This window comes from Nonomuraea pusilla (assembly GCF_900109355.1).
Taxonomy (GTDB): domain Bacteria; phylum Actinomycetota; class Actinomycetes; order Streptosporangiales; family Streptosporangiaceae; genus Nonomuraea; species Nonomuraea pusilla.
The window spans coordinates 596,054-652,382 of the sequence record NZ_FOBF01000001.1 but is presented as its reverse complement, the minus strand read 5'-3'; the positions used below and the strand labels follow the sequence as shown (position 1 = coordinate 652,382).

Here is a 56,329-nt window from a genome sequence, read left to right as displayed (position 1 = left end):
GGATGCCGCGGGCGACCACGTCCTCGAACCGCTCGGCCGTGTTGAACTCCTTGAAGCCGGGCTCCTCGTCCTCCAGGATCACCCGGACCGACAGCACCCCGGCCCGCGGCGCCACGCCGATGACGCCGCGCCTGCCGCCCGGCCCGTGCCCGTGGCCCGCGATGAGCGACGCCATGTACGTGCCGTGCAGGCGGCGCGGCGCCACCCCCGGCGGGTTGGCTCCCTCGGTGAAGTCCTCGCCCACGGTGACGGAGCCGGCCAGGTCGCGGTGCCGGGGGTCCACGCCGGAGTCGAGCACGGCCACCGTGACGCCCGCGCCCCTGCTGACCCGCCAGGCCGCCTTCAGGTCGAGCGTCCTGATGACGGGCTGCTGACCGCCGCGCACGTCGTCCGCGAACGCGGGCGCAGGGCCGGTCGCCAGGCCCGCCATGGGGCCCGCCGTGGGGCGCACCGTGGGGCCTGCCGCGGGGATCGCGCACGCCAGTGCGCAGCCCGCCGCGACGCCGGTGAGCCGCCGCCTCAGCACGCCCACTCCCGCGCCGCGCAGTCGGGCAGCCTGGGCGTGCTCAGCCCGGCGAGGACGCTCTCGGAGATCTCGGGCGCGAACGCGAAGATGGACGTCCGCCGCTCGGCCAGCGCCCGCGCGGGCCTGCCGTCCACCTGGCCGGCCGCCGTCAGCACCACGTACGGGCCCGACTGGCGCACCGAGCCCGCCTGGCGGACGGAGGGGGAGAAACGGTCGGCGACGGTGCCGTGGAAGGCCAGCGGGCGCACGCCCGGCACCGGGTCGCCTGACTCGGGGAAGACGGCCTTGGCGCGGGCCGCGGCCCGCTCGTCCGGGAGCGCCACCACGCCGACGGTGACGAGCACGCCCCGCAGGGCGTCGATGTAGGTGGCGCGCAGCACTCCGAGACAGCCCGCCGCCCGCAGCGCCGCGACCGCCTCGGGATCGACCGCCTCCGCGCAGTCGGTGCGCGGCGAGATGCCGATCCTGCTGGCGCGTTCCACGCCTCCCTGCTCAGCCGAGTACAGCAGCGTGGCGGGGAAGACGCGCCCGGCCGGCCACGACCGCCAGCGCTCGGCGACCTCGCGCCTGGACGCGGCGTGCAGCTCCGCCGGGCTCGGTCCGCGCGTGAACTCCGCCGCCGCCGCGCTCGCCGCCACGCCGGCGGCCACCGCGCAGACCAGCGTCAGCGCGGAGGCCGCCACCATGGCGGGCCAGGGCCTGGCATCGTTCACGCCTTCGACCTTAATGCGGGCGTCCCGGAGACACCCGGAGAAACCGGTCGAGCGTCAGTATGTCGGCAGGCTCGGGTCGACCGTCTTGATCCAGCTCAGGACGCCGCCGCCGACGTGCACGGCGTCGGAGAACCCGGCGTTCTTGACGACCGCGAGCGCCTCCGCCGAGCGCGCGCCCGACTTGCAGTGCAGCACGATGCGCTTGTCCTGCGGCAGCTTCTCCAGGGCGGAGCCGTTGAGGAACTCGCCCTTCGGGATCAGCGTCGCGCCCGGGATCGAGACGATCTCGTACTCGTTCGGCTCGCGAACGTCCACGAGGAAGATCGGCTCCCCGCCATCCTGCATGGCCTTGAGCTCCTGCGCGGTGATCGTGGAGCCGCTCGCGGCCTGCGCCGCCTCGTCGGAGAGCGCGCCGCAGAACGCCTCGTAGTCGTCGAGGAGCTGCGTGACCGTGGGGTTCTTGCCGCACAGCACGCACTCGGGGTCCTTGCGGACCTTGACGTCGCGGTACTTCATCTCCAGGGCGTCGTAGATCATCAGCCGCCCGACCAGCGGGTCGCCGATGCCGGTCAGCAGCTTGATGGCCTCGTTCACCTGGATGGAGCCGATCGACGCGCACAGCACGCCGAGCACGCCGCCCTCGGCGCACGACGGCACCATGCCGGGAGGCGGGGGCTCCGGGTACAGGCAGCGGTAGCAGGGGCCGTGCTCGGCCCAGAACACGCTCGCCTGACCGTCGAAGCGGTAGATCGAGCCCCACACGTACGGCTTGCCGAGCAGCACGGCCGCGTCGTTCACCATGTAGCGGGTGGCGAAGTTGTCGGTGCCGTCGACGATGAGGTCGTAGCCCGAGAAGATCTCCATGACGTTCTCGGTGGTCAGGGTCGTGTTGTGGATCACGACGTCGACCAGCGGGTTGATCTCGCGGACCGTCGCCGCGGCGCTCTCGGCCTTCGGCCTGCCCACGTCGGACTGGCCGTGGATGACCTGGCGCTGCAGGTTCGACTCGTCCACGACGTCGAAGTCGATGATGCCGAGGGTGCCGACGCCCGCCGCCGCGAGGTACAGCAGCGCGGGCGAGCCCAGGCCACCGGCGCCCACACACAGCACCTTGGCGTTCTTCAGCCGCTTCTGTCCCGCCATGCCCACGTCGGGAATGATCAGGTGGCGCGAGTAGCGGCGCACTTCGTCGACGGTCAGCTCGGCGGCCGGCTCGACCAGCGGTGGCAACGACACGTTCTACGCTCCCGTTCCAGGGGTGTTGTCTCCTTGTGAAACCTAGCTGGCGAGTGGGGCATTCCCCAATCGCGTCTCACGGATCAGACGGCGGGCCTCGGCGGCCACGACCTGCGGCATCTCCATCATGGCGACGTGCCCGGCGGTCGGCAGGAGCACCAGCCTGACCGACCGGAACGTCCTCAGGGCCTTGGCCGCCATCGCGGGACGCACCAGGCGGTCGTGCCTGCCGTGGACGATCAGCGTGGGCGCCTGCACCTTGGCGGCCTGGCGCCACAGGTTCTCCTGCCCCCGGCGGAAGTACTCGGCGACGATGCCCCGGGCCGAGCCGATCATCGCCTGCGTGGCGTGCGGGATCTCGTCACGCCTGCGCAGTTCCTCCACCGCCTCGCGCAGGCGGTCGGGGTGCACCGCGTTCATGTCGGCCCACACCATGGCGAAGGACGCGTTGATGCGATGCTCCGCCGGGATCAACCGCAGCCGGTCGGCCACCCACTCGCCGAGCCTCGGCACGGCCGCCGCGGCCACGCGCGCGGGGCCGTACCTGGGGAGCAGGTCGGGCAGGGCGGGCGACACGAGCGTGAGCGTGCGCACCAGGTCGGGACGGGCCGCGGCGACGCGCACCGACACGGCGCCGCCGAGCGAGTTGCCGAACAGGTGCGCGGGGCCCGTGTGCTCCAGCAGGCCGATCACGGCGCGGGCGTGGGCCTCGACCGTGTAGTCGCCGTCGCCGGGCGCGGGCGAGGACCCGGCGCCGGGCAGGTCGAGCGCGTGACCGGTGACGGTGTCCTTGAGCGCGTCCATGAGGTCGGTCCAGTTGGTGGAAGAACCGGCCAGCCCGTGCACGAACACCGCCTGCTCCTCGGGGCCGGGCGGCGTGGACCGGACGTGCACCTCGCCGATCATTCGTCCTGGCCAGTGTGGGATCGGCTCCGCAACCATGCGTCCTCCTTCTCGCTCGCTCAACGATAGCCAGCGCCCCGGCGTGAACCGGGCCCGGCCGGCGGGCGCGCGGAGGGGTCAGGACGGACCCGTCGCCCGGGTGGAACGCCCGGTGAATCGGCCCTCTTGCCAGGGGCGGGTTTCCCCGCGCCTTTCTCCTGGCTTCGGCGCGCCGTTCTCGGGTCGCGTTCCCATGGGGGACAAATACGGACATATCCACCCATTTCCCTGGATAAATGTCTAATGCAGCTAACGACACCCCAAGCGGGCGGCAAAAGGATTTGTTTGTCGTTTATCGGCTCCAACGTCCGGAAAGTATGACAACCGAGATGACACCGCAGCGTGACATCTAAGGCACTCTCCGTCACTGACGGAAGGGGCCGACAGTGCAAGAAACCGCTCAGGGGGAAAGCACAATGTCCAACCTCAAGAAACTGATGGCCACCGCCACGCTCACCACCGCCATCTCCGGTGGCATGCTGGGCCTGAGCGAGGCGGCCACCTCGACGACTGCCAACGCTTCCGCCACCACCGCCTCCGTCACCGCGCCCTCGCCGCTGATGTGGGGCGGTCCCCACCGCTTCTGCCGGTTCCACCGCTTCGGTCCGTGGGGCGGCGGCTTCGGGGGCTTCGGAGGCTTCGACGGCTTCGACGGCTTCGACGGCGGCTTCGGCCCGTGGGGCTTCCGCCGCAACACCGGCAAGTTCGTCAACCGCGTCCGCGTCAGGCTCAACCTCGAGGAGAACCGCGTCAAGTGGTCTCACCGCCGGGGCTGCCTGCGCATCCAGCGCGGCGGCGAGTTCGGCGGATGGGACAACTAGTATCCCTGAAACCGGCAGAATCTGCCGTAAAAGGCAGGGCGAGGGCCTCGGTCATTCCGGGGCCCTCGCTCCGCGTTCCGCCCGGAACTCATCAAGTAAACGGGCGCCGCTCGATATCCCTCCGGTAAGTCGATGTCCACGATTTCGCCGCGTGGCGGAGCGGCACATCCGGCGTACCGCTGTGAAATGCGATTGAAGGAGTAGTTCACGGACAAGGAGCTACTTCCATGGCATCGACCCGTTACTCCGCCATCTTTGTGGCGATCGCCGTCTCCGGCGCCCTCACGGCCACCCCCGCTCTCGCCTCGCCCGAACCCGGGCGGGTGCAGCGGAGCGGCCTGGCGGCCGCCGACAACGACCTCTCCCGCTTCCGCCCGGACCGCTTCCCCGGCCACTCGCCGGCCGGCAAGCACGCGCGGCACGCGTCCCCCGGCAACGGCTCGGGCGGCCCCGGCTGGGGCAAGCCCGGCAAGCGCGGGATGAAGGGCGGCAAGTGGATGTCCGGCCTCGGCAACCGCTGGGGACGCAACCAGTGGAGGGGCGGATCCGGCATGCGGTGGCCCGGCATGGGCGGATCCGGCATGCGGTGGCCCGGCATGGGCGGCTCCGGCATGCGGTGGCCCGGGATGGGCGGGCCTGGCATGGGCTGGCCCGGCATGGGCCAGGGAGGGGGCCACGGCATGCGCGGGCCCGGCAAGTGGATGCGCGGCGGCGGCAAGCGCTGGATGGGCGGCCCGATGGGCGGCCCCATGGGCTGGCACGGCCCGGGCGGCTTCACGTATGGCGCCGCTCACGCCAAGAAGAACCACCCCGTCGACCCGAACGCCGCCTGCGCCTACCGGGCCAACAACGCCGTCCCGGTGCTGGAGCGCCCCGAGGCCGGCTCGCCCGAGGTGGGACGCCTGCCGCAGTACCAGCGCACGGTCGGCGCCTGCGCGCCGGAGGAGCAGGACCGCGGCTGGACCAAGGTCGTCGCCGTCAACGAGCACAAGCTCGGCTACACGCGCACCCGCGCGCTGAAGCGCCTCGCCCCGACGGACACCATCGAGTTCTGACGGCCACCGGCCGAACCCCGGCCGACCACGCGCCGCACGCCCACCCGGCGTGCGGCGCACCCATGTCCCAGCCCCGCAGCCAACGCGGCGGGGCGCGGCGAGCGCGGCGTGGGGTTCAGCGGCCCGGCGAACATGCTGGGGGTTGGGCTGGGGGGCGGGGGTGGGGTTCAGGCGGACTTGCGGGTCTTGCGCTGCTTGGCGGGGGCCTTCTCCTCTTCCTTCTCCTTCTCCTTCTGCGCCCTGCCGGCCGCCCTGCCTCCCGTCTTGCCGGCCGCCTTGCGGGGCTTGGGCTCGGCGGAGGCGCCCGCGCGCTCGCGCTTGGCGGCCTCGACGCTGGCGCGCAGCGCGGCCATGAGGTCCACGGCGGGACCCGCCTCCTCTTCCTCGCGCGCCGCGACGACCTCCTTACCCGCCACCTTCGCCTCGATCACCTGCTGGAGCGCCTCCCGGTACGCGTCGTGGTACTCGGTCGGGTCGAAGTCGGCCTCCATCGTGCTGATCAGCGACTCGGCCATCTTCAGCTCCTGCGGCCGTACCTCGATGTCCTCCTCCAGGAAGGGGAAGTCGGGCGCGCGGATCTCGTCCGGCCACAGCATCGTCTCCAGCACGAAGATGCCGTCGCGCACGCGCAGGGTCGCCAGCGACTCACGCTGGCGCAGCGCCACCTTGACCACCGCGACCTGCCCTGAGCTCTCCAGCGCGTCACGCAGCAGCACGTACGGCTTGGAGCCCTGCGCGTCGGGCTCCAGGTAGTACGTCTTGGCGAAGTAGATCGGGTCGATCTGCTCGGCCGGGGTGAACTGCAGCACGTCGATCCTGCGCGAGGTGGTGAGCGGCAGGTCCTCGAAGTCCTCGTCGGTGAGCACCACCATCTCGCCGGTGGGCAGCTCGTAGCCCTTGGCGATGTCGGCGTACGCGACCTCCTCGCCGTCCACGGTGCAGACGCGCTTGTAGCGGATCCTGCCTCCGTCCTCGCGGTGCACCTGGTGGAAGGCGACGTCCTTCTGCTCGGTGGCGGAGTAGAGCTTGACGGGGATCGTGACCAGCCCGAAGGAGATCGCACCTTTCCAGATGCTGCGCATGGGCACTCCTCGGAAGTAGCGGGCTCACCGTAAGGGCACATACCCGTCATGGGGCAACCAATGCCATACCCGGTCGAACCCATGCCGGCGGTCTCGGGGGAGCTGCCGGTCGATCGCGCGCTGTATGGCCTTGAGGTGAAGTGGGACGGCATCCGGGCCGTCGTGTCCGTGGAGGACGGCGGTGTCCGCGTGACGGGCCGCCATGGGGCGGACCCGCTCGACGGCGTGCCGCTGTTCGACCTGCCGTACCTCGACAGGCGAGCCCTGCTGGACGAGCTGGACATCGGCGCGCCGCCCTTCTTCCCCGGCGAGTCCGACCTGCGGCCACGGCCGAGCAGGGCCTGGAGGGCGTGGTGGCCGAACGGCTCGACTCCCCTTACCGCGCCGATACCCGATCCCCCTGGTGGATCAAGGTGAAGAACCTCAGAACGAGGGAAGTGGTGATCGGCGGCTGGAAGCCCGGCAAGGGGCGCCGGTCGGGAGGAATCGGCTCGCTGGCCATGGGGGTCTTCACCGACGAGGGCCTGGACCTGCTCCACCGGCCGCCGCTGCCGTTGGAGACGCCGTGCAGACCGTTCGCGGGACCGGTGCCCTGGCGCAACCGCTGGGTCAGGCCGGAACCGGTCGGAGAGGTGACCTACACGATGTGGACCGACGAGCGGAGACTGCGGCACCCGGTGTGGCGCGGGCTGCGTCCGGACAGGATCCCGGCGGAGGTGCGGCGATGAAGAAGGTGCCGGTCAGGGTGGACGGGCGAGATCTCATCCTGACCAACCTGGACAAGGTGCTCTACCCGGAGGTCGGCTTCACCAAGGCCGAGGTGATCGACTACTACACCCGCGTCGCCCCCGTCCTGCTGCCGCACCTGCGGGGCAGGCCCCTGACCGTCAAGCGCTACCCCAACGGCGTCACCGGCCCGTTCTTCTTCGAGAAGAACGCCCCCGAGCACACCCCCGGCTGGATCAGGACGGTCAACCTCCCCGCCCCCGGCAGCACCAAGAACCGCGAGAGCATCGACTTCGCCGTCGTCGACGACCTGCCCACGCTCGTCTTCTACGCGAACCTGGCGGCGCTGGAGCTGCACGTCCCGCAGTGGCGGGTCGGCGACGACGGCCGGGCGCTGCCGCCCGACACGCTCGTGTTCGACCTCGACCCCGGCGCTCCCGCGACGATCGTCGAGTGCTGCCGCGTCGCGCTCGTCCTGCGCGAGCTGCTGGACGAGGAAGGGCTGACGGCGCTCCCCAAGACCAGCGGCAGCAAGGGCCTGCAGCTGTACGCCGGCTGGGACTGCCGCGAGGAGCCCTCCGCGTACGCCAAGCGGCTGGCCCAGCTCCTCGAGAAGCGGCACCCGCGCGAGATCGTCAGCGTGATGGCGAAGGCGGCCAGGCCCGGCAAGGTGTTCATCGACTGGAGCCAGAACAACCCCGCCAAGACCACGGTCGCGCCGTACTCGCTGCGCGCCAGGGAGCAGCCCACCGTATCGACGCCGCTGCTGTGGGAAGAGGTGGAGCACTGCGAACGGCCGCAGGAACTCGTCTTCACGGCACAGGACGCACTCGACAGAGTGGAGAAGCACGGCGACCTTTTCCGCCGGGCGTAGGCTTGTTCCGTCCGTACCAAGAGGGGGGACCCACACCATGTCGGAGATGGACATTCGCGAGGACCACGACTCCTACGGCGAGGAGTCCGAGGAGCTGCCCATCGAGGCGCCGGAGGCCGACGCCGCCGAGCAGCAGCGCGAGATCGCGCAGGGCACCGGCAGGCTGCGCCGCGAGCTCACCTTCGACGTCGACCCCGCCGACGCCGCCGACCAGGACAGAGTCGTGGAGCTCGACGACGACGACTACCGCTGAGAAGCCGCCTACCCGCCCGTAGGATGTCCGAACAGCCCGCTGAGAGACCCATGGAGACCCGCGTGACCGCAACCCCGGACGCCAAGCCCCGGGGCACCCGGCTGCCCCGACTCGCCCGCCGCAGGCAGCTCCTGAGCGCCGCGCAGGAAGTGTTCGTGGAGAACGGCTACCACGCGGCCGCCATGGACGAGATCGCCGACCGCGCCGGGGTGAGCAAGCCGGTGCTCTACCAGCACTTCCCCGGCAAGCTGGAGCTCTACCTGGCCCTGCTCGACCTGCACGTCGACGACATGGTCAACCGCTGCAGGGAGGCGCTCGCCTCCACGCACGAGAACAAGCTGCGCGTGCAGGCCACGTTCAGCGCGTTCTTCGACTTCGTCTCCACGCAGGGCGAGGCGTTCCGGCTGGTCTTCGAGTCCGACCTGCGCAACGTCGCCCCGGTGCGCCAGCGCGTGGAGCGGTCCCTGCAGGAGTGCGCCGAGATGGTCAGCGCCGTCATCCAGGAGGACACCGGCTGCACCAGCGACGAGGCGCACCTGCTCGGCGTCGGTCTGGTCGGCATGGCCGAGGTCAGCGCCCGCTACTGGGTCACCACGCACGGCTCCATCCCCAAGGACGCGGCCGAGCAGCTCATGGCGCGCCTCGCCTGGCGCGGCATCAGCGGTTTTCCGCGTACGGCATAACGCGTTCGCTCGGCGCGATCATTCGTCGTGTCCGCCGGGGCGAGCCGCGACCATGGATGGAGCCAGCCCCGTCGAACGAGGGAGCCAGGATGGAAGTCAAGATCGGCGTACAGTCCGTACACCGCGAACTCGTGGTCGAGACCGACCTCAACGCCGAGCAGGTGGAGGAGGAGCTCAGAAGGGCGCTGTCGATGGATCGCGGCGGTGTCTTCGCGCTCACCGACGTGAAGGGCAGGCGCGTCGTCGTGCCGGTGTCCGCGCTCGGTTTCGTCGAGATCGGCGAGGACGAGTCCAGGCCCGTCGGATTCGGCGGCACCCTCTGACCACTCCCGAGCAGGGGTACGGCCCACGCCGTACCCCTCCGGGAGCACGGTCACCCCTGCGGGAGCACGCCACACCCCACACACCCGCCCACCGCCGGCGGTAGGCCCACCGCACCTAACCCAGGGCCCCGACAGCCGGAACCGCCCGGCCCGCCAACCACCCGACCGGAACCGGCCCCAGGGCGACCGTCGCCCCGCAACCTCACCCGGGGATGCCCCACGGCCCCTGACGACCCGGAGCCGAGCGCTCGGCGGCCCGTAGCCCCGAACCCACCGCACGACGCCCCGCAGCACCGAGCCCACGGGCCCGACGGCCCCACGGACCGGAACCCACCGCACGATCCCCCGCCCCGAGCCCACCGGCTCGGCAGCCCACCGGCCGGAGGCCGACCACACGGAGGCCGACCACACAGAGGTCGACCGCGCGGAGGCCCACCACGCGGAGGCCCACCACGCGGAGGCCCACCACGCGGAGGCCCACCACGCGGAGGCCCACCACGCGGAAGCCCACCACGCGGAAGCCCTCCGCGCGGTTCCCCATGCCCCCGGACCCACCGCCGGATGCCCCGTTGGCTCAGCCGTGCCGGCCCGCCGTTGACGCCGCCTCACAGGTGGCAGCGGCCGGTCCCTCGGGCGGCTGCGACGACCGTAGGCGATGGGGCCGGGACGTCAGGTCCTTGGGCATGGGCGGACGCTGGTGACGGCGGCCTCAGGCGGCCGGCTTGGGCCGGGTGGCGGCGGGGTGAGCCGTCGGGCGTTCAGGGGCCGGGGTGTGGCTGGGAGGTCGGGATGCGGCAGCCGCGGGGGTGGCGGGAGCGGAGGGCGGCGTGGGCGCGGCCCGGCACGGTGGCCGGGCATCCCGCGCTCCCCCTCCGCAGCACAGCCCGCTGCGTCCAGCGGTTCGGCCCACATCTGGTCAAGGAACTGCCGTAGCGGCGCGAGGCCCTCATGCCAGGCACGGTACAACCGTTTCGCACCCCGCGCCGCCCGCCGGGCGTGTCCGTCAAGGGAGGAAAACTGTTACCTCCGGGGTCACAGCCCCATGGCGGCCATGCGCTTGTTGTGCGCCTCCGTCAGCGTCGCGAAGAGGCGGGAGATGTCGGCCTGCTCGCCGCCCGCCCGTTCCACCAGCAGTCTGGCCAGTTCGGGCCGTGCCGCCGCCACCTGCTGCGCCTGGCTCAGCGCCTCGCCGACGAGCCGCCGCGCCCACAGCGCCACCCGGCCACCTGCCGGGGGCTCGGCCTCGACCAGCGCTCTGACCCGCGCCACGGCGAACTCCGACCGGCCCTCGTCCACCAGCACCTCGTCCACGAGCTTGGCGATCTCGGGGTCGAGGTGCCTGGCCGCCTCCCGGTAGAAGTCGAGCGCGATGGCGTCGCCCACGTACGCCTTGACGAGCGCCTGCAGCCAGTCGGACGGCTTCGTCCTGGCGTGCCAGGCGTCGAGCGCGGCCGCGAACGGCGCCATCGCCTGCTCCGGGTCGGCCCCCAGCTCGGCCAGCCGGTCGCGCAGGAGGCGGAAGTGGGAGTACTCGGCCGCGGCCAGTTCGCTCAGCGCGGCGCGGTCGCCGAGCGACGGCGCCAGCGTGGCGGCGTCCTCGGCCATCCGGGCGAATGCGCTGAGCTCGGCGTAGGCCAGTACGCCGAGCAGATCGACGACACCTGGTGAGTCCTTCATGCAGGCAGCGTACTTCGGCGAATCTTCGGGAACATACGTAAGCTCGGCCAGCGTTGTGGTATCGAGTACACTGCTCTGTGAAAGTGCGACCGCACTGTGTTAATTCGGGGAATTGCCCCGATAACCCCCGCTCCCCGGGTGCGCGGTCGCGATGACGCGAGAGGGCTGGCTCTACCGCGAGGACCCACGGCATGGGGCTGTTCACCGCCCGCCGGTCCCGGCAGGCCCGCCTTCATTTGAGACTGAGGCAGGCCACGCTGACGACTTTCCGAGACCTCGGAGTCACACCAGAGATCGCTGATGCCCTCGAGACCGAGGGTATCGTCACACCGTTCCCCATCCAGGAGATGGCACTCCCGCTCGCCCTGAGCGGACAGGACCTCATCGGGCAGGCCCGTACGGGCACGGGGAAGACCTACGCGTTCGGCATCGCGATGCTGCAGGGCATCGGCAAGCCGCGCAAGAACCGTAAGAAGCCCCGCGGGCTGGTCGTCGTGCCGACCCGCGAGCTGGCCGTGCAGGTCAGCGAAGACCTCGTCACAGCCGCGGGCAAGCTCGGCTCCCGCGTGCTGACCGTCTACGGCGGCCGGGCGTACGAGCCGCAGGTCGAGGCGCTGAAGGCGGGCGTCGACGTCATCGTCGGCACCCCGGGCCGGCTGCTCGACCTGGTCAAGCAGAAGCACCTCGACCTGAGCCAGGTCACGACGCTCGTCCTCGACGAGGCCGACCGCATGCTCGACCTGGGCTTCCTGCCCGACATCGAGCGCATCTTCAAGCTGATCCCCGCGGAGCGGCAGACGATGCTGTTCTCGGCCACGATGCCGGGTGAGATCGTCGGGCTGTCCCGCAAGTACCTCAACCGTCCCACGCACGTGCGCGCCGAGCACGACAGCGGCGAGGGCGAGGCCACCCCGCAGGTGCGCCAGATCGTCTGGCGCACCCACAGGATGGACAAGATCGAGATCCTCGCGCGGCTGCTCCAGGCCGATGGTCGCGGGCTCACGATGGTCTTCTGCGAGACCAAGCGGGCCTGCGACATGGTGTCCGAGCAGCTCGACACGCGCGGGTTCGCGGTCGCGGCCGTCCACGGCGACCTCGGCCAGGGCCAGCGCGAGCAGGCGCTGCGCGCGTTCCGCAACGGGAAGATCGACGTCCTGGTCGCCACCGACGTGGCGGCCCGCGGCATCGACATCGACGACGTCACCCACGTGGTCAACTACGACTGCCCCACCGACGACAAGACCTACGTGCACCGCATCGGCCGCACCGGCCGGGCCGGGCGCACGGGCACCTCGGTCACCTTCGTCGAGTGGGAGGAGCTGACCCGCTGGAAGATGATCAACCAGATGCTCGGGCTCGACTTCGTCGAACCCGAGGAGACGTACTCCACGTCGCCGCACGTCTACTCGGAACTCGGCATCCCCGAGGGCACCAAGGGCGTCCTGCCGCACGCGAACCGTTCGCGGGCCGGGCTGTCGGCGGAGCGCATCGAGGACCTCGGCGAGACCGGCAGGACCCGCAGCCGCGGGCGGCGCCGCGACGAGCGTGAGGAGCGCGAGGAGCGTCCCGCGCGCACGCCGCGTCAGCGGCGGCGCACCCGTGGCGGCAGGCTCATGGACGAGGCGGCCGCATCCGTCGAGACGCAGGAGGTCGAGCTCGTGAAGTCCGAGACGGAGAAGACCCCGGCGCTCGTCCCGCAGGACGAGATCGAGGCCGCCGCGCCGAAGCGCACGCGCACCCGCAGGGGCGCCGCCTCCAAGGCCATCGAGGAGGCACTGGCCGGCACGCCGGAGCAGCAGGAGCAGCAGGACGGCCGCCAGGCCGACCCGGCGGACGCGCAGGAGGAGGCCGCGCCCGCCAGGCGCACCCGCTCACGCCGCACCGCCGCCCAGCCCGTTGCGGCCCAGCCCGTTGCGGCCCAGCCCACCGAAGCCCAGCCGGCCGCGGCCCAGCCTGCGACCGCTGAGACCCGGGTGGCCGCGGCCCAGCCTGCGGCCACTGAGACCCGCGTGGCCGCCCCGGCCGCGCAGGCTCCCGCGCCGGTCGTCGAGCCGGCCGTCGAAGCGGCTCCGCAGCCGAGCTTCCTGTCCACGCCGCCGCCTCCGGCGCGCAGGGAGCCGGAGCGGATCGTCCCGCCCAGCCCGTTCGCGGTGATCTTCCAGTCGCCCGACCTGGCGTCGGACGACGACGACATCGCGCCGTCGGCGGCGTCGGAGCGCAAGCAGCAGCGCCGCCAGCCGCGCGGAGGAGGCAACCGCCGCCGCTGACACCGTCCCAGCCGAAACCGGTGGAAGCCGGTGGAAGCCGACGAGGCCGCGTGAAGGCTCGTGAAGGCTCGTGAAGGCGCGCACCCGCACCGGGTGCGCGCCTTCCGCGTTCCCGCAGCGCCTTCCGTCACACTCCGCGCGTCCGGAGCACCCGGCAGGCGTCGTCGTACGAGGTGGCGGGGTAGAACCTCCAGATGGCGCAAACCTCGACAACTCCCCAGAAGTCGCACCAGCGTCGCGTCTTCGCCGGTGTCGAGGCGCCGGGCGCTGGGTATTGTTGCCCCACGTGAGTACGCCGCGATTCCTCAACCTGCCTCCAGGTGTTGCCCCGCACAGGATCGAAACGCCGCAGGGCACGTTCGCGGCCCTGCAGGCGCTGCCGGTCAGCGGGGTCGTGGAGCGCTGGCCCGCGCTCCTGGTCCCGGGGCTCACGGGCAGCAAGGAAGACTTCATCGCGGTCCTGATGACGCTCGCGCAGTCGGGCCGCCAGGTGATCGCGGTCGATCTGCGCGGCCAGTACGAGACGCAGGGCCCCGACGACCCCGCCGCGTACACCTGCCCCTCGCTCGGCGCCGACATCGACGCGCTCGCCCAGGTCATCGGCGGCGGCGAGCCCATCCACCTGGTCGGGCACTCCTTCGGCGGGCTGGTCGCGCGCGAGGCGGTCATCGACGGGCGCACCAGGTTCGCGTCGTTCACGCTGATGAGCTCGGGCCCCTCCGCCATCGAGGGCAGGCGCGCCCGAAGCGCCCGCGAGACCATGCGCGAGGTGGCCGAACTGGGGCTGGAGCACGTCTGGCACCACACCCTGGAGCCCGAGGCGCTCGCGGCGGGGGTGTCCGAGGAGATCGTGGCGTTCCTGCGCAAGCGCCTGCTGGCCAACTCCCCCACCGCTCTGAGGTGCATGACCGAGGAGGTCCTCGGCATGCGTGACCGTACGGACGAGCTGCGCCAGATCGACGTCCCGACGCTCGTGCTGTTCGGGGAGAACGACGACGGCTGGTCGCCGGAGACGCAGTCGGAGATGGCGGCCAGGCTGGGCGCGGAGTCGGTGGTCGTGCCGGGCGCCGTCCACTCCCCCGCCGTCGAGGCGCCGGAGACGACCGCGGCGGCGCTGGTCAGGTTCTGGAACGCGGCAGAGAAGCACTATTTGGACACCAGATCCACCGCCGTGTGATCCTTTGAGGACCATGGAGAGTTTGGCGGAGATCGTCGTCCAGCCCCCGCACAGCGCCACCTGGCAGGTCCACCTCGACCGGTCCATGTGGGTGGGGGGCGTGCGCGGCCTCATGCTCCAGGCGCTGCACCCGCTGGCGATGCGCGGCGTCTGGCAGAACTCCTCCTTCCAGGAGGACCCGTTCGGGCGGCTGCGCCGCACGGCCGACTTCGTGGGCCGGGTGACGTTCGGCAGCCCGCAGGAGGCCGACGAGATCGGCAGGCGGGTACGCGCCATCCACCGGCGGCTGCGCATCACCGACCCCGAGACGGGGGCGACGCACCGCGTGGACGACCCCGAGCTGCTGCTGTGGGTGCACTGCGCGGAGGTGTCGTCGTACCTGGAGGTCGCGAGGAGGGGCGGGCTGCGCCTGAGCGAAGGCGAGGCCGACCGCTACCTGCGCGAGCAGCGCGCGAGCGCCGCCCACGTCGGCCTGCACGCCGAGGACGTGCCCGGCTCGTGCGCCGAGATGGACGCCTACCTCAAGCACATGCGCCCCCGGCTGAAGGTGACGCCGGAGGCGGTGGCGGCGGTGCGGTTCCTGCTGTGGCCGAGGCTGCCGCGCCACCTCAGGCTGCTGACGCCCGCCAAACCGGCGTACGTCCCGTTCGGGGCGCTGTGCTACTACACGTTGCCGGAGTGGGCGAGACGCATGTACGGCATCCTGCCCGAGGTGCCGCAGGGCGCGGTGACGGCGGCGCTGCGGGCGTTCAGGGCGGGCATGAACGCGCTGCCCGAGCCGGTGCACGAGCGCGCGTTCATGCCGGCGACCCGGCTCATGCTCCAGGCGTCGCGCGACCGGCTGGCCGCGGCCGGCTACGACCTCGCCAGGGGCCTCAAGGGCCTGACCGACCCCCGACGCCGCCCGCCCGCCTGACCGGCCCCTGGCTGGCTCCCCGGACGTGCGCGGGCTCCCCCGGCTACTCGGCCAGGCCGTCCCAGGGCTGGCGGTCGGGGGCGGCGGTGCGGCCCTCGGAGCAGTGGCGGCGGAAGTCGCACCAGGAGCAGAGCGGGCCCGGGTTCGGCGGGAACAGCTCGTCGAGCTCGGGCGGAACCTCGGCGGGCGCGACGTGCGGCCGGTCGGTGCCCGCCTGGGAGTCCCTGGCCCGCCGTACGTCCGCCGCGCTCGGCCACCCCTGCGAGGAGGAGCCTCCGGAGGCGGCGGCCCCGGAGGCGGGGGCCGAGGGGCCGGACGGCGGCCTGCGGGCGGGAGCGCGCCTGCCGGGCGTGGCCCTGCCGCCTGACATCAGCTCCCTGTAGCGCTCGTCGGCCGCGGCGGCCTCGACGGCGACCTCCTCGGCCCTGCGCAGGTGTCGCCCGAGTGACTCCTCGGTGTGCCGCCACTCGACGATCTCGCCGGTGGGCAGGTGGTGGAGCTCGACGGTACGGCAGGGCGTGCGCATCATCGCGGAGGCGGCGACGGCGTAGACCGCCAGCGCGAGGGAGCCGCGGGCGTCGTCCTGGGTGAGCGGGCGGCGCCCGGTCTTGTAGTCGACGACGACCAGCTCGTCGCCGCGCCTGTCGAGCCGGTCGATGCGGCCGGAGACCGCGATGACCTTCGTACGGGTGGCCACGGTGCGCTCGACGCCGACGGGGTCGTCGGAGGGGTCGAGCGTGGCGACGTACCCGGAGACGAGGTCGCGGGCGCGGCCGAGCCAGCGCCCCGACTGCTCGGAGTCCCTGAACCCCTCGGTGATCCACCCGTTGGTGAGCAGGACGGCGGCCGTGAGCGGGGTCCTGCGCTCGTACGGCTCGCGCCACCACCCCGCCAGCGCGTTGTGGACGCTCGCGCCGACGCTGTTGTGCGCCCACGCGGGGCCCTTGGAGGGCTGCGGCCGGTCGAGGTAGGAGAACCGGTAGCGGCGGCGGCAGTCGAGCCACGCGTTCAACCGCGACGGCGTGCACGAGTAGAGCCGCCGCGGCATCCCTTCCAGCGGGAGCTGGTCGTACACGCTAGTCGTCGTCGGCGGCGGAGAGCGTGATGCCCGAGATCTTGGTGCCGTCGGCCAGCGGGGCGTCGTCGCCGCCGCCGGCGTCGTGGGCGCGCGTGAGCGAACCCGACACCCACTCGTCGAAGTGCGGCTCCAGGTCGCCGATGGTCACCTCGTCGCCGTGGGCGGCCAGCACCCGGGTCTCGCCCGGCAGCGTGAACAGCCGCCCGCCGATCGACGTGAGCTGGTCGGGGAGCGCGGGGTACTCCCCGCCCAGCTTGCCGGGGCCGTCGGCCAGCAGCGTCTTGCCGGTGAAGACGGCGCCGAGCGCCTCGCAGTAGAGCGAGACGCCGCCGTGGGTGACGCCGGGCGTCTCCATGACGTCGAGCTGGACGTCGGCCACGCCGAAGGCGCCGTCGTCCTCCATGTCGATGTCGGGCCAGGTCTCGGACCAGGTCTCCCGCCACAGCGGCTTGTCCTTCGGGTGGAGCGCCACCACGGCTTCGTCCCTGCTCGCCACCTCGATGGCCGCCGCGACGTGGTCGGGCAGGCCGTGGGTGCAGATGACGGCGAGCACCTCGCGCTCACCGACCTGCTCCAGGATCTTGTCGGCGTCACGGGCCGCGTCGATGACGATCACCTCGTCGTCGTCGCCCACGATCCAGGTGTTGTTCTCGACCTTGTGCTCGGTGCCGTCGATCTCGACGACGCCCTCGGTCACGACTCGTTCGATACGCGCTGTCACGCCTCCGAACTCTAGCCCGTCCGGGTGAGAGAACGAATCGCGTTCAGCATGAGTTGCACCGCGAGCGCCGCGAGGAGGAGCCCGGCGATCCTGGTGAGGAGTTCGACCCCGTTCTCCTTGATGACGCGCATGATGGTCACCGCGAAGTGCATCGACAGCCAGAGCAGGACGTGCACGACGGCGGCGGCCCCCAGCAGCATCAGCATCGCGTTCGGCTTGCCGTCGGCCTGCTGGGCGAACACGATCGTGGCGACGATCGTGCCCGGCCCGGCGAGCAGCGGCGTGCCGAGCGGCACGAGCGCGACGTTGACCTTCGACCGCACGGGGCTGGCCCGGGGGTCGCTGGTGCCGCGGAGCAGTTCCAGCGCCACGAGCAGGAGCAGGACGCCGCCCGCGATCTGCATCGCGGGCACCTCGACGTGCAGGTACGTCAGGATCGCCTTGCCGAACATGGCGAACACGACGACCAGGCAGAACGCGGTGAGCGCCGCCTGCCAGGCGATCCTCCGGCGCTCCTCGGGGGTGCGGCCGGCGGTGTAGGCCAGGAACAGGGGAATGATGCCGGGCGGGTCCATGATCACGAACATCGTGACGAACGCCTCGACTAAGAATTTGCTCACCGACACTACTCCCCCAAGAAGCCATTTGGGGGAGGCAGTGCAGAATCCTAGCCCTCCAGCCTCGGGGAGAAGGCACCGTATGGAATATCCAGATCCTGATCACGGGCGTCGAACAGCGAAAGCTCGGCCAGCGCGATCAGACAGCCGGCCTCCGGGGGCCAGGCGATGACCCAGAGCCAGTTGCCGAGCGCCTCGCCCGCGTAGACGGCCCTGTCGGGCGAGCCGTGCACGACCCACAGGGCGGTCGGGTGCCCGAGCACCTCGATCTTGGCGTTGGGCGGGCCGGCGTCGAACCCGTCTCCGGGGTCGGGCCCGGCGAGCCCGGCGAACGAGGCGCCGATGCCCACGCCGGGCTCCTCGGCGATGACGAGCATGTCGGCCGGGCCGTCGACGAGCGCGGGCCCTGACAGGGCCACCACGCTGGCGCGCGCGCCGGTGCGCTCGTCGCCCACCTCGCCGAAGCCGGTGACGAGCCAGCCGGACGGCAGCGGCCACGGCAGCCAGACGGGGACGACGGCGTTCTTGCGCACCGCCTCCAGGCCGGCGCCGGAGGGCGGAAGCGGGGGCTGGTACGGCAGGACGTCGCCGTGCGTGTCGCACCGCCAGGCGCTCGACCAGGCGCTGGGCCCGTGAAGCGGGCCAAAACACCGTGGACAGGTTGGTGCCGCTCTCACAGCTACCCACGGTGCGTCGTCGGGCGGCGCCCCGTCAAGGGCACGGCCGGTTATCAGGTCGTAATCTTGGTCATGTGCACGTAAATTGTGTGGGCGCGATTATTTTCGACGCCTTCGACCGGCTTCTCCTGATCCGGCGCGGACGGCCGCCCGGCGAGGGGCTGTGGTCGATCCCCGGCGGCCGGCTGGAGGCCGGGGAGAGCGACGCCGAGGGCCTGCGCCGCGAGGTCCTGGAGGAGACCGGCCTGCGCGTCGAGGTGGGCCGCCTCGCGGGCAGCGTGGACCGTCCCGGCCCGGGCGGCGTGACGTACGTGATCCGCGACTACCTCGCCACCGTCACCGGCGGCACCCTGGCCGCCGCCGACGACGCCGCCGAGGCCCGCTGGTGCGCCCCCGGCGAGCTGGCGGAGCTGCCGCTCACCGAGGGCCTGGCCGAGGCGCTGACCGCCTGGGGTGTGCTGCCCCGCTGAGCCGGCGCCCCGGGTTCACCTGCCGGCGGACAGGCTCGACGTCCACAGGATCATGTGGTCGCTGTCGTACGTCGTGGACCTGCCGAGCGCCACCACCTCGCTGCCCGACACCGCCACCGCGCTCAGCCACTGCATGCCGGGCCCCGCCAGGCGGTCGCCGGTCAGCGCCATGCGGCTCCACGACAGGCCGTCCTGCGACGTCCAGGCGGCGCTGTCGCCGTCGCCCTGCTCGCCGTGCCAGCCGACCGCCACCAGGCCCTGCCCGGCCGCCGCCAGGTCGTACACGGCCGCGGCGCGGTCGGCGGGCAGCCAGGCCGTGCGCCAGGTACGAGCGCCGTCGTCGGAGACCGCGGCGAACGGACGGCGCGCGCCGCCGGCCACCGCCGTGCCGATCGCCACCAGCTTGCCCTGGTAGGACACGATCCTGCGGAGCCCTGCCGACGTCGCGTCCTCGGGGGCCAGGCGCGGGCGGGCCGCCCAGTTCACGCCGTCCTCCGAGAACCACACGACCGTGCTCTCCCGGTCGCCCGTGCCCGCGCCGCCCACGGCCAGGTAGCCGTCGCCGAACGCGATCGCGTCGTGGACGCGCACCCCGGAGCCGCCCTGCGGCAGCTTCTTCGACCTGGTGAACTCGCGCAGGTCAGGGGTGAACCACACGGCCGCGCGCGCCGCGCCGGAACGGTCCCTGTCCTCCCCGGCCAGCACGTAGCCCTCCTTGCCCCCCGCCTTGCCCGCCACCGCCACGCGGACGTCCAGGTACGGGTGGTCGCGCTCGCGCGCCAGGTCGCCGGTGGCCGCGACCCGCCTCCAGTTCTCCCCGTCCGCCGACGAGACGAGCAGCGGGTCGGTGACCGCCGTGCCCGACTCGGTGCCGCCGACCGCGAGCCAGCCCCGGCCGCCGTGCGTGACGTCCTCCAGGGTCTGACGGCCCGCGCCGCCCAGGCTCATCGCCTTCCAGCTCCGCCAGTCCTCGACGGTCCACAGCCCGGCGTCGCCCGAGGCCGAGCCGACCGCCACGTACCTGCTGTCGAAGGCGACCAGGCGGGTGGTCTCGCGGGCGATCCTGGTCAGCCCCTCGACCTTGTCCAGCGGGACGCGCGCCGCCGCCCCGCGCGGAGGCGCCGACAGCAGCACCGCCTGGTTGTCCACGTCCGAGGCGGCCTGGTCGCCCGCCGCGAACAGCGTGCCGGACTCGGAGACCGTGAACCCGCGCAGCGTCGCCCCCGTCAGCCCGCCGAGGTCGGCGCGCCTGCTCCACGACCGCCCGTCGGAGCTGGCCAGCACCGTGTACGTCCCCAGCCCCGCCTGGCTGACCGCCGCCACGCCGGACGGGTACGACACCAGCGTCTCCACGCCGGGGCTCTCCGCCCCCAGCCCGCCGATCGACCCGCACGCCGACCACTGCGCGCCCGTGGGCGAGCAGTACACAGGTACGTCCCCTGAGATCGTGCGCTGCCTGGCCGGCACGAGCACGAACCGCTTGGGCAGCACCGCCAGCGTCCCCGGCCGCGGGATCGCCCCGGGGAGCCGGAAGTCCGTGGCCTGCCAGTGCCCGCCGCCGTCGGACGAGCGCAGCACGCGCGCCCCGTCGCCCTGGACGGGCCGGCCCACGGCCACCACCGTGTCGCCCTTCGCGACCACGGCGGAGATCTCTCCCACGCCGAGGTCCCTGGTCTCGACCCGCTCCCAGGAGCGCCCGTCGGACGAGCGCCAGGCGGCCGGGACGGCCCGGCCGTCCTCACCCGCCGACCTGCCGACCGCGACGAAGCCGGAGGCCGTCCGCGCGATGTCGGCCACCACGTCGCCCGTCCTGAACGCCGCCAGGCCCGCCTGGTCGACGGCGGCCCAGCTGAAGCCGTCGGCGCTGGTCCACAGGCCGTGCTCGACGCCCATGGCGTCGCCGCCGCTCGCCAGCCACCGGCCGCCGCCGCCCACGACCCGCTGCACGGTGGGCGTGGTCGTGCCGGTCACCTGGCCGAGCTGCCACGTCCTGCCGCCGTCGGGGGAGAACAGGAAGAGCGGGCGCGGCGTCGGGCTGGTCGTGTCGCTGCCCACGGCCACGACGGCTCGGCCCGCCGAGGCCATGTCGTTGAGCTTCTGCTCGGTGCCGTCGCCGGAGGCGGGGACGGTGAACAGCTCGTCGCCCGACCGTCCGGTGCCGGCGGCCAGGCGCAGGCCGGGGCCGTCGGAGGCGGTCCACCGCCACGCCAGCACGCCGGCCACGAGAAGCAGGGCCAGGACGACGCTGAGGGTGACGGGTACGGCCCTGCTGCCCCTGCGCATGGGGCTGGACCTGCGCAGGGCGGCGGGCGCGGGGCCGCGGTGGTGCCTGCCCAGTGCGCCCGTCGGCCTGGCCGGCCCGGAGGCGACGAGGAGGTCGGGACGCGTCGGCCGCCCTCCGGGGGGCCTGCCGACCCGGCGTACGGGCTCGTCCTCCCCGCCGCCCGCCTCCTCGGCGGACTCTTCCTCGGCGGACTCTTCCTCGGCGGACACGGCCTCTCGGGGAGACTGGACGTCCTCGCCGGAAAGCCTCCAGGGGGTGGCGCCGGGCTCGTCGGAGGCGGAGCCAGGAGCACCGGGGTTCGGCGCCGGCCGGTCGGTGGTGTGCGGTTCCGGCTCGGGCGGGGTGGCGGAGCGCTCGGGGGTGGGGTGGGGGCGGGGAGGGCCGCTCGCGACGAGCTTGTCGGGCCGGTTGACGATCCGGCGGGGGCGGCGGAGCGTCCCCGCCTCAGGCCCCGCCTCATGCCCCATCTCAGATCCCGCCTCATGCCCCGCCTCAGACGCTGTCTCGGGCCGCGTCCCAGGCCCTGCGTCGGGCCCTGCCTCGGGGTTCGGCTTGGGCTTCGTCTCGGGTTCCGCCGTCGGCGAGCTGTACGGTCTGCGCCCCTTGGGCGCTTCGGGCTGCTCCTCCTCGGGGATCGGCGCGGTGAAGGGCGGCATCCCCCAGGGGGAGGTCACGGGTAAGCCGCGCGCCCGGTCGTCGGTGGGGCCGGGCGGGCGGTGGCGGATCCTGGGCTCGTGCGGGATCCGCGGGTCGGCCGTGTCCTCGTGGCGGGTCTCATGGTGGGGTTCTGACGCGCCCTCGGGACGCGGCTCGTCGTCACCCGGCGGTCGCCGTGGCGGTTCGCTGGGGCCGGAGGCCACGCGCCGTACCTCCTCGTCGAACTGGTCGAACTGGACGTCGCTTGCGGGAATGGGTGCACTCGTGCACCGGCGGGCGGGCCGCTTCCCCGTCGGGGGCATGGGAGCACGGCCGCGCGGACCGTTCCACGGACCCCACCCACCCTTATGCGCTTATTTCGGCCTCCATGCGACTAAATCAGGGCGTGTCACATTGGCCTACTCGTACCCCGTCACGCAGGAGTGATCACCTCCGCAGCACCCTCGCCGTTCCACAGAGTCCAGACCAGCATGCCCGAGCCGGATTGGCGAGACCTCTCTAGCGAGATTCCTGACACCATCCGCCCGATTTATTGAGAAACAGTGCGAATTGACCTTTTTTTCGCTAGATAAAGCACACCGAAGGTGTACACCCCGAGCTGCACCACCGTCCCCGCCAGCGCCTGCCAGGGAACCGCCCCCTGTTGCAGCGACTTCTCCAGCTGCCCCGCGGCGGCGCTCAGCCCGAACGCCACGACGTTGTTGACGACGTGCAGCCCGATGGCCGCCTCCAGCCCCCCGGTGCGGACGGTCAGCCACCCCACCACGACGCCGAACACGAACACGTCCACCGAGCCGGCCCCGGTGTAGCCGTGCAGCAGGGTGAACAGCACGGCGCCGCCGACCACGGCCCAGACCGGGTCGCGCAGGTGCACGCCGGCCGCCTGGATGAGCCAGCCGCGGAAGAGGTACTCCTCCGTGGCGGCCTGGAACGGCACGAGCAGCACGATCACGACCAGGGCGGGCAGGAACGCCTGCCACCCGGCCCAGCCGAAGACGTCGCCGTACTCCCCGCCGGTCGCCATGAACGTGAGGACCTGGGCGGCCTGGCCCAGCACCAGCGCCACGACGGCCACCCCCAGGCAGCACGCCAGCCACCCCCAGCGCAGCCGGCCCTCGACCGACGAGAGCGTGCCCGGCCGCCTGCGCTGGACGAGCGCCGCCGTGCCGAACACGATCGGCAGCACCGCCGCGATCGACAGCAGCAGCACGACCAGCCCGAACACCGGGTCGCCGAAGAGCCGGTCCGCCTCCAGCGGGGCCGGGATGCCGAGGATCGCCGCCACCACCACGCCCACCGTGAGGACGACGAACGACACGACGAAGAACGCGGCGCCGACCAGCGCCGTGCCGGCGATCGCCCGCCACGGCTGGGAGGCCGTGGTCCTGGCCAGGTGGTCGTACCGGGCGCCGCCGGGCGTGGGCAGGTACCAGGAGGGCCGGGCGGGCGGCGGCGCGTAGGGCCCGTGCGGCCACGGCGCGGGCCCCCCGTAGGGGTACTGCGGCCCGGCCGGAGGGTACGCCGGTTGATCGCCGTGAGGCTGCTGCGGGCCTCCCTGCGGGTGCTCGGGCCGATCGCCATGAGGCGGCCGTGGCTGGTCCGGCCGATCGCCGTACGGGGGCCGTGGCTGGTCCGGCCGATCGCCGTACGGGCCCTGCGCTCCGGGGTTCTCCTGCATCTCCCCATTCTGTCCGCCCCGCGCGCATGCGTTCGCGAACGGCCCGCCCCTTGGCCCCGGGGCCGGGGCCCCGGGGCGGGACGGTCAGGGGGTGAAGGTCTTCGTCCGGCCGAGCCCGGCGGCGCGCCCCTTGGCGGCCACGACGAGGGCCATCTTGCGGGACGCCTCGTCGATCATCTCGTCGCCCAGCATGACCGCGCCGCGCCGCTCGACGGTCGTGTAGTGCTCGTACGCCTCCAGGATGAGCTCGGCGTGGTCGTAATCCTCCTGGGAGGGTGAGAACACCTCGTTGGCCGCGTCCACCTGGAGCGGGTGCAGCACCCACTTGCCGTCGAAGCCGAGCGCGGCGGCCCGCGCGGCCACCCGCCGGTACCCCTCGACGTCCTTGATCTGCAGGTACGGCCCGTCGATCACCTGCAGGTCGTGCGAGCGGGCGGCCATGAGCAGCCGCATGAGGATGTAGTGGTAGGCGTCGCCCTCGGTGTAGCCGGGCGGTTGCTCCCCCACCACGAGCGTGCGCATGTTGATCGACGCCATGAAGTCGGCCGGGCCGAACACCAGCGCCTCCAGCCTCGGGGACGACCCGGCGATGGCGTCGACGTTGACCAGCCCGCGCGCGTTCTCGATCTGCGCCTCGATGCCGATGCGGCCCACCTCGTACCCCATGGTCTTCTCGATCTGGGTGAGGAGGGTGTCGAGCCAGACGACCTCGGTGGGGTCCTGGACCTTGGGCATGATCAGGCAGTCGAGCCTGTCGCCCGCGCCCTCGACGACCTCGATGACGTCGCGGTACGTCCACTGGGTGGTGAGGTCGTTGACGCGGACGGCGACGGTCTTCCCCGACCAGTCGCCCTCGCGCAGCGCGGTCACCGCGTTGCCGCGCGCCTCCTCCTTGGCCAGCGGCGCGACGGAGTCCTCCAGGTCGAGGAACACCTCGTCGGCGGGCAGGGTCTGCGCCTTCTCGAGGAAGCGCGGGTTGCTGGCCGGGACGGCGAGGATGGAACGTCGTGAGCGCATGCGCACACGGTACTGCCCGGCCTTCCTGGGCTAGATTCTGAGCCGTGGGTGACGACAGCGCGGTGGTGGAGGAGGGCGCCAGGAAGTCGGGCGTCCTGTGGCTGACTCTCGACCGGCCCCGGCTCGCCTGGCACGTCTGGCACGACGGCGCGATCTACCTGGTGGCGGGCGGCGGCGAGCAGGAGCTGCCCGGCCTGGACGCGCTCGACCGGGTGCGGGTGACCCTGCGGAGCAAGGACAACGGCGCCAGGCTGGTGGAGTTCGACGCGGCGGTGTCGCGCGTCGACCAGGCGGCGGAGCCGGGCGCGGTGGCGGCGCTGGCCAAGGAACGGCTGAACGCGGCCGACAGCGAGCACCTCACCGAACGCTGGGCCCGCGACAGCCTGGTCGTCAGGCTCGACCCGCTCCCGTAGGGGCTGGTCAGGGCCGGGCGACCGCCTCCTCCAAGTCGGCGGCGGCGGGCACGGGCGCGGCGGAGGCGGTCGCGGTCTGGGCGAGCAGCGCGCCGGCGAGCACGAGCAGCCCGCCGACGATCTGGAACACGCCCAGCGTCTCGCCGACCAGCCCCCAGGCCACCACGGCGCCGCCGATGACCTCCAGCGAGGCGACGGTGGCGCCGACGGCCGCCGACAGCCGCCGCACCGCGTTGACGCCCAGGATGTACGCGACCACGGTGGCCACGACCACCATCCACAGGTACGCCGCGGCGACGGGCAGGGTCGCGGCGCCGTCCGACGGGGTGACGGCGACGGTGAAGGCGTCCCACGGGATGTTCCACGGGCGCGAGAACGGCAGGAGCACGACGGCCGCCCCGGCCATCCCGTAGGCGATGAGGCCGAGCGGGTCGACGTCGTCGCCGAAGCTGTCGTTCATGACGAAGTACCCGGCGCAGCACGCGCCGGCGAGCAGGCCGAGCAGCAGGCCGAGGGCGTCCAGCCGCATGCCCTGCCAGAACTCGACGACGATGGCCAGCCCGGCGACGGCGACGACGGCGCCCACGTACGCGGCGGCGGCCAGCCTGATCTTGCGGACGAGCCGCACCCAGGCCACCACCATGACGGGCGCCATGAACTCCAGCAGCAGCGCGATGCCCACGGGCAGCCTGGTGATCGCGACGAAGTAGAGCGACTGCACCCCGGCGACGGCGACCACGGCGTACAGGGCGAAGAACGGCAGCCTGGACCTCGGGACGCGCAGTGCCCGTGGCCGCACGAGGGCCAGCACGGCGAGGAGGAGCAGCCCGGCGCCGGCCATGCGGGTCCACACCGCCTCGATGGGCGCGAGCCCGGCGGCGATGAGGTACTTGGCCATGGGGCCGGAGAACGCGAAACACCACGAGGAGACGAAAGCGAGGGCCAAGCCCGCGTACCTCATCCGGACACCACCAGAGCCGTAATCACCGTCAAATACTTTTGATACTGACATGCCTGGCACCCGCAGCGCAACGTCACAGCACTGTTAGCCTGCGAATGTGAAGATCTTCGTGGCCCGCCTGGCGGGGACCCCGGTCTTCGACCCCGCGGGCGACCAGATCGGCCGCGTGAGGGACGTGGTGGTCGGCCTGCTCATCGGCCGCAGGCCGAACGTGCACGGCCTGGTGGTCGAGGTGCAGCCGCGCCGCCGCGTGTTCCTGCCCATCACCCGCGTCCGGCGCATCGAGTCCGGCTCCGTGGTCTTCACCGGACGGCTCAACATGCGCAGGTTCGAGCAGCGCGCCACCGAGACGCTGGTCATCGGCGAGATGCTCGACATGACCGTCCACGTCGACGACGAACCCATGACCGTCTACGACGTCGCGATGGAGGAGGTCAGGCCGTCCACCTGGGAGATCACCAAGGTGGCGGTGCACAAGGGCAGACGGCGCGAGAGGCGCGTCGTCGACTGGCGCGAGGCGTCCGGCTTCGACACGCTGCAGAAGGACCAGGGCGCGGCCGGGCTGATCGCCTCGTTCGCCACGCTGCGCGCCGCCGACATGGCGAGCGCGCTGCACGCGCTGCCCAGCAAGCGCCGCGTCGAGATCGCCCGCGCCCTCGCCGACGACCGGCTCGCCGACGTGCTGGAGGAACTGCCGCCCGGCGACCAGATCGGCATCCTCGGCACGCTCGAACCCGAACGCGCCGCCGACGTCCTGGAGGAGATGGGGCCAGACGACGCCGCCGACCTCCTGCACGACCTGCCCGAGCAGCAGGCGGCGCAGCTCCTCGCGCTCATGGAGCCCCAGGAGGCCGCGCCCGTGCGGCGGCTGCTGACCTACCCCGACGACACCGCGGGCGGCATGATGACCAGCGAGCCGGTGATCCTGCCGCCCACCGCGACCGTGGCCGAGGCGCTCGCGCACATCAGGCAGAAGGACCTCAGCCCGGCCGTCGCCGCCCAGGTCTACGTGACCCGCCCGCCCACCGAGACGCCGACCGGGCGCTACCTCGGCGTGTCGCACTTCCAGCGGCTGCTGCGCGAGCCGCCGTCCACCCTCGTCGGCAACGCCATCGACTCCTCCATCGACCCCATCAGGCCCGACCTGAGGCTGCCCGACGTCACGTCGTACCTGGCCAACTACAACCTGCTCGCCGCGCCCGTCGTGGACGAGCTGGGCAGGCTCGTGGGCGCGGTCACCGTCGACGACGTCCTCGACCACCTGCTACCGGAGAACTGGCGCGAGGGGGCCGCCCATGACGACTGAACGCCTGGACCAGCCGAGGGAGCTGCGCCGCACACTGCGGCCGCACTACGACCCCGAGGCGTTCGGCCGGCTCTCCGAGCGCATCGCCCGCTTCCTCGGCACCGGGCGCTTCATCGTGTGGATGACGGTGTTCGTGACCGTCTGGGTCGTCTGGAACATGGGCGCGCCCCAACACCTGCGGTTCGACCCGTACCCGTTCATCTTCCTCACGCTCATGCTGTCGCTCCAGGCGAGCTACGCGGCGCCGCTCATCCTGCTCGCCCAGAACCGGCAGAGCGACAGGGACCGCATCCAGTACGAGCAGGACCGCGAGTCGGCCGAGCGCAACCAGGCCGAGATCGAGTACCTGACCCGCGAGATCGCGGGGCTGCGCCTGGCGCTCGGCGAGGTGGCGACCCGCGACTACCTGCGCGCGGAGCTCGCCCAGCTGCTGGAGGAGCTGAGGGAGCGCCGCTGACCCACGCCGTTCACGCGTGGCCTGCGTCGGGGCCGCCCAGCCTGTGGAGCAGGTCCTTGATGCGTCCGACCTCGTCGCCGCCCAGCGCGTCGAGGAACCGCGTCCTGACGCCGCGCAGGTAGGTGGGCGTGGCCTCGGCCAGACGTTGCGCGCCGCGGTCGGTCAGCACCGCGAACAGGCCGCGCGCGTCGCTCGGGCACGCCTCCCGGGTGACCAGCGTCTCGCGCTGTAATCGGTCGATCATCCTGGTGAGCCCGCTGCGGGTCAGCAGGACCCGCTCGGCGAGGTCGTTCATCCGCAGCCGCCGCCCCGGCGCCTCGGCGAGCTGCCTGAGCACCTCGTACGAGGCCAGCGGCAGGCCGTGGGCGTCGAGCAGGTCTGCCTCCAGGTGGCGGGCGATGCGCGCCTGGACGCGCTGCAGCATCCGCCAGACGGCCAGTTCCTCGACGGTGAGGCCCTCGTCGTGCAGAAGAGTCACCAAGTAACCTTAGAACGTTGCGCGAACACCTTTACAGCGTGGATTAGTTCCGCCCCGCCGCTGGTTCATACCATGGAGGGGCATCCTCATATATGACTAAGGAGGGACGGCACTCCCTCGTGCCGAGACTTCGATGGCACCAACCCAGGAACAGGTGACGGCCGCCCTCGCCACCGTCATCGACCCCGAGATCCGCCGCCCGATCACCGACCTCGACATGGTCAAGAGCGTCGACATCGCTCCGGACGGGACGGTGACCGTGGGCGTGTACCTCACGGTCGCGGGCTGTCCGATGAAGGACACGATCCGCCGCGACGTCACGACCGCGGTCTCCAGGCTCGACGGTGTCACGGGCGTGCGCATCGAGCTCGACGTCATGAGCACCGAGCAGCGCAAGACCCTCCAGACCAAGCTCAGGGGCGACCGTGGGCCGGAGAAGGAGATCCCGTTCAACCAGCCGGGCTCGCTCACCCGGGTCTTCGCCGTGGCGAGCGGCAAGGGCGGTGTCGGCAAGTCGTCGGTCACCGTGAACCTGGCCGCCGCGATGGCCTCCAACGGGCTCAAGGTCGGCATCGTCGACGCCGACATCTACGGCCACAGCGTGCCCCGCATGCTGGGCGCGGCCGAGCGGCCCACCAAGGTCGAAGACATGATCATGCCGCCGGTCGCCCACGACATCAAGGTCATCTCGGTCGGCATGTTCAAGCCCGAGGGCAACACGCCGGTCGTCTGGCGCGGCCCGATGCTCGACAGGGCGCTGCACCAGTTCCTCGCCGACGTCTACTGGGGCGACCTCGACGTGCTGCTGCTCGACCTGCCGCCGGGCACCGGCGACATCGCCATCTCCGTGGCGCAGCGCCTGCCGTCGGCCGAGATCCTGGTCGTGACCACGCCGCAGATGGCCGCCGCCGAGGTGGCCGAGCGGGCCGGCTCGATCGCGGCGCAGACCCACCAGCAGATCGCGGGCGTCATCGAGAACATGGCGTGGCTGCCCTGCCCCCACTGCGACGAGCGCATCTCCGTGTTCGGCGAGGGCGGCGGCCAGACCGTCGCCGACGCCCTGACCCGCATCCTCGGCGCCCGCGTGCCGCTGCTCGGCCAGGTGCCGATCGACATGCGGCTGCGCGAGGGCGGCGACGAGGGCAAGCCGCTCGTGCTCACCGACCCCGACGCCCCGGCGGCGGCCGAGCTGCGCAGGATCGCGGCCGGGCTGAGCAAGCGGTCGTCCAGCATCAAGGGCCTGCAGCTCGGTCTGGCGCCGCGCCGCTAGACTGCCGCAGGCAGCGTCGGGCCCGCTCTCCCTCCGGGGAGGCGGGCCCGTTCTCGTTCTTCCGGGGTGCCGCGGTCAGGCGGCGGCTGGTGTCAGGTGGCCTCGGAGTCGTACGGCGGGATCTCGCCGTAGCCGAGCGCGTCGGGCGGCTCGGGCGTGTACGGCTCCGCGACGACCGGCTCCAGCGGCTTCGGCCTGCCGTTCCAGTCGTCCTCCACGTCGTCGAGGAGGTGCTTGCGGACGAAGTTCTTCGGGTTGAGGTCGGCCGGGTCGAAGTCGGAGAACTCGGGCCCCAGCCCGGCGCGCAGGTCGTCGCGGGCGTTGTTGGCCATCCTGCGCAGGTTGCGCAGGGTGCGGCCCGCCTGGCTGGCGGCCTGGGGCAGCTTATCCGGGCCGAAGACGAGCAGCGCGATGACGATCAGCGCCCCGATCTCCATCCAGCCGAGTCCGAACACCCTGAGCTCCTACCGCCGGTCCAACGCACCGGGGACGACCCCGGCCACACCCCAGAGTAAGGGCTGCCGGGAATGGGTCGGTCGTCCCCTCCCGGTCATACCACTCAGGACGGGGTCGGAGCCGGGGTCTCGTCGGCCATCACGACCAGCGTCGCGTTGTGCTCCTGGCCCGCGCGCTGGTACTTGATGGCGATCCTCGCCCCGGGCGCCTTGCTGCGGATCAGCGCGATCAGCTCGTTGCTGTCCTGCAGCCGCAGCCCGTCGATCTCCAGGATCACGTCGCCCGCCTTGAGCCCCGCCTTGTCGGCCGGGCCGCCCGCGTCGACCGGCTGGCGGCCCTCCACGGCGCCGGAGGCGATGCGGACGCCCTGCCCCTTGTAGTCCTTGTCCAGCACCACGCCGATCTTGGGACGCTTGGCGCGGCCGGTCGTGATGAGTTCCTCGGCGACCCTGCGGGTCTGGTTGACCGGGATGGCGAAGCCCAGGCCGATGCTGCCGCTCTGACCGCTCACCGAACGGCTCAGCGTCGCGATGGCGGAGTTCACGCCGACGACCTCGCCCCTGCCGTTCACCAGCGGACCGCCCGAGTTGCCCGGATTGATCGCGGCGTCGGTCTGGATGGCGCTGATGTAGGCGGGCTCCTCGGTGCTCGCGCCGTTCTCGTCGCCCGCGATGACCGGGCGGTTGAGCGAGCTGACGATGCCCGTGGTGACCGTGCCGGACAGGCCGAGGGGCGAGCCGATGGCGATCACCGGGTCGCCGACCACCACCTGGTCGGAGTTGCCCAGGGTGATCTCGGGCGTGCCGAACGTCTCCTCGGGCTTGATCACGGCGAGATCGGAGCCGGGGTCGCGGCCGACGATGCGGCCGGTGGTGCTCTTGCGGCTGTTGAAGACGATGCGGATCTCGCCGCCCTTGGCCGCCATCGCGACGACGTGGTTGTTCGTCACCACGTAGCCGTTCTTGATCAGGAAGCCGGAGCCGGTGGCGCCCTCGGTGTTGGTGGTGTTGCCGACCTCCAGCGACACGACGCTGGGCAGCACCCTGGCCGCGACGCCCGCCACGGAGTCGGGGGCGCGGTTCGTGGCCGCCGTCGGGACCGGCCCGAGGCTGTACGACGGGTCGCGGTCGCTCGGCGACCTGGTCAGCAGGTACGTGCCGACGCTGCCGAGCGACGACGACACCACCGCGATGACCAGGGCGAGCACGACCAGCGCGCCCGTGCCGGGGCCGCGCCGGGGAGCGGGCGCGTGGGCGGGCGGCGGACCCCAGCCGGGGCCCATGCCGAGCGCCTGGCGCGGAGGGGGCGGCGGGGTGCCGCCGAAGCCGTGGCCGCCGAACGGGCTCTCGTAGACGCGCGTGCCGCCGTTGCCCGGGTGGGCGCTGGAGTGGCCGCCCGGCATGCCGGGTGCGCCGTACGAGGGGCCGCCGTCGGAGGGGTGCCCGAAGACCGGGCCGCCGTCAGAGGGGTGCCCGAAGACCGGGCCGCCGTCAGAGGGGTGCCCGAAGGCGGGGCCGCCGTCGGAGGGATGGCCGAAGACGGGGCCGCCCGGCGCCGCGAAGGACGGCCCGGACGCTGCCGGACCACCGTCACCCTGAGGACCGTGGACCGGGCCGCCGGGGCCGCCGTCGGCTGGGGACCCGAAGCCGGGACCCCCGGGACCGCCGGGGTTGCCGTCGGCTGGGGACCCGAAGCCGGGACCGCCGGGGTTGCCGGGAGCGCCGTCGGACGGCGGGCCGAAGGCGCCGCCGCCGGGGACGTCGTCGGCCCGGGGGCCGTAGGCCGGGCCCGTCTGGGTGACCATGGTGTCGGCGGGAGGACCGAACGAAGGGGCCTCGCGCGGCGCGTCATGACCGGAGGGACGCCCCTCGTACGAGCCCTCGCGCATGCTCTCGCGCATGCTCTCGTGCGAGCCCTCATAGGGCGGCGCCCCGTGGCTCTCCGTGGGGCGGCCCGAGGGGTCGCCCCACGGCGTGCCGCCGAACGAGGCGGGCGGCTCGACCCGGTGCTCCTGCGGCTCGGCCGGCTCGCCGGCGGGCAGGAAGTCGGGGCGCCCCTGCGGCTCCGGGTTGTCCGACGGCGTGCGTCCTTCTGTGGGGCGCGTCTCGTCGGTCATGTAGGTCTCACCACTCCTTGCTCGGCCACCGCAATCCTGGCTTCAGCGACATTCGGGATTTGTAAAGATTTGTCACTAACAATTCCCGAACCCAGATCGTATGCCCCTGACGCCGGCGACTACGCCATCCGAGTATTCCAGGCAGGAGCCGCTCTCACGGTGCGACGGTGGAGGCGGCCGACGAGGGCGTCGCGGGAGCGGAGGGAGCCGTCGCGCGGGACTTGTGCTCGAACAGCTCCACCGGCGGGGCCGGGTTGTGCTGCCCCGTGCCCGACACCGCGAAGAACGTGCCGAGCGCGACGGCCGCCGACACCACCCCGACGGCGACGTACGTGGAGCGACGCCTAGCTCCCCGCCCCGGGCCCGAGACCCCGCCCGTGCCATCGCGGCGCGGGCGGTTGTCGAGGGGCGCGATGGTATGCGGCCCAGGGATCGGCACCCCACCGAAGGTGCGCGCCGGGAAAGGGCGCTCCCTCGGCGGCAGCGGCCCTCCGGGCTCGGCCATCCGCAGGAGCGACATCGTCAGGTCGGCCGGCATGGAAGGGCCGTCGAGCGACCGCAGGCGCGACTTCAGCGCCCGCATCGACTCGACCTCCCTCCTGCAATCGGCGCAGAAGGTCAGGTGGGCGAGCGCGCGCTCGCGTTCGGTATGGCTGAGCTCGCCGTCGACGAGCGCGGAAACACGTTCTCCAAGATGAGCCATGTCAGACTTCCTCCCCACGGATCACGGTCGGGGGGAGTTGGGTGTTACGGGGGGCCCGATGGTCGAGCGCCTCCCGCAACTGCGCCCGGCCCCGGTGGATACGGCTCCGGACCGTACCCAGCTTGACGCCGAGCGTGGCCGCGATCTCCTCGTACGACAGGCCCTCGATGTCACACAGCACGATCGCGGCCCGGAACTCGGGTGCGAGCGCGTCGAGGGCGGCTTGGATGTCGGGCTCCAGATGGGCGTCGTCGAACGCCTGCGCCGGTGACGGCTCACGGCCGCGCAGGCGTTCCGCGGCGTCGTCGGCCAGCCCCTCGAACCGGATGCGCTGCTTGCGCCGCGCCATGTCGAGGAACAGGTTCGTCGTGATCCGGTGCAGCCAGCCCTCGAAGGTGCCCGGCTGGTAGCTGGACAGCGACCTGAAGACCCGTACGAAGACCTCCTGGGTGAGGTCTTCTGCGTCGTGGACGTTCCCGGTGAGCCGGTAGGCGAGCCGGTACACGCGTGCGGAGTGAGTCCGCACCACTTCCTCCCAGGTGGGAGGAGTCCAGTCAGACGACACGGGAGTATCGGTCTGGTGGTCGCTTTCGTCCACCAGAACTCCTCTCTCTGGGACCACCGCTACCGCCATAGTGCCTGGTTTCGTCCCTTCGTGCGCACTGCCTGCCCTCCGGACCGGCAAAGCCCGTTTAAACCTGCAACGCCTCGGCAGCCTCCTGAGTTCCCGTCCCGGCGTGTCTCCCCTAGGCTGCGATCGGTACCAACGGCACGAAAGTGTGGGGAGGAGGCCGATGACCAGTCAGGTGGAGGCCACCCTGGCCTATGCGGAGCAGTTCCATCAGGAGGATGAGATCCTGCTCGCGGCGCGCCAGCGCGGGCTGGAGATGGGCGCCGTGCCCATCCTTCCCGGCGGCGGGGCCGCGCTGTGCTTCCTCGCCACGGTCGTCAACGCCAAGTCGGTGGTGGAGATCGGCACGGGCTGCGGCGTGTCCGGCCTGTGGCTGCTGCGCGGCATGCGCGGCGACGGCACGCTGACCAGCGTCGACGTCGAGCCGGAACACCAGCGCCTCGCCAGGCAGGCGTTCGCCGAGGCCGGCTTCTCCGGCAACAGGGTGCGCCTCATCTCCGGACGCGCGCTCGACGTCCTGCCCCGCCTGTCCGACGGCGGCTACGACATGGTGTTCGCCGACGGCGCCAAGCAGGAGTACGTCGACTACCTCGCCGAGGCCGTCCGGCTGCTGCGCGTGGGCGGCGTCGTCGCCTTCGACAACGTGCTCTGGCACCACCGCGTGGCCGACCCCGCGCAGCGCGACCCCGACACGGTGGCGCTGCGCGAGCTGGTCAAGCTGGTGCAGGGGGACGACCGGCTGCGCTCGGTGCTCATGCCCCTGGGCGACGGCCTGCTCGCCGCCGTCAAGGTCTCCGGCTAGCCCGCCGATCTCCGACGGGCCTGGAGCGGCCGGAGCCGTGCGACGGCCCGGCCGGAACCATGCCAGGGCCGGGCCGCACCCCGGCCGGACCCTGGCCGCATCCCGGTCAGACCCGGGTCAGACCCGGTCAGACCCGGTCAGCCACTCCAGGAGAACCCGCACGCCGAACCCGGTGGCGCCCTTGGTCAGAGTGCCCTCGTCGACCGTGCTGCGGCCCACGCCGGCGATGTCGAGGTGCGCCCACGGCCGCTTGCCCGCGAACTCGCGCAGGAACAGCGCGGCCGTGATCGACCCCGCGCCGAAGGAGGACCCCGCCTCCACGTTCGCCAGGTCCGCGACCGACGACTTCAGCGCGGGCGTGTACTCCTCGATCAGCGGCATCCGCCAGAGCCGGTCGTCGCTGGCCCGGCCGGCCTCGACCAGCTCGTCCGCCAGGGTGTCGTCGGAGGCGTAGACCGCGCCGACCTGGCGGCCGAGCGCCACGGTGATGGCGCCGGTGAGCGTGGCGACGTCCACGACCGCGTCGGGGTCGAGCACGGCGTCGGCGTAGGCGAGCGCGTCGGCCAGGACGAGCCGGCCCTCGGCGTCGGTGTTGAGCACCTCGACCGTGCGGCCGCCGTAGTGCGTGATGACGTCGCTGGGCCGCTGGGCGGTGCCCGACGGCATGTTCTCGGCCGCCGCCACCAGGCCGGTCACGCGTACGGGCGCGCCGAGCGCGGCCAGCGCGCCCAGCACCGCGATCACCACGGCGCCGCCCGCCATGTCGGTCTTCTGGAACTTCATGTTGTCGGTCGGCTTCAGCGACAGGCCGCCCGAGTCGAACGTGATGCCCTTGCCCACCAGCACGACGTGCCGCTCGGTGGGGACGTCGGGGGTGTAGGAGAGCTGGATGAGCCGCGGCGGCCGCGCGGAGCCGCGCCCGACCGCGAGGATGCCGCCGAACCCGTCGGCCTGCAGCTGCTCCTCGTCCCAGACGCGCACCTGCACGCCCTGCTCGGCAGCGCGCTCTGCCAGCCAGGCGGGGTCCTTGACGGAGGCCGGCGTGTTGGACAGGTCGCGGGCCAGCGCCACGGCCCGCGCGACCGTCTCGGCCCGGCGCACCCGCTCCTCGTCGGCGCCGACGAGGACGAGCGACCGCACCGGCTTCCTGCCCTCGGCCCCGATCGTGAACGAGTACGCCGCGAGCAGCGCGGCCTCGGCGAACGCCGCGACGTCGCCCTCGGGCGGCACGACCGTGAGCTCCTGCCTGCCCCTGACCCGCCGGGTGAGCCCGGCCGCGGCCTTGCGCAGCGCCTTCTGCGAGCCGTCGCCCACGCCGTAGAGCAGGACGCGGCCCACTCCCCCCTCCCGCGCCACCGGCACCTCGACGATCTCGCCCGCCTCGCCCTTGGCCTCGTAGTGGGCGAGCAGCTCGGACACCGGCAGGTGCAGCTCGACCGGAAGGGCCGGGCTGAGGTCGGAGCCGTAAGGGACGGCGAGCAGCTCGGCGTCGCCGGGGACTCCGGTCACGACCGAGGCGGTGGTCTCGATGGGCACGCGTTCTCCTCAGGAAACGTCAGCGACCCTGGCGCGGGTGACGCCAGGGTCGTGGATCAAGCAAGGTGACTCAGGGAACTCTCAGCCGACGACGTTCTTCAACGCCTCGCCGAGGGCCTTGGCCTCGTCGGCGGAAATCTCCACGACGAGCCGGCCGCCACCCTCGAGGGGAACCCGCATGACAATGCCGCGCCCTTCCTTGGTGACCTCGAGCGGACCATCGCCGGTCCGCGGCTTCATCGCCGCCATGCGTGCATCCCTTCCTGCCTTGGGCTCCCGCGGCCCGCGATTTCCGGCCTCCCGTGGGGGCGGCCGGCGCATTCACGTCTTCTGTGATGTCCTATTCTCCCGCATCGCGAGCGCTCATGGGTAACGATCTCCTCCCAGAATGCGTTGTCGGACCCTGCGATGCCGTCCAAACTGGACGTCGTGCACGCTCGGGCCGCGCTGTTCGACCTCTATGGAGACCACCTGCGTTCGCGGGGTGGGCAGGCGACCGTGGCCGCGCTCGTCCGGCTCATGAAACCCCTGGATATCGCCGCTCCCGCCGTGCGTACGGCGGTTTCCCGCATGGTGCGGCAGGGCTGGCTGCGCCCGGTGCGGCTGCCCCAGGGACCCGGTTACGGTCTCACGGGGAAATGCGTCAGGCGTCTGGACGAGGCCGCGCTGAGAATTTACCGAGCGGGGACGCCGACCTGGCGCGGCCGGTGGCATCTGATCGTTTTCGGGCCGGTCAGGGAGCGCGCCCGCAGGGAGCGGATCAGGGCCGACCTGACCTTCCTCGGGTACGCGGCGCTGTCGGAGACCACGTGGATCGGGCCGCGCTCGTCCGCCGAGCTGGACAACCTGCTCGACGGCGAGGGGGTGCGGGCCGACAGGTTCGACGCCGCGCTGGAGGGCGACCCGCGCGAGCTGGTCGCGAGGGCCTGGGATCTGCGGGCCATCGGCGAGGCGTACGAGCAGTGGCACGCCGAGGCTGTCACGCTGATCGGCACGCTGCCCGAGGGGGCCGCGGACGACCAGGTGTTCGCCACCAGGAGCAGACTGGTGCACGGGTGGCGCAACTTCCTGTTCCGCGACCCGGGCCTGCCACCCGAACTGCTGCCCGACGGCTGGCCCGGCGAGAAGGCCAGGGCCTACTTCGAGCAGGAGGCCGCCAGGCTGCTGCCCGCAGCCGCCGCGTTCGTCGACAGGGAGTTGCATTGATCCGTTATGACGTGGCCGACGCCGTCGCCGCCATCACCCTCGACCGTCCCGACGCGATGAACTCGCTCACGGTCGAGGCCAAGTCCGCGCTGCTCGGCGCGCTGCGCGAGGCGGCGGGCGACACCGCCGTCAGGGCCGTGCTGCTGACCGGCGCGGGCCGGGCGTTCTGCGCCGGTCAGGACCTGCGCGAGCACGCCGACAACCTGGAGGCGGGCCGCGGCCTAACCGACACGGTCCGCGCGCACTACAACCCGATCGTCGAGCTGATCGCCACGATGGCCAAGCCGGTGGTGGCCGCCGTCAACGGGGTGGCCGCCGGCGCGGGCGCGTCGCTGGCGTTCGCCTGCGACCTGCGCGTCGCGTCGGAGAAGGCGAGGTTCGCGCTGGCCTTCTCCGGCATCGGCCTCGCGCCCGACTCCGGCGCGTCCTGGACGCTGCAGCGGCTCGTCGGGCCCGGCAGGGCGGCCGAGCTGATGCTGCTCGGCGAGCCCGTCGACGCGGCCAGGGCGCTCGAACTCGGCCTGGTCACGCGCGTGGTGCCCGCCGACGACCTGCAGAAGACGGCCCGCGAGCTGGCGGTGCGGCTCGCGAGCGGCCCCACGCTGGCCTACGCCGCCACCAAGCGGGCCCTCGCGTACGCGGCGACCCACTCGCTGCCCGACTCCCTCGCCCTGGAGGCGGAGCTCCAGGACGCCTGCGCCGCCACCCACGACCACCTGGACGCCACGCGCGCCTTCCTCGCCAAGGAACGGCCGGTGTTCAACGGGCGCTGAGCGGGTTCACCGGGCGCTGAGCGCCACGCAGCCCTCGACGTGGTCGTCGACCAGGCCGATGGCCTGCATCAGGGCGTACGCCGTGGTCGGGCCGACGAACCTGAAGCCGTGCCGCTTGAGCTCCTTGGCCAGCGCCGTGGAGCCGGGCGTCACGGCGGGGACGTCGGCCATGGTCCTCGGCCTGGGCGAGTCGGGCTCGGCGAAGCGCCACACGAGGTCGGACAGTCCGCCCGGCAGGTCCGTGGCGACCCTGGCGTTGTGGATCGCGGCCTCGACCTTCGCCCGGTTGCGGACGATGCCGGCGTCGCCGAGCAGCCGCTCGACGTCCTTCTCCGTGTACGCCGCCACCTTGGCGATCGAGAAGCCGTCGAACGCGGCACGGAAGTTCTCGCGTTTGCGCAGGATCGTCAGCCAGGACAGCCCCGACTGGAACGCCTCCAGCGTCACCCGCTCGAACACCTTGTCGTCGCCGGTGACAGGGCGGCCCCACTCCTCGTCGTGGTAGGCGAGGTAGAGCGGGTCGGACAGGCCCGGCCACGCGCAGCGGATCACCTCGGGGGCCGGCTCGGCCGCTTCGGGTGCCGTTCGGGGTGCCTGGGTCACTTTCGTCCTTCTCCGTCCTCGCCCTTGGCCTGGTCCTCGCCCTTGGCCTGATCCTGGTCCTCGGGCAGGTCCTCGGGCAGGTCCTCGGGCTTGTCCTCGCCCCGGTCCTCTTCCGTGTCGCGTTCGTCTCGACTGTCGCCCCCGTCGTCCGTGGAGGGCTCCTGCGAGGGCCCGGCAGGCTCGCCGGGGCCGTGGGCCGCGGGCTCCTCCGGCGGCTCGGCAGCGGCCCTCTCAGCCGCGTCCGGGGCCCCGTCCTGGGCCGCGTCCGGGGCCGTCTGGCGGGCCGGCGCCGCGTACACCTCCTGGCGGGCGTACAGCCGGCCGGCCATCAGCTCCGACACCCGCTGCTCCAGCACCGCGATGCGGGTGTCGCGCACGCTGATCGCCATTGCGGCCCTGCGCAGGGTCTCGTCGACGCTCTGCGTGTGGTAGCCGACGAGGTTCACCGGCAGGTGGAGCGCCGCGAAGTCGACCGCCGTGAGCCGCTCGGCCTCCGGCAGGTCGAGCGGTGGCACGTCGGGCGGGAACTCGGTCAGCTCACCGCCACGGCCGAGGGAGACCACGACCACGCAGACCAGGATGGCGACGGCGGCGATGGCGAGGATGACCAGCACATTGGCATCGTACTCATACCATCGCCGCACGAGGTGCCGCGTTTGCGACGCCCGGTGCGAGCCGGGCCCCGTCCGCGCGGCTCAGCCGGCCGCCTCGCCCAGCTCCGCCACGCTCGGCCGCACCGGCTGCGCCCGGCCCTCCAGATGGGTGAACGCCTCCTCGACGGTGCTGGTCCAGGAGATGGCGTCGAAGACGTCGGCCCGGGTGAAGCCCTGGTCGTACAGACCGGTCACGAGCTGCCGCAGCGGGTCGTACAGGCCGAAGGGGTCGAGGATGACGAGGGGGCGGTCGTGGATGCCGAGCACCCTGGCCGTCCAGATCTCGAACAGCTCCTCCAGCGTGCCGATGCCGCCGGGCAGCACGAGGAAGGCGTCGGAACGGGCGTCCATGACGGCCTTGCGCTCGCGCATGCCGGGGGTGACGATCAGCTCGTGCGAGTCGCGGTCGGCGAGCTCGACGTCCACGAGGACCTGGGGGATCACGCCGACCGTGCGTCCGCCGGCGGCGCGGGCGGCGGAGGTGACCGCGCCCATGCAGGAGACGGTCGCGCCGCCGCTCACCAGGGTGTGGCCGCGCCGGGCCAGTTCGGTGCCGACGGCCGTGGCCAGCTCGACGTACTTGGGATCGATGCGGAGGCTGGAGGCGCAGAAGACGCAGACATTCACGGCAGGCAGCCTATTGGGGCTCCGCCTGCTGGGCCTCGGCGGCCTGGGCGGCCTTGCGCTCCTCCTCGCGCTGCTTCGAGCGGGCCAGGTCTGCGTCGACGATGATGCGCACGGCCTCGTCCACGTCGTCGGTGACGGAGATCAGGTGCAGGTCGTGCGAGGCGATCTTGCCGCTGCCGAGGAGGCTGGTCTTGATCCAGTCCATCAGGCCGCCCCAGAACTCCGAGCCCATGAGCACCACGGGGAAGGACGTGACCTTGTGGGTCTGCACCAGCGTGAGCGCCTCGAACAGCTCGTCCAGGGTGCCGAAGCCGCCCGGCAGGGCGATGAAGCCGTGGGAGTACTTGACGAACATCGTCTTGCGGACGAAGAAGTAGCGGAACTCGATGCCGAGGTCCACGTACTCGTTCATGCGCTGCTCGAAGGGCAGCTCGATGCCGAGCCCGACCGACACCGCGCCGTCGACCTCGGACGCGCCCCTGTTGGCGGCCTCCATGACGCCGGGGCCGCCGCCGGTGATGACGGCGTAGCCCGCCTCGGCCAGCGCCCGCCCGAGGGCGCGGCCCATCGTGTAGTCGGGGGAGTCGCCGGGGGTGCGGGCCGAGCCGAACACCGTGACCGCCGGCGGCAGCTCGGCGAGCTGGCCGAACCCCTCCACGAACTCGGCCTGGATGCGCAGCACCCGCCACGGGTCCATGTGCACCCAGTCGGCCGGCCCCTGCCGGTCGAGCAGCCGCTGGTCATGGGTGGAGCTGGGGACGAGGCTGCCGCGTACCACGGCCTGGCCTTGACGGCGCTCCCGACGTGTCTTTTCCATGGGGATCACGCTAGCTCTCTTGACGTGCGCTTGGCCCGGCCATCCCATGCCTGCCCGCGCGTTCCCGTGCATGCCTTCCGAGTATCCCGAAACTCCGGAACCGCAGGTAAGCGCCGTAAAGCGACCGGGCAAAAAATCTTGAAAAAAGGAGGGAACCGGATTTCGACTCCCCTGCGTCTAACTGCCGAGGGTGCTGCTCGGGACTGAAAGTGGCTTTCCCCGCCAAATGGCCGGCGAGGAAAGCCACTTTCATGTTGTGAGCCAGCTCCGCAGGGCGCGCTCGCTGTCGACGATCCTCGTCAGCGACACGTACTCGCCCTGCTGGTGGGCGAGGTTCGGGTCGCCCGGGCCGTAGTTCACGGCCGGCACCCCGAGGTCCGAGAACCTGGCGACGTCCGTCCAGCCGAGCTTGGCGCGGGGCGTGCCGCCGACGGCCGCGGCGAAGGCCGCCGCCACGGGATGCGTCAGGCCCGGCCTGGCGCCGGGCGCCGCGTCCACGAAGGCCACCTCGAAACCGTCGAACACCTCGCGTACGTGCTCCTCCGCCTGCGCGATCGACAGGTCGGGCGCGAAGCGGTAGTTGACGGTCACCACGCACAGGTCGGGGATCACGTTGCCCGCCACGCCGCCGCGGACGCCGACCGCGTTCAGCCCCTCGTGGTACTCCAGGCCGTCGACCACCGGCCGCCGCGCCTGGTAGGCGTTCAGCCTGGCCAGCACCGGCTCGATCCCGTGGACGGCGTTGACCCCGAACCACGACCTGGCGCTGTGCGAGCGCTTGCCCCGCACGGTGACCTCCGCGCGCAGCGTGCCCTGGCAGCCGCCCTCGATCTCGCCGTCGGTGGGCTCCATGAGCACCGCGAAGTCGGCCGCCAGCCAGTCGGGGTGCTCCCTCGCGACCCGGTTGAGCCCGTTGCGCTCGGCCTCGACCTCCTCGCAGTCGTAGAACACGTACGTCACGTCGCGGTTCGGCTCCGGCAGCGTGGCCGCGAGCCGCAGCGCGACCGCGACGCCCGCCTTCATGTCGGACGTGCCGCAGCCGTGGAGCAGGTCGCCCTCGACCCTGCTGGGCAGGTTGCCCGCCACGGGCACGGTGTCGAGGTGGCCCGCGAGGAGCACCCGCTCGGGCCGGCCGAGCCCGGTGCGGGCGACGACGGTCTCGCCCGACCTCTCGACCTTCAGGTGCGGCAGCGCGGCGAGCGCGCGCTCGACCGCGTCGGCCAGCGGGCGCTCGGCCCCGCTCACCGACTCGATGTCCACGACGGCCGCGGTCAGGTCGCGGACGTCCTGCGTCAGATCCAGCATCAGGTGTTCACCCCGTCCTCGCGCGGCACCTCGTCGAGCGCCGCCTCGTCGGGACGCCCGGAAGCCCGGCCACCGCCGGAGGCGGCGGAGCGGCGCCGCCGACGTCACTCATGGCCAGGGAGCCTATCCGGACGGGTAGGTTCTTCAGCGTGCGCCTGCGCTTCTCCCGTGGAGTCATCACCATCGCGGCGATCGTCGCCGTCCTGGCCGTGGGCATCTCCGTGGGTCTGGTCCACCTGCTGAAGCGGGCCGAACCGCTGGCGGTGCCCGAGGCGTACTGCGCCGTCCGCACGCCCGACGGCGCCCTCGACCTCGACCCCGAGCAGGCGCAGATCGCCGCGACCATCGCCGCCGTCGCGGCCCGCCGCAGGCTGCCCGAGCGGGCCGCCGTGATCGCGTACGCCACCGCGATCCAGGAGTCGAAGATGTTCAACATCTCCTACGGCGACCGCGACTCCGTCGGCGTCTTCCAGCAGCGCGAGTCGCAGGGCTGGGGGTCGAAGAAGCAGATCATGGACCCGGTGTACGCGACGAACAGGTTCTTCGCGGCCCTGGTCAAGGTGAAGGACTACCGCAAGCTGCCCGTCGCCGACGCGGCCCAGGCGGTGCAGCGGTCGGCGGGCGGCTACGCGTACGCCGACCACGAGGGGCAGGCCAGGATCCTGGCCGGCGCGTTCACCGGCCGCGTGCCGAAGGCCGTGCACTGCTGGTACCCGCCCGGCCCCAAGCGCACCCCGGCCCCTCGGCCCAGGACCGATGAGGCGCGCCGGCAGCTCGCCAGGGCGCTCGGCAGCACGGCCATCACGTCCGAGAAGCGCGGCTGGCTGATCGCCGCCTGGTCGGTGGCGCACGCCCAGAAGTTCTCGCTGACCAGGGTCGCCTACGCGGGCGCCGCCTGGTCGAACGAGATGGAGGCCGACCGGGGCTGGCGAGCCGGCGGGCAGGCGGCGGGCAGGCAGGTCGAGCTCTCCTGACCCGCCTCCCCGATCGCATGGCGGTCTTACGACGCCCGGCGGCGGGTCAGGCGCGGGCGGGGCGGTCGTCAGGAGGCGCGGGTCGCGAAGGAGATGGAGCCGGGCGCGAGCGGCCTGGCGTAGCAGGCGGTCCAGGGGCCGCCCTGGATGCGCTCGAACGACAGCAGGCGCCCGTCGGTGGCCCGGTAGTCGGCGAAGTCGAGCAGGCCCCGCTCGGGCGTGCCGGTCTCCCCCTCGGACCTGAACGCGGCCGTGCCGCGCTCGATCGGGAAGAACTCGACGCCCTCCATGATCAGCATGCTCTTCGCCGGAACCATGCCCTGTGTGGGCACCTCGGTCCAGAGCATGACCTCCAGGTGCGGCTGGTCGCCCTTGCGGACCTCGACCGAGAGCCACTGCGGGCGGCGGGTGGCGTCGCGCAGGAGGTACTCGGTCCACTGCCGGCCCTGCCATGAGACGTACATCGCGCCGATCACGCGCGCGGGTGAGCCGTGCACCTGGATGCGGTCGCCGACCTCGATCGTGCGCGGGTCGGCGTAGTCGGTGCCGGCATGCGCCGTCGCGCTCACCGGCGCCGGCAGCGGGGGCTCGACGGGAGCGACCTCGCCCGCCGGCGCGCTCGCGCGGCCTTTCCTGTCCTGCCGCAGGGTGGCCAGGAAGGCCCCCAGCAGCAACAGGACGGTGGCGATGCTCAGCCCGAGTACGACCATGGAGGTCATGCTCATCGATCAGCTCGCTCCACTCGCGGTCCGTCTCGGCAGACGCCCTTTATCGATTTGTCAGTGGTGCTCGAACAGTGGTGATCACGTCGGTGTGCGGTGTTCCGCGCTCACTTGTTCCGTGCTCGCCATGACGCGCGATCCTACTGGAGGCGGCGCACCGCCGCATCGATCCGTTCGTCGGTCGCGGTGACGGCCACGCGGACGTGCCGTTCACCTGCCGATCCGTAGAAATCGCCCGGTGCGACCAAAATGCCAATTTCGGCGAGCTTACTTACCTGATCCCACGCGCTCTGCCCGTTCGTGGCCCAGAGGTACAGGCCGGCCGTCGAGTGCTCGATGCGCCAGCCCGCCCGCTCCAGCGCCGGCCGCAGCAGGGCGCGCCGCGCGGCGTAGACCTCGCGCTGCCGGTCGGCGTGCGCGTCGTCGGCCAGGGCGGCCGCCGCCGCGGCCTGGACGGGCGCGGGCATCATCATGCCGGCGTGCTTGCGCACCTCCAGCAGGCGCTTGACCAGGACGGGGTCACCCGTCACGAACCCGGCGCGGTAACCCGCCAGGTTGGAGCGCTTGGACAGCGAGTGGACGGCGAGCAGCCCCTCGTGGGAGCCGCCGCAGACGTCGGGATGCAGGATGGAGACCGGCCGCTCCTCCCAGCCCAGCTCGATGTAGCACTCGTCGGAGGCCACGACCGCGCCGCGCTCACGCGCCCACGCCACCACCTTGCGCAGGTGCTCGACGGGCAGGACGCGCCCCGTGGGATTGCCCGGGGAGTTGACCCAGACCAGGTCGACGCGCTCGGGACCCACCGCGAGCAGCCCGTCGGAGGCCACGGCGGAGGCCCCGGCCAGCCTCGCCCCCACGTCGTACGTGGGATAGGCGAGCTCGGGGAAGACGACCCGCCCGGCGCCGAGGTAGCTCGGCAGCCAGGCGACGAACTCCTTGGAGCCGACCAGCGGGAGGACGTCCTGCTGGCCGACCGTGACGCCGTGCCTGCGCAGCAGCCATCCCGCCGCGGCCTCGCGCAGCGCCCTGGTGCCGTGCGTGAGGGGATAGCCGGGGCTGTCGGCCGCGTCGACGAGCGCCTTCCTGACGATCTCGGGCACCGGGTCGACCGGTGTGCCGACCGACAGGTCGACGATGCCGCCGGGGTGCGCCTTGGCGCGTTCCTTGTAGGGCTCCAGGCGGTCCCAGGGGAAATCGGGCAGGTTGTTCACGGTTCTCCAGGGTTGTCTGTCGCCGAACGCGTGCCGCGGACGCGGCGCACCCGTGACGGCTAGTGGTCCTCGCCCTGCGGCGGCAGCGCGGCGACGACCGGGTGGTCCTTCTCGATCTTGCCGACCTTCGAGGCGCCACCAGGCGAGCCGAGGTCCTCGAAGAACTCGACGTTCGCCTTGTAGAAGTCCTTCCACTGCTCGGGAAGGTCGTCCTCGTAGAAGATCGCCTCGACGGGGCACACCGGCTCACAGGCGCCGCAGTCCACGCACTCGTCGGGGTGGATGTAAAGCATGCGCTCGCCCTCGTAGATGCAATCGACGGGGCACTCCTCGATGCACGCCTTGTCCAGGACGTCCACGCAAGGCTGCGCGATGACGTAGGTCACCTCGAGCTCCTTCTTCTCCGCACCATGGCATGACACTGACCGCGGTTTGCTACGCCCTAGTATTGCCGTGCTTGCCAGCTGGCCGAAACGGAGGGTGGCAAAAGTCGTGGCCGCACGCCTCGTGATCAAGATCACAACTCAGGACATAGGCTCACGGATCACCACTCGCAGACGCGTGCCAGGAGGCTTCCGCGACGCGGTCGGCGTCCTGGAGTCGTGGGAGGGCGGGGTGCTCGCCGTCCGCAGGCGCGACGGCACGCTCGTCGAGATTCCCGAGGACACGCTGGTCGCCGCCAAGGTGGTTCCGGCCGCGCCTCCTCGACCTGAGCGGCGTCAACGGTAAGTATTCGTCATGTGACCGTACGTACCTGCGCCGCTGTGGCCGCCATCGTCGTCAGCGCCGGATGCGGCGCGTCATCTCCCGAGCAGCCGCCCGCCGCGGGCGGGCAGAGCCCGCCCCCGCTCAACGTCCGCGCGACCACGCTCAAGGACGGCTTCTCCACCCTCGACCGCCTCGCCGAGGCCGCCAAGCGCGAGGGCCAGCTCACCGTCATCGGGCTGCCGCGCGACTGGGTGAACTACGGCGAGATCATCGACACCTTCTCCGACAAGTACGGCATCAGGGTCACCCAGCTCGAACCCGGTGCGAGCAGCAAGCGCGCGGTCGACGCCGCCGCCCAGCTCAAGCCCGACGTGTTCGACCTGACCCTCGACGTCGCCGTCGCCTCGGCCGGGAGGTTCGCGCCGTACCGCGTCGCCGGGTGGCAGGACCTCCCCGACGACGTCAAGGACCCGTCCGGCGCCTGGTACGCCGCCTACGGCGGCTACATGGCCATCGGGTACGACCCCCGCCAGGTCAAGCCGCCCGCCACGTTCGCGGACCTGCTCAAGCCCGGCTACCGCGTCGCGCTCGACGGCGACCCGCTGCGCTCCGACGCCGCGTTCGACGGCGTCATGGCCGCGTCCATGGACGCGCGCACCCCGCGGCCCGAGCGCGGCGTCCAGCTGTTCGCCAAGCTCAAGCGCGCCGGCCAGCTCACCGAGCCGGCCAAGGCCAACGTCATCGTCACCTGGGACCACCTCCAGGCCGGGCGCAACGGCGAGAGCTGGAAGGTCGTCATCCCCGGGGGCTCGCCGCTCGGGGCGTACCACGTCCAGGCCATCAGCAAGGACGCGCCGCATCCCGCCGCCGCCCGGCTGTGGCAGGAGTTCCTCTTCTCGGACGAGGGCCAGAACCTGCTCCAGAAGGGCTACGCCCGTCCCGCGCGCGGCGAGGCCATGCTCATGAAGGGCACGCTCGACACCGAGCAGGCCGCGAAGCTGCCCAAGGCGTCCGGCCCGCCGGTGATCCTCACGATTCCGCAGGCCGACGCCGCGAAGACGTACCTGAAGAAGGAATGGACCAAGAGCGTGGGATGAGTCCCTTGTGACTTGATATGTCGTAGAGACGTTCAGCCTCTAAAGTGAACGGACAGCACGGCCACGGGGGCCCGATGTCTGAACGAATGTGAGCTGATCGTCTTGCGATATGACACCCCGAGCTTGGAGCGGTGGGACAGTCGCGCCTACGACAGCAGTTTCGGCTACGTCTCCACGCAGGGCGCGCCCCTCGTGGACCTGCTCGACCCCCAGCCCGGCGAGCGCGTGCTCGACCTCGGCTGCGGCACCGGCGTCCTCACCGCCCAGATCGCCTTCAGGGGAGCCGAGGTGCTCGGCATCGACGGCTCCTCCGGCATGATCGAGAAGGCGCTGGCGCAGTACCCCGGCATCAAGTTCATCGTCGGCGACGGCCACGACTTCTCCGTCGTCGAGCCGTACGACGCCGTCTTCTCCAACGCCGCCCTCCACTGGATGAGCCGCGACCCCGCCATCGTCATCGCCAACGTCCGCGAGTCGCTCAAGCCCGGCGGGCGCTTCGTCGCCGAGATGGGCGGCGCGGGCAACTGCGCGGAGCTCACCGCGGCCATGCTGACCGCCTGGCGCGAGCACGGTCTGCGCGAACCCGACCTGCCGTGGTACTTTCCCACGCCTGCCGAGTACGCCCGCCGGCTCGAGCAGGAGGGCTTCGTGGTGCGGCTGCTCGAATACTTCGACCGGCCCACCCCGCTCGAGGAGTGTCCGGGCGGGGCCGCCGACTGGGTGCGCATGTTCGCCTCGTCGGCGCTCGACGGGCTTCCGCCGGAGATCGTGGAACCGCTGCTCGGGCGCGTGAACGAGCTGGCCGCACCCGCTCTGCGCAGGGAGACGGGCTGGATGGCCGACTACGTGCGCCTACGCTTCGCCGCCGTCCGGCGCTGATGCGTAGTGCATGATGCATGGGGCTGTTTTGCCGGACTATGGTCTCTTTCCGTGGGCGGCGAGATTATGGCTGCACCGCTGCGGCGGCGTGAGGGGCTGGTGAACGGAACGGGATGAACTTCTGCCTGAGCGACCTCGTACCACCCTTGAGGTGGAGCGACGCGTCGACGATCACGCTACTGACCGGGCAGCCGGACCTGCCGGACGCGTGGTGGCGGAGCCTGCCCATGACCCGCGTCCTCGCCGCCATCGGGCCGGAGCCGCTGGGCGAGCTGCTCACGGAGATCGCCCTGGAGCACTGGCCCGCCGCCGCCGTCGGCGACGTGCTGCCCGCGCTGCACGTCCTCGACCCCGAGGACGCCGACGAGCCCCACATCGGCATCGCGCTCCACCGGGCCGGGTCCTGGCCCGGGCTGCTCGCGCTGACCGGCAGGGAGCTGCTCGACCAGCCGTTCATCCAGGCCAGGCCGGTGCTGAACACGCTGTTCAGCACCGTGCTGTCGCGCTTCGCCCCAACGGCGCAGCACCCCTCCGAGGCGGACGTCCCCGAGACGGCCGCTGACGACGGCGAGCAGGACTTCCACGAGCTCCCCACCGGTGACGCCCCCGCCGTCCAGGGTCTCTCCGCCCCGGAGAACGCGGAGGACGACGCGCGGAGCGCCGCCGGCGCCGAGCCTGTGGAGTCCCGGGAGGACGAGCAGGCCGTCGAGCCCTCCACGCCCGAACCCCACGAAGCCGACCCCTCTGACGGGGAGGACGCGGCGGCGCACCCGAACGCAGACGCCGGCGCGGGTGCGGGTGCGGGTGCGGCACAGGACGCCGACCTGCACGCCACCGACCGCGCGGACGCCGTGCAGGAGCACGCCTCCCACCACGGCGACGCCCTGGACGGCCACTCCACCTCTGACGACAGCGAAGCCCCGAAGGACCGCGCGCAGGAGCCCGCCGCCGACGGCGCAGACGCCTTAGAGGACTCCGCGCTGGAGCGCGCCTCCGATCGGGGCGACGCCCTGGACGATCACCCAGCGCCTCAGGCGGCGTTCCCCGAGGGCGCCCCCTCCGGCCCTGGAGTCGAGGAGGGCGCCGGAGTCGAAGAGGGTGCCGGGCAGGGAGCCGAGGCTTCTGAGGCCGAGGAGTTCCCCGGCAAGTCCGAGCCTGGCCCTGAGGTCGTCTCTGAGGCAGGGTCCGGGCCTGAGGCTGGGTCCGGTTCTGAGGCCGACTCCGAGGTCGGGTTCGAGTCTCGGGTGGGCTCCTTCGACGATCGTGAGGCCGCTTCCCCGGACGGTCCTGCCGAGCCCCAGCCCATGCCCGGCGTCACGGACGAGCCCGAAGTCGCCTCCGAGTCGAACGTCGCCTCCGAGCCTGCCGCCGCCTCTGAACCTGACATCGCCGCCGAGCGTGCCGCCGCCTCCGAGCCTGACGTCGACGCTGAGCCTGACGTCGACGCCGAGCCTGCTGCCGCCTCCGAGCGGGACGTCGACGCCGAGCCTGCCGCCGCCTCCGAGTCCGAGGTCGGCGTTGAGCCTGAGGTTGTGTCCGAGTCCGAGGTCGTCCTCGGACCTGACGTTGCCGGTGAGCCTGGGGTTGGCGTCGAGTCGGGCGCTGGCGAGGCCGAGGCTGCGGGGCCTCAGCCCCGTGTCGAGCCCGACCCCGAGCACGAGCACGAGCCTGAGCACAGGCACGACTCCGAGCGCGGGCCCGAGTCTGAGCGCGGGGCCGGCCCCGAGGGCGGGCACGGGTCTGAGCGTGAGGTCGCGGCCGAGTCTGGCGCCGCTGTCGAGGAGGCTGGGCGGCCGGAGATCGTCCTGCCTCGGCGGGAGCCGCGGAGTCGGGCGGCTCAGGGGCCGCACGCGTTCCAGGTCGATGGCGTTCCCGCCGCGCCCGGCGCTCCCAGCGTTCCCGCCGCGCCCGGCGTTCCAGGCGCTCCCGCCGCTCCCGGTGGTTCCGGGGTCCCTGGTGTTCCCGGGGCCGCCGCTGGTCCTAGCGCCGTCGCTGGTTCCGGCGTCTCCGGTGTCCCGGGTGGTGCTGGTGTCACTGACGGTGCTGGTGGTGACGGGGAGGAGTTGCTGGGGCTGGTCGAGGCGGCGTTCGCCGACCTGGACGACCAGAGCTGGGCCGTCGCCCAGAACCGGATCTTCACCGACGAGCCGTCGGCCGTCGACCAGCTGGCCAAGCTGTTCGCGGTCCCGCCGGCCGCGATCGCGGCGACCGAGTTCGAGCTGCGCGCGCGGCTGGACCACTGGCTGTCGGGTGAGCAGGCGGCGCCGTTCCGCGTCTACCTGGACGAGCTGCGCAGGAGCATCGGCCCGGCCGTCACCAAGGACAAGGTGATCGCGGCGGCGCCGTGGCACACCAGGGAGATCCGGGCGCTGGAGGTCCCGGCGTGGCAGTTCGTGATGGCGGCGCTGCCGCTGCTGGTGCCCTCCCAGGTGCCGCAGCCGGCCCAGCCCGTCCACCAGGCCGCGCCCCCGCACCTGCCCCCCTCCCCGGGTGGGGCGCCGCCCCACGGGGGCGCCCCGCTGCCTCCGCCTCCCCCGCCGATGGAGGGTCCGTCGGCGTTCGGCCCGCCTCCGGGGGCGCAGTTCCAGGCGTTCGCCCCGGCCGCGCCCGGGCAGGCCGAGTCGAACGGCGGCGACCACGGCGGCAAGCCGTACCAGCCGTTGAAGGACGTGTCGCAGACGCGGCGCTGCTTCCGGCAGCCGGACGGGCGCTGGTGGCTGCGGGTGGACGTGACGGCGGAGCAACTCGGGGGCGGCGAGTGCCCGCTGCCGACGGGCTTCGCGGCCTATCTCGGGCTGTCGCCCGGGGAGACGCGGACGGTCAGGAGCGCGGCGGGCGAGCTGACGATGACGTGGCACGGCCGGCCGGTGATCGAGTCGGTCGTGCGCCTGCTGGCGGACGTGGGGGCGCGGGAGGGCGGCCACCTGTTCCTCACCCTGTCGGACGAGGGCGTGCTGCGCGCCAGGCACCTGCCGGTGGCCGCCCAGGGCGCGGAGACGATCACCAAGGCGCTGCGCCTGGTGGGCTACACCGCGCCGGGCGGCACCAGGGAGCAGGCGGCCCGGGTGATCGCGACGAGGATCGGCATGACGGGCCCGGTCAGCCTGCCGGACCTGCTCACCAGGCTCCGCGAGCGCGGGGACCGCGACCTGCTAGAACTCCTGGGCTGAGGCCGTGCCGCGCCTCGCGATCGGCCCCGAGTTCCCGAGGGAGCTCAGCGCACTGGCCCCGCCGGTGCGCAGGGAGGTCGTGGTCGCGCTGCGCAGGTTCCTGCTGAACGTGGCGGGCGCCCCGTACCCGGAGCGGGTGCGGGGCGGGCGCGACCCTCGGGTGGCGACGCTGCGGCTGGCCGAGGGGCTGAGGGGCGTGGCGGTCAGGCAGCGGGACGTGTACTGGCTGCGTACGGTGCTGACGGACGCCGACGCCTGGTCGTTCGCCGTCAGGCACCGGTACGGCGTGAACCCGGTGATCGGCGTGGTCGAGGAGTGGGACGCCGAGGCGCTGGAGCGGGTGGAGCCGGCGTTACGCAGGTCGGCCAGGCCGTCGCGGCTGTTCGAGTCGATCTGCGACGGCGACCTGCTGGCGCTGGGCATCGACGGCCACGCGCTGCCGCTGGTCCGGCTGATCACGACGGAGGCGGACGTGGCGGCGCTGGAGCCGCTGCTGCCGCCCACGCAGTACGTCCCGCTGGCGGTGCTGGCCGGGGGCGGGACGCTGGCGGAGGCGTGGCGGGAGCTCGACCAGTGGCGGGCGTCGCCTGAGGAGGAGACGGGCCCGTTCGATCCGGACGACCTGCACGCGGCGCTGCTGCGCAGCCCGGACCGGGCGGTGTTCGCGGCGGACAAGGTGGAGCTGGACCGGGTACTGGAGGCGCCGTCGTGGTGCCTGTTCCTGCACCCGCCGCAGTACCGCCTGGCCAGGGCGCCGAGGTACGAGCAGCCGACGCTGGTGGTGGGCGGCCCTGGCACCGGCAAGACGATCGTGGCGCTGCACCGGGCGGCGTACCTGGCGGCGCGCGGCAGCGGCAGGGTGCTGCTGGTGACGTTCACGCAGGGCTTGGCGGAGGAGCTGTCGGCGCGGCTGGACGAGCTGGTCCCGGACGAGGCGGTACGCAAGCGGATCGATGTGGACAACCCGGAGCGGCTGGCGCTGCGGATCGTGGCGGACGCCGAGGGCCGCAGGCCGCCGCTGGTGGGGCCGGGGGCCCGGTCGCTGGCGGAGCTGACGGACGAGGCGGTCAGGCTGCTGTCGCGGGCGACGGGCGACCTGCTGGACGACGTGGACCCTGGCCGCAAGCCGTACCGGCATCTGGTGGTGGACGAGGCGCAGGACGTGAGCCCGGCGCAGTGGCGGCTGCTTCGGGCGACGGTGCCGCACGCGCGTGACGACGTGTTCGTCGTGGGCGATCCGCATCAGCGGGTCACGGACACGCGGGTGGCGCTGGGCGCGGTCGGCATCCCGGTGGTGCGGCACACGCTGCGGATCTCGTACCGGCTGCCGCAGGAGATGCTGTCGTTCGTGGTGCGGCTGCGCGGGGGCGGGCCGGCGGGCGGCCTGGTGCCGGGTGCGACGGAGATGTCCGGGTATCAGGCGACGCGGCACGGCGAGCGGCCGGTGGTGCGCGCGTACGAGACGCCGGAGGCGGAGCTGGCCGGGCTGCGGGCCACGGTCGCGTCGTGGCTGGCCGGCGGCGTGCCGGCCGGGCAGGTCGGGGTGGGCGCGCGGACGACGGCCCTGGTGCGGTCCGCGAGGGCGGCGCTGGCCGGCCTCGACGGGGCGGACGGCGTGCGGGTGTCGACGTTCCAGAACATGAAGGGACTGGAGTTCGAGCGGGTGGCGCTGGTCGGCGTGGCGGAGGGCGTGGTGCCCGAGCCGCCGCCCGAGGAGCCGGCCGCTCGGGCCCGCGCGCTGCAGCGTGAGCGCGGCATCCTGTACGTGGCCTGCACGCGCGCCCGCGGAATGCTCTACTTATCCCATTCCGGAAGGGGTAGCCCTTTTCTTCCCCTCTGATCACATAGTCTGAACTGCGGATACTTTCCTTTGCCGGTTGGACCTCAATGAATCTCAGCCTGAGCGACCTCGCGCCACCACTGCGCTGGACCCCTCCTGGTCAGATAGCGCCCATCGTGGAGGAGCCGAAGCTGCCAGCGGCGTGGTGGCAGGCCCTCCCGCTCGACCGGGCGTGCGACATCGCCGGCGTCCAGGCGGTCGCCGGCCGGCTGGCCGAGCTCGCGGCCGCCTGCTGGGGGCACCTGCCGCTCGGTGACATCCTGCCGCTGCTGCGCTTCTCCGACCCGGCCGAGGCCGAGCGGACCCCGGAGTCGCTGGGCAAGGACGTGGTGCAGAAGCTGTTCGCGGGGGTGTTCGAGCGGCTGCTCGAACCGGCGCCCGCCGCCGTGCCCGCGCTCAGGCCCGACAGGCCGCTCCCCGAGGTGATCGACGCGGTCTTCACCGGCCTGGACGAGCGCCAGCTCGCCATCGCCCGCGACCGGCTCTACGCCGCGCAGCGCGCCACCCTGGACGAGCTGGCGCAGCGGTTCTCGGTGACCCGGGAGCGCATCAGGCAGATCGAGCGCGACCTGCGCGACCACGTGGAGTCGTGGCTGGGCGGCGCGGAGGCGGCCCCGCTGGTGGCGCACGTCACCTGGCTGCGGGGACGGCTCGGTTCCGCGGCGCCCGCCGACGACCTGGCCGCCGCCGTGCCATGGCACCGCGCGGAGCTGCGCACGCTCGGCATCCCCGCGTGGCGGTTCGTCCGCACCCTGCTCACCGGGTACGAGCAGGCCGACGGCTGGCTGGTCGCGGGCGGCGCGGACGACCTGCGGGAGAAGACCCGCCAGCTCTTCGCCGACGCGCCGCGCCCGATGGCCGAGGCGGTGACCATGGTGGCGCAGCTCGGCGTCCGCGAGGACGTGGCCGAGCGGTGGATCCTCGCCGTGCCGCACCTGCGCGTGCTCGACCAGCACGTCGTGCCGTGGCCGCGCAGCATCAACGACAAGGCGGAGGCGGTGCTCGCGGTCGCGGGCCGCCCGCTGTCGCCCGAGGAGATCCAGGAGCGCATCGGCGAGGACTACAGCCTGGTCGGCATCCGCAACCAGCTCACCTCGGACGAGCGCTTCCGCCGCGTGGACAGGAACAAGTACGGCCTTTCCAGGTGGGGCGGCGACGAGTACCTCGGCATCAGGGAGATGATCGTCAGGGAGATCGAGCGGGCCGGCGGCGAGGCGTCCGTCAGCACGATCGTGACGAACCTGACCTCCCGCTACGACGTCAGTGAGAGCTCGGTGCGCGCCTACTCGGGCGGGCCGGGGTTCGAGCGGACGCAGCGGGGCTGGATCCGCGTCGCGGGCACGTCGCCGGCGGGTGAGAGCGGGCCGTACCAGCCGCGCAAGGACGTCTCGGAGACGCGGCGCAGCTTCCGCTCCCGCGACGGGCGCTGGTGGCACCGGGTGGACGTCAACGCCGAGCACCTGCGCGGGTCGGGATCGCCGCTGCCGACGGGGTTCGCGGCCTACCTCGGCATGGCGCCCGGCGGGCAGCTCACGGCCTCGACGCCGTCGGGCGACGTCGTGATCAGCTGGCACAACCAGCCGACGATGGGCTCGATCAGGAACGTCCTGGCCGACTTCAAGGCCGCCGAGGGCGACCACGTCTTCCTGACGGTCTCCGACGGCGGCGAGCTGCTGACGAGGTACCTGCCTGCCGCCCCGGTGGCGATGCCGCCGCTGAACCGGGCGCTGTACCTGATCGGCTACACCGCTCCCGTCGCCTCCGAGCTGGAGGGGCTGCGCCTGATCGGCGCCCGCATCGGGCTGCCCGAGACGGCGACGCGCGAGGAGGTGCTGGCCAGGCTGCGGGAGCGCGGCGACAGGGACATCCTCGGTTTCCTGGGCGGATGAGCCCCGACTAGGCTCGGGGAATGCTGCGGATCCACGACGCGCGCACCGGGCGGGTCCAGGAGGTCAGGCCCTCAGGGGCGCTGCGCCTGTACGCCTGCGGCCCGTCGGCCCACCGGTACGCCCACCTCGGCGATCTGCGTGCCCAGCTGCTGCCCGACCTGGTCAGGCGGGTGCTGGAGCGGCGGCGCGTGCGGGTGGTCGTCTGCAGGGGCGCCGCCGGCGGCGAGGACGGCGTGCCGGCCGAGCGGGTCCGCCTGCACGAGGAGGCGCTCTCCCGTGACGCGGCGGCGCTGAACCTGCGCCCGCCCGAGTACGCGCCGGACGCGGCCGAGTCCGCTGGCCTGGCCGTGGACCTGGTCGGCGAGCTGGTCGGGCGCGGGCACGCGTACGCCACGCCCGGCGGCGCGGTCTTCTTCGACGCCAAGAGCCTCTCCCCCGGCGGTGACGACTCGGGCGAGGCAGCGGTGGCGACCGTTGACTGGCCCCTGTGGACGCCCGGCGGCGACCCGTCCTTCGGCTCCCCGTGGGGCCCGGGGCTGCCCGGCCCGCACGTCGTGTGCTCGGCGGCGGCGCTGCGCTTCCTCGGCGGCCGCGTGGACGTCCACGTCGGGCCGCCCTCGGCGCACCGTGAGCGCGCCCTGTCCGAGGCCGCGGCCGGGCACGAGGTGGTAGGGCACTGGCTGTGCGGCGCCGGGCTGCTGTTCGAGGGCCGCCCGATGGACGGGCCGGCGGAGGAACCAGCAGGGGGCACGGCAGAGGGCACGGCGGAGGGCGGGGTGCTGCTCGGAGACGTGACGGCGGCCGGGCTCGACCCCCTCGCGGTCCGGCTGGCGTTCCTGGAGCGGCACTACCGCGAGCGGGCCGACCTGTCGTGGGAGGCGCTGCGTGCCGCCGACGCGACGCTGCGGCGGTGGCGGGCGCGCGTGGCCGAGTGGGCCGAGTCGCCCAGCGCCCCCATGGCCGCCGCGTACGTGGAGCGGGCCGAGTCGGCCTTCCTGGACGATCTGGACACCCCGTCGGCTCTGGGCGTGCTGCGGGAGCTGGAGCGCGACGACTCGGTGGCTCCGGGGGCCCGGTTCGAGGCGTTCCTGCACCTCGACCTCGTCCTCGGGCTCGACCTGTCCACGGAGATCGGCAAGGCGCGCGTGGAGGGTCCGGCCCGGTCCTGACCGGCGGGTCGTCGCCGCCCGCCGGGCGCCGGCGCGGGGCGGTCGGAGGAGTGAGCCCGGACTGACAGACTTAGGGACAGTTCGGCGACATGGAGGTATCGGTGCGGCCCTTTGCGTGGATGCCGTGGCCCTTGCGGTGGTTCGCCAGGGTGTTAACCGTTCTTCTCGTGCTGGCCCTCGTGCTGGCGGGCGTGCTCGTCTACACCGTGCGGAAGTCGTTCCCGCAGGTGGACGGGACGCTGCGGCTGCCCGGCCTGAGCCGCCCCGTGGAGATTTATCGCGATAAATCAGGAATTCCACACATTTACGCCGACAGCCCGGCGGACCTGTTCATGGCCCAGGGCTTCGTCCACGCCCAGGACCGCTTCTACGAGATGGACTTCCGCCGCCACATCACGGCAGGGCGGCTGTCGGAGCTGTTCGGCGCGGCGACGCTCGACAACGACAAGGCCATCAGGACCATGGGCTGGCGCAGGGTGGCCGAGCAGGAACTGCCCGAGCTGGCCATCCAGACGCAGGACTACCTCGCGGCCTACGCCAAGGGCGTCAACGCCTGGCTCTCCGCCAACCCGAACGCCTCCGACCGCAGCCTGGAGTACTCCGTCCTCAAGGTGCAGAACGGCTCGTACCAGCCGGAGCAGTGGACGTCCGTCGACTCGCTCGCCTGGCTCAAGGCGATGGCGTGGGACCTGCGCTCCAACATGGAGGACGAGATCGACCGGGCGCTCGCCCTGACCAAGCTGCCCAAGGAGCGGGTCGAGCAGCTCTACCCCGGCTACCCGTACGACAGGCACGCCCCGATCGTCACCGAGGGCGCGATCGACCAGGGACGCTTCGACCAGCGCGCCGAGCCGCGGCTGCGGACCAGCCCCACCACCCTGGCCCAGGCGGCAAGGACGCTCGACGCCGTGCCGAGCACGATGAGCACCGCCGACCGCGCGGGCGTCGGGTCGAACTCGTGGGTGGTGTCGGGCGAGCACACCGAGAGCGGCAAGCCGCTGCTCGCCAACGACCCGCACCTGTCGGCGCAGATGCCGTCGGTGTGGTACCAGGCGGGCCTGCACTGCAGGAAGCTCAGCGCCGAGTG

Annotated in this window: 57 protein-coding genes (2 of these 57 cut by a window edge); 28 read left to right on the top strand and 29 right to left on the bottom strand. The window is 72.6% G+C overall.

Going from position 1 to position 56,329, the window contains the following annotated elements; translation table 11 throughout:
- The 4 genes in view from BMX74_RS02925 to BMX74_RS02910 are tightly spaced (at most 54 nt apart) and all read right to left on the bottom strand, a layout consistent with a single transcriptional unit that may run on beyond the window.
- Positions 1-526 carry the start of a S8 family serine peptidase gene (locus BMX74_RS02925; protein WP_236715098.1) on the bottom strand. The gene continues 752 nt to the left of window position 1, outside the view, so only the first 526 of its 1,278 coding nucleotides appear in the window; the start codon lies at positions 524-526; its stop codon lies beyond the left edge, outside the window.
- Positions 520-1,239 carry a hypothetical protein gene (locus BMX74_RS02920; RefSeq protein ID WP_236715097.1) on the bottom strand — a complete coding sequence of 240 codons (720 nt, stop codon included), beginning with the start codon at positions 1,237-1,239 and terminating at the stop codon, positions 520-522. Before BMX74_RS02920 ends, BMX74_RS02925 begins: the two co-directional genes overlap by 7 nt.
- Positions 1,240-1,293: 54 nt before the next feature.
- Entirely contained in the window at positions 1,294-2,475 is a 1,182-nt protein-coding gene (gene moeZ, locus BMX74_RS02915) for an adenylyltransferase/sulfurtransferase MoeZ (RefSeq protein WP_055508489.1), read from the bottom strand.
- A gap of 42 nt (positions 2,476-2,517) precedes the next feature.
- On the bottom strand, positions 2,518-3,417 hold the full coding sequence (locus BMX74_RS02910) for an alpha/beta fold hydrolase (protein WP_055508487.1): 900 nt from the start codon (positions 3,415-3,417) through the stop codon (positions 2,518-2,520).
- 416 nt (positions 3,418-3,833) lie between these two features.
- Between BMX74_RS02910 and BMX74_RS43745 the strand changes: the two genes are divergently transcribed.
- Together BMX74_RS43745 and BMX74_RS02900 are read left to right on the top strand one after the other, a co-directional pair.
- Entirely contained in the window at positions 3,834-4,238 is a 405-nt protein-coding gene (locus BMX74_RS43745; RefSeq protein WP_055508485.1) for a hypothetical protein, read from the top strand.
- 227 nt (positions 4,239-4,465) lie between these two features.
- Entirely contained in the window at positions 4,466-5,293 is an 828-nt protein-coding gene (locus tag BMX74_RS02900; RefSeq protein WP_055508483.1) for a hypothetical protein, read from the top strand.
- 167 nt (positions 5,294-5,460) lie between these two features.
- Here the strand turns inward: BMX74_RS02900 and ku are convergent, their stop codons facing one another.
- The gene (gene ku / locus BMX74_RS02895) at positions 5,461-6,375 is read right to left on the bottom strand and encodes a non-homologous end joining protein Ku (RefSeq protein WP_055508481.1); all 915 of its coding nucleotides are present in this window, start codon (positions 6,373-6,375) and stop codon (positions 5,461-5,463) included.
- Positions 6,376-6,435: 60 nt separating this feature from the next.
- Between ku and BMX74_RS45335 the strand changes: the two genes are divergently transcribed.
- From BMX74_RS45335 to BMX74_RS02870, 6 genes are all read left to right on the top strand, one after another.
- Entirely contained in the window at positions 6,436-6,792 is a 357-nt protein-coding gene (locus BMX74_RS45335) for a DNA ligase-like domain-containing protein (protein WP_256256746.1), read from the top strand.
- Entirely contained in the window at positions 6,789-7,103 is a 315-nt protein-coding gene (locus BMX74_RS45330) for an ATP dependent DNA ligase (protein WP_256256745.1), read from the top strand. The genes BMX74_RS45335 and BMX74_RS45330 overlap by 4 nt, the downstream gene beginning before the upstream one ends.
- Positions 7,100-7,975 carry a non-homologous end-joining DNA ligase gene (ligD, locus tag BMX74_RS02885; RefSeq protein ID WP_055508474.1) on the top strand — a complete coding sequence of 292 codons (876 nt, stop codon included), beginning with the start codon at positions 7,100-7,102 and terminating at the stop codon, positions 7,973-7,975. Before BMX74_RS45330 ends, ligD begins: the two co-directional genes overlap by 4 nt.
- A gap of 46 nt (positions 7,976-8,021) precedes the next feature.
- Positions 8,022-8,228, top strand: coding sequence for a hypothetical protein (locus BMX74_RS02880; RefSeq protein ID WP_055508668.1), 207 nt, complete (start codon positions 8,022-8,024; stop codon positions 8,226-8,228).
- A 62-nt stretch (positions 8,229-8,290) separates the two neighbouring features.
- Positions 8,291-8,911 carry a TetR/AcrR family transcriptional regulator gene (locus tag BMX74_RS02875; protein ID WP_176573561.1) on the top strand — a complete coding sequence of 207 codons (621 nt, stop codon included), beginning with the start codon at positions 8,291-8,293 and terminating at the stop codon, positions 8,909-8,911.
- 89 nt (positions 8,912-9,000) lie between these two features.
- The gene (locus tag BMX74_RS02870) at positions 9,001-9,234 is read left to right on the top strand and encodes a DUF3107 domain-containing protein (protein WP_055508470.1); all 234 of its coding nucleotides are present in this window, start codon (positions 9,001-9,003) and stop codon (positions 9,232-9,234) included.
- Positions 9,235-10,266: 1,032 nt separating this feature from the next.
- On the opposite strand, the gene BMX74_RS02865 is transcribed toward BMX74_RS02870, so the two are convergent.
- Entirely contained in the window at positions 10,267-10,911 is a 645-nt protein-coding gene (locus tag BMX74_RS02865; RefSeq protein WP_055508468.1) for a ferritin-like fold-containing protein, read from the bottom strand.
- A 347-nt stretch (positions 10,912-11,258) separates the two neighbouring features.
- On the opposite strand from BMX74_RS02865, the gene BMX74_RS02860 reads away from it, so the two are divergent.
- From BMX74_RS02860 to BMX74_RS02850, 3 genes are all read left to right on the top strand, one after another.
- Positions 11,259-13,178, top strand: a complete 1,920-nt coding sequence (locus BMX74_RS02860) for a DEAD/DEAH box helicase (RefSeq protein WP_256256744.1) — start codon at positions 11,259-11,261, stop codon at positions 13,176-13,178.
- 286 nt (positions 13,179-13,464) lie between these two features.
- Positions 13,465-14,355 carry an alpha/beta fold hydrolase gene (locus BMX74_RS02855; protein ID WP_055508466.1) on the top strand — a complete coding sequence of 297 codons (891 nt, stop codon included), beginning with the start codon at positions 13,465-13,467 and terminating at the stop codon, positions 14,353-14,355.
- 13 nt (positions 14,356-14,368) lie between these two features.
- Positions 14,369-15,271, top strand: coding sequence for an oxygenase MpaB family protein (locus BMX74_RS02850; protein WP_055508464.1), 903 nt, complete (start codon positions 14,369-14,371; stop codon positions 15,269-15,271).
- A 43-nt stretch (positions 15,272-15,314) separates the two neighbouring features.
- Here BMX74_RS02850 and BMX74_RS02845 read toward each other — a convergent pair whose 3' ends face one another.
- The 4 genes from BMX74_RS02845 to BMX74_RS02830 are packed head-to-tail and all read right to left on the bottom strand — an operon-like array spanning position 15,315 to position 18,364.
- On the bottom strand, positions 15,315-16,346 hold the full coding sequence (locus BMX74_RS02845; protein WP_420538111.1) for a RecB family exonuclease: 1,032 nt from the start codon (positions 16,344-16,346) through the stop codon (positions 15,315-15,317).
- 1 nt (position 16,347) lies between these two features.
- Complete coding sequence (locus BMX74_RS02840; protein WP_091097972.1) at positions 16,348-17,070, bottom strand: MBL fold metallo-hydrolase; 723 nt, start codon at positions 17,068-17,070, stop codon at positions 16,348-16,350.
- 11 nt (positions 17,071-17,081) lie between these two features.
- Positions 17,082-17,690, bottom strand: a complete 609-nt coding sequence (locus BMX74_RS02835) for a MarC family protein (RefSeq protein ID WP_236715096.1) — start codon at positions 17,688-17,690, stop codon at positions 17,082-17,084.
- Positions 17,691-17,737: 47 nt separating this feature from the next.
- A complete protein-coding gene (locus tag BMX74_RS02830; protein ID WP_055508459.1) occupies positions 17,738-18,364 on the bottom strand; it encodes a DUF6758 family protein in 627 nt (208 codons plus the stop codon).
- Positions 18,365-18,438: 74 nt separating this feature from the next.
- Between BMX74_RS02830 and BMX74_RS02825 the strand changes: the two genes are divergently transcribed.
- On the top strand, positions 18,439-18,834 hold the full coding sequence (locus BMX74_RS02825; RefSeq protein WP_218153847.1) for an NUDIX hydrolase: 396 nt from the start codon (positions 18,439-18,441) through the stop codon (positions 18,832-18,834).
- A 15-nt stretch (positions 18,835-18,849) separates the two neighbouring features.
- Here the strand turns inward: BMX74_RS02825 and BMX74_RS02820 are convergent, their stop codons facing one another.
- From BMX74_RS02820 to BMX74_RS02810, 3 genes are all read right to left on the bottom strand, one after another.
- On the bottom strand, positions 18,850-21,585 hold the full coding sequence (locus tag BMX74_RS02820; RefSeq protein WP_091097966.1) for a beta propeller repeat protein: 2,736 nt from the start codon (positions 21,583-21,585) through the stop codon (positions 18,850-18,852).
- Between the two features lie 719 nt (positions 21,586-22,304).
- A complete protein-coding gene (locus BMX74_RS02815) occupies positions 22,305-23,453 on the bottom strand; it encodes a CPBP family intramembrane glutamic endopeptidase (protein WP_055508453.1) in 1,149 nt (382 codons plus the stop codon).
- An 84-nt stretch (positions 23,454-23,537) separates the two neighbouring features.
- Complete coding sequence (locus BMX74_RS02810) at positions 23,538-24,470, bottom strand: HpcH/HpaI aldolase/citrate lyase family protein (RefSeq protein ID WP_091097964.1); 933 nt, start codon at positions 24,468-24,470, stop codon at positions 23,538-23,540.
- A gap of 44 nt (positions 24,471-24,514) precedes the next feature.
- Here BMX74_RS02810 and BMX74_RS02805 point away from each other — a divergent pair, with 44 nt between their 5' ends.
- Positions 24,515-24,883: a hypothetical protein gene (locus BMX74_RS02805; protein WP_091097962.1), complete on the top strand. Its 369-nt coding sequence runs from the start codon at positions 24,515-24,517 to the stop codon at positions 24,881-24,883.
- A gap of 7 nt (positions 24,884-24,890) precedes the next feature.
- Here the strand turns inward: BMX74_RS02805 and BMX74_RS02800 are convergent, their stop codons facing one another.
- The gene (locus tag BMX74_RS02800; RefSeq protein ID WP_256256743.1) at positions 24,891-25,829 is read right to left on the bottom strand and encodes an EamA family transporter; all 939 of its coding nucleotides are present in this window, start codon (positions 25,827-25,829) and stop codon (positions 24,891-24,893) included.
- A gap of 112 nt (positions 25,830-25,941) precedes the next feature.
- On the opposite strand from BMX74_RS02800, the gene BMX74_RS02795 reads away from it, so the two are divergent.
- Complete coding sequence (locus BMX74_RS02795) at positions 25,942-27,150, top strand: magnesium transporter MgtE N-terminal domain-containing protein (protein WP_236715093.1); 1,209 nt, start codon at positions 25,942-25,944, stop codon at positions 27,148-27,150.
- Positions 27,140-27,607, top strand: a complete 468-nt coding sequence (locus BMX74_RS02790) for a DUF1003 domain-containing protein (RefSeq protein WP_055508447.1) — start codon at positions 27,140-27,142, stop codon at positions 27,605-27,607. Before BMX74_RS02795 ends, BMX74_RS02790 begins: the two co-directional genes overlap by 11 nt.
- Positions 27,608-27,617: 10 nt before the next feature.
- On the opposite strand, the gene BMX74_RS02785 is transcribed toward BMX74_RS02790, so the two are convergent.
- Complete coding sequence (locus BMX74_RS02785; RefSeq protein ID WP_055508445.1) at positions 27,618-28,085, bottom strand: MarR family winged helix-turn-helix transcriptional regulator; 468 nt, start codon at positions 28,083-28,085, stop codon at positions 27,618-27,620.
- Between the two features lie 133 nt (positions 28,086-28,218).
- On the opposite strand from BMX74_RS02785, the gene BMX74_RS02780 reads away from it, so the two are divergent.
- Positions 28,219-29,355, top strand: a complete 1,137-nt coding sequence (locus tag BMX74_RS02780; protein ID WP_055508443.1) for an Mrp/NBP35 family ATP-binding protein — start codon at positions 28,219-28,221, stop codon at positions 29,353-29,355.
- Positions 29,356-29,447: 92 nt separating this feature from the next.
- On the opposite strand, the gene BMX74_RS02775 is transcribed toward BMX74_RS02780, so the two are convergent.
- The 4 genes from BMX74_RS02775 to sigE form a co-directional block, all read right to left on the bottom strand.
- Positions 29,448-29,810, bottom strand: coding sequence for a sec-independent translocase (locus tag BMX74_RS02775; RefSeq protein ID WP_055508441.1), 363 nt, complete (start codon positions 29,808-29,810; stop codon positions 29,448-29,450).
- 104 nt (positions 29,811-29,914) lie between these two features.
- Positions 29,915-31,927 (bottom strand): S1C family serine protease, encoded by a 2,013-nt coding sequence (locus BMX74_RS45325; protein WP_091097958.1) that lies wholly within the window; start codon positions 31,925-31,927, stop codon positions 29,915-29,917.
- A 154-nt stretch (positions 31,928-32,081) separates the two neighbouring features.
- A complete protein-coding gene (locus BMX74_RS02765) occupies positions 32,082-32,630 on the bottom strand; it encodes an anti-sigma factor family protein (RefSeq protein WP_091097956.1) in 549 nt (182 codons plus the stop codon).
- A gap of 1 nt (position 32,631) precedes the next feature.
- Entirely contained in the window at positions 32,632-33,264 is a 633-nt protein-coding gene (gene sigE / locus BMX74_RS02760; protein WP_055508435.1) for an RNA polymerase sigma factor SigE, read from the bottom strand.
- 160 nt (positions 33,265-33,424) lie between these two features.
- Here sigE and BMX74_RS02755 point away from each other — a divergent pair, with 160 nt between their 5' ends.
- Complete coding sequence (locus BMX74_RS02755) at positions 33,425-34,063, top strand: O-methyltransferase (RefSeq protein WP_055508433.1); 639 nt, start codon at positions 33,425-33,427, stop codon at positions 34,061-34,063.
- Between the two features lie 117 nt (positions 34,064-34,180).
- On the opposite strand, the gene BMX74_RS02750 is transcribed toward BMX74_RS02755, so the two are convergent.
- Together BMX74_RS02750 and BMX74_RS02745 are read right to left on the bottom strand one after the other, a co-directional pair.
- Positions 34,181-35,599, bottom strand: a complete 1,419-nt coding sequence (locus BMX74_RS02750) for a leucyl aminopeptidase (RefSeq protein WP_091097954.1) — start codon at positions 35,597-35,599, stop codon at positions 34,181-34,183.
- Positions 35,600-35,680: 81 nt separating this feature from the next.
- Entirely contained in the window at positions 35,681-35,848 is a 168-nt protein-coding gene (locus BMX74_RS02745; RefSeq protein WP_020545024.1) for a DUF3117 domain-containing protein, read from the bottom strand.
- A 159-nt stretch (positions 35,849-36,007) separates the two neighbouring features.
- On the opposite strand from BMX74_RS02745, the gene BMX74_RS02740 reads away from it, so the two are divergent.
- Together BMX74_RS02740 and BMX74_RS02735 are read left to right on the top strand one after the other, a co-directional pair.
- Positions 36,008-36,805: a PaaX family transcriptional regulator gene (locus tag BMX74_RS02740; RefSeq protein ID WP_201784763.1), complete on the top strand. Its 798-nt coding sequence runs from the start codon at positions 36,008-36,010 to the stop codon at positions 36,803-36,805.
- Complete coding sequence (locus BMX74_RS02735) at positions 36,802-37,578, top strand: enoyl-CoA hydratase-related protein (RefSeq protein ID WP_055508429.1); 777 nt, start codon at positions 36,802-36,804, stop codon at positions 37,576-37,578. Before BMX74_RS02740 ends, BMX74_RS02735 begins: the two co-directional genes overlap by 4 nt.
- A 6-nt stretch (positions 37,579-37,584) precedes the next feature.
- Here BMX74_RS02735 and BMX74_RS02730 read toward each other — a convergent pair whose 3' ends face one another.
- From BMX74_RS02730 to dapE, 5 genes are all read right to left on the bottom strand, one after another.
- On the bottom strand, positions 37,585-38,181 hold the full coding sequence (locus BMX74_RS02730; protein ID WP_082535544.1) for a DNA-3-methyladenine glycosylase I: 597 nt from the start codon (positions 38,179-38,181) through the stop codon (positions 37,585-37,587).
- Positions 38,178-38,795: a hypothetical protein gene (locus tag BMX74_RS02725; protein ID WP_091097952.1), complete on the bottom strand. Its 618-nt coding sequence runs from the start codon at positions 38,793-38,795 to the stop codon at positions 38,178-38,180. The genes BMX74_RS02730 and BMX74_RS02725 overlap by 4 nt, the downstream gene beginning before the upstream one ends.
- Before the next feature lie 81 nt (positions 38,796-38,876).
- Entirely contained in the window at positions 38,877-39,461 is a 585-nt protein-coding gene (locus tag BMX74_RS02720) for an LOG family protein (protein WP_055508425.1), read from the bottom strand.
- Between the two features lie 10 nt (positions 39,462-39,471).
- On the bottom strand, positions 39,472-40,278 hold the full coding sequence (locus BMX74_RS02715) for an LOG family protein (protein WP_055508423.1): 807 nt from the start codon (positions 40,276-40,278) through the stop codon (positions 39,472-39,474).
- 249 nt (positions 40,279-40,527) lie between these two features.
- A complete protein-coding gene (gene dapE / locus BMX74_RS02710; RefSeq protein WP_055508420.1) occupies positions 40,528-41,583 on the bottom strand; it encodes a succinyl-diaminopimelate desuccinylase in 1,056 nt (351 codons plus the stop codon).
- 149 nt (positions 41,584-41,732) lie between these two features.
- Between dapE and BMX74_RS02705 the strand changes: the two genes are divergently transcribed.
- The gene (locus BMX74_RS02705; protein WP_236715092.1) at positions 41,733-42,557 is read left to right on the top strand and encodes a hypothetical protein; all 825 of its coding nucleotides are present in this window, start codon (positions 41,733-41,735) and stop codon (positions 42,555-42,557) included.
- Positions 42,558-42,625: 68 nt separating this feature from the next.
- Here BMX74_RS02705 and BMX74_RS02700 read toward each other — a convergent pair whose 3' ends face one another.
- The 3 genes from BMX74_RS02700 to fdxA all read right to left on the bottom strand — a co-directional run bounded on the left by BMX74_RS02700 (position 42,626) and on the right by fdxA (position 44,876).
- Complete coding sequence (locus BMX74_RS02700) at positions 42,626-43,282, bottom strand: DUF4178 domain-containing protein (protein ID WP_055508418.1); 657 nt, start codon at positions 43,280-43,282, stop codon at positions 42,626-42,628.
- A gap of 137 nt (positions 43,283-43,419) precedes the next feature.
- On the bottom strand, positions 43,420-44,490 hold the full coding sequence (dapC, locus tag BMX74_RS02695) for a succinyldiaminopimelate transaminase (protein ID WP_055508416.1): 1,071 nt from the start codon (positions 44,488-44,490) through the stop codon (positions 43,420-43,422).
- Positions 44,491-44,549: 59 nt separating this feature from the next.
- Positions 44,550-44,876 (bottom strand): ferredoxin, encoded by a 327-nt coding sequence (gene fdxA, locus BMX74_RS02690; RefSeq protein WP_055508414.1) that lies wholly within the window; start codon positions 44,874-44,876, stop codon positions 44,550-44,552.
- Between the two features lie 67 nt (positions 44,877-44,943).
- On the opposite strand from fdxA, the gene BMX74_RS46565 reads away from it, so the two are divergent.
- The 8 genes from BMX74_RS46565 to BMX74_RS02640 form a co-directional block, all read left to right on the top strand.
- The gene (locus BMX74_RS46565) at positions 44,944-45,219 is read left to right on the top strand and encodes a putative acetyltransferase (protein ID WP_420538110.1); all 276 of its coding nucleotides are present in this window, start codon (positions 44,944-44,946) and stop codon (positions 45,217-45,219) included.
- An 11-nt stretch (positions 45,220-45,230) separates the two neighbouring features.
- Positions 45,231-46,295, top strand: coding sequence for an ABC transporter substrate-binding protein (locus tag BMX74_RS02680; RefSeq protein WP_091097947.1), 1,065 nt, complete (start codon positions 45,231-45,233; stop codon positions 46,293-46,295).
- A 123-nt stretch (positions 46,296-46,418) separates the two neighbouring features.
- Complete coding sequence (locus BMX74_RS02675; RefSeq protein ID WP_082535541.1) at positions 46,419-47,174, top strand: class I SAM-dependent methyltransferase; 756 nt, start codon at positions 46,419-46,421, stop codon at positions 47,172-47,174.
- Positions 47,175-47,401: 227 nt separating this feature from the next.
- Complete coding sequence (locus BMX74_RS42760) at positions 47,402-50,344, top strand: hypothetical protein (protein WP_143078529.1); 2,943 nt, start codon at positions 47,402-47,404, stop codon at positions 50,342-50,344.
- A 4-nt stretch (positions 50,345-50,348) separates the two neighbouring features.
- On the top strand, positions 50,349-52,184 hold the full coding sequence (locus BMX74_RS02655; RefSeq protein ID WP_091097938.1) for a UvrD-helicase domain-containing protein: 1,836 nt from the start codon (positions 50,349-50,351) through the stop codon (positions 52,182-52,184).
- A 47-nt stretch (positions 52,185-52,231) separates the two neighbouring features.
- The gene (locus tag BMX74_RS02650; RefSeq protein WP_055508398.1) at positions 52,232-54,073 is read left to right on the top strand and encodes a sigma factor-like helix-turn-helix DNA-binding protein; all 1,842 of its coding nucleotides are present in this window, start codon (positions 52,232-52,234) and stop codon (positions 54,071-54,073) included.
- A gap of 20 nt (positions 54,074-54,093) precedes the next feature.
- Entirely contained in the window at positions 54,094-55,242 is a 1,149-nt protein-coding gene (locus BMX74_RS02645; RefSeq protein WP_091097935.1) for a cysteine--tRNA ligase, read from the top strand.
- A 119-nt stretch (positions 55,243-55,361) separates the two neighbouring features.
- Positions 55,362-56,329: the start of a penicillin acylase family protein gene (locus BMX74_RS02640; RefSeq protein WP_091097933.1), read on the top strand. It continues 1,522 nt past the right edge of the window; the window shows 968 of its 2,490 coding nt (coding positions 1-968); the start codon lies at positions 55,362-55,364; the stop codon falls past the right edge of the window.

Excerpts from the sequence above, each read along its gene's own strand:
- BMX74_RS02700 (WP_055508418.1), bottom strand. The coding sequence starts at position 43,282 with ATGAGCATGACCTCCATGGTCGTACTCGGGCTGAGCATCGCCACCGTC.
- BMX74_RS02745 (WP_020545024.1), bottom strand. The coding sequence starts at position 35,848 with ATGGCGGCGATGAAGCCGCGGACCGGCGATGGTCCGCTCGAGGTCACC.
- BMX74_RS45325 (WP_091097958.1), bottom strand. The coding sequence starts at position 31,927 with ATGACCGACGAGACGCGCCCCACAGAAGGACGCACGCCGTCGGACAAC.
- BMX74_RS45335 (WP_256256746.1), top strand. The coding sequence starts at position 6,436 with ATGCCATACCCGGTCGAACCCATGCCGGCGGTCTCGGGGGAGCTGCCG.
- BMX74_RS02780 (WP_055508443.1), top strand. The coding sequence starts at position 28,219 with ATGGCACCAACCCAGGAACAGGTGACGGCCGCCCTCGCCACCGTCATC.
- BMX74_RS02820 (WP_091097966.1), bottom strand. The coding sequence starts at position 21,585 with ATGGGGCATGAGGCGGGGCCTGAGGCGGGGACGCTCCGCCGCCCCCGC.
- BMX74_RS02755 (WP_055508433.1), top strand. The coding sequence starts at position 33,425 with ATGACCAGTCAGGTGGAGGCCACCCTGGCCTATGCGGAGCAGTTCCAT.
- BMX74_RS02650 (WP_055508398.1), top strand. The coding sequence starts at position 52,232 with ATGAATCTCAGCCTGAGCGACCTCGCGCCACCACTGCGCTGGACCCCT.
- BMX74_RS02910 (WP_055508487.1), bottom strand. The coding sequence starts at position 3,417 with ATGGTTGCGGAGCCGATCCCACACTGGCCAGGACGAATGATCGGCGAG.
- BMX74_RS02765 (WP_091097956.1), bottom strand. The coding sequence starts at position 32,630 with ATGGCTCATCTTGGAGAACGTGTTTCCGCGCTCGTCGACGGCGAGCTC.
- BMX74_RS02645 (WP_091097935.1), top strand. The coding sequence starts at position 54,094 with ATGCTGCGGATCCACGACGCGCGCACCGGGCGGGTCCAGGAGGTCAGG.
- BMX74_RS02810 (WP_091097964.1), bottom strand. The coding sequence starts at position 24,470 with ATGCGCTCACGACGTTCCATCCTCGCCGTCCCGGCCAGCAACCCGCGC.
- BMX74_RS02870 (WP_055508470.1), top strand. The coding sequence starts at position 9,001 with ATGGAAGTCAAGATCGGCGTACAGTCCGTACACCGCGAACTCGTGGTC.
- BMX74_RS02790 (WP_055508447.1), top strand. The coding sequence starts at position 27,140 with ATGACGACTGAACGCCTGGACCAGCCGAGGGAGCTGCGCCGCACACTG.
- BMX74_RS02865 (WP_055508468.1), bottom strand. The coding sequence starts at position 10,911 with ATGAAGGACTCACCAGGTGTCGTCGATCTGCTCGGCGTACTGGCCTAC.
- BMX74_RS02815 (WP_055508453.1), bottom strand. The coding sequence starts at position 23,453 with ATGCAGGAGAACCCCGGAGCGCAGGGCCCGTACGGCGATCGGCCGGAC.
- BMX74_RS02880 (WP_055508668.1), top strand. The coding sequence starts at position 8,022 with ATGGACATTCGCGAGGACCACGACTCCTACGGCGAGGAGTCCGAGGAG.
- ligD (WP_055508474.1), top strand. The coding sequence starts at position 7,100 with ATGAAGAAGGTGCCGGTCAGGGTGGACGGGCGAGATCTCATCCTGACC.
- BMX74_RS02715 (WP_055508423.1), bottom strand. The coding sequence starts at position 40,278 with ATGGAAAAGACACGTCGGGAGCGCCGTCAAGGCCAGGCCGTGGTACGC.
- BMX74_RS02860 (WP_256256744.1), top strand. The coding sequence starts at position 11,259 with ATGGCACTCCCGCTCGCCCTGAGCGGACAGGACCTCATCGGGCAGGCC.
- BMX74_RS43745 (WP_055508485.1), top strand. The coding sequence starts at position 3,834 with ATGTCCAACCTCAAGAAACTGATGGCCACCGCCACGCTCACCACCGCC.
- sigE (WP_055508435.1), bottom strand. The coding sequence starts at position 33,264 with ATGGCGGTAGCGGTGGTCCCAGAGAGAGGAGTTCTGGTGGACGAAAGC.
- BMX74_RS02740 (WP_201784763.1), top strand. The coding sequence starts at position 36,008 with ATGCCGTCCAAACTGGACGTCGTGCACGCTCGGGCCGCGCTGTTCGAC.
- dapE (WP_055508420.1), bottom strand. The coding sequence starts at position 41,583 with ATGCTGGATCTGACGCAGGACGTCCGCGACCTGACCGCGGCCGTCGTG.
- BMX74_RS02850 (WP_055508464.1), top strand. The coding sequence starts at position 14,369 with ATGGAGAGTTTGGCGGAGATCGTCGTCCAGCCCCCGCACAGCGCCACC.
- ku (WP_055508481.1), bottom strand. The coding sequence starts at position 6,375 with ATGCGCAGCATCTGGAAAGGTGCGATCTCCTTCGGGCTGGTCACGATC.
- BMX74_RS02900 (WP_055508483.1), top strand. The coding sequence starts at position 4,466 with ATGGCATCGACCCGTTACTCCGCCATCTTTGTGGCGATCGCCGTCTCC.
- BMX74_RS42760 (WP_143078529.1), top strand. The coding sequence starts at position 47,402 with ATGACCCGCGTCCTCGCCGCCATCGGGCCGGAGCCGCTGGGCGAGCTG.